The sequence below is a fragment of the Lentzea terrae genome (assembly GCF_003265345.1).
Taxonomy (GTDB): domain Bacteria; phylum Actinomycetota; class Actinomycetes; order Mycobacteriales; family Pseudonocardiaceae; genus Lentzea; species Lentzea terrae.
Genome location: NZ_QFWW01000026.1, coordinates 55622 through 111269, shown reverse-complemented (window position 1 = coordinate 111269; position 55648 = coordinate 55622). Strand labels below are relative to the sequence as shown.

Below are 55648 nucleotides of genomic sequence, written 5' to 3'. Positions count from 1 at the left end.
AGCAGGAAGGGCAGCCAGAGAGCGCCACCGATCTTTCCGGCCACGTTGCCGGTGAGCGCGTAGATACCGGTTCCGAGGATGTCGCCGACGACGAAGAACAGCAGCAGCTTCGGGCCGATTGCCCGATGTAGCTCTGGTTGCTCCGTTTGTGGAGTCGCTTCAGCCATGCTCTGGGATTGTGCCCGTTTTGCCTGACCACCAGCGGCGACGGACCCCTACCTCACCCATATGGTGTAACCATGAAACGCACGGCAACTCTGCTCGTCGCCGCTCTCGCACTGACCGCCTGCACGTCGTCGCCACCGCAGCCGGAACAGCCGACCCAGTACTCGGACGTGCAGAGCCTCGTGGCCGCGGTGTCCAAGGCGGTCAACGAGAAGAAGACCTACCGCTTCGGCATCGCGCCACCGACGACGACGGGCGGCCTCACGGCCCCGGCGAACGGCGTCGTGCGGCTCGGAGACGTCCCGAGCATCGACGCCACCACCAAGCGTCCGGTGCAGACCGGTGGCAAGGACGAGGAACTGCGGTTCGTCTCGACCACAAAGGACAGCGCGTTCGTGAAGGTGCCGCCGGTGTTCGGCCTGCCGCAGGACAAGCCGTGGGTGCGGCTGGTGCGGACGGACACCGACGACTTCACCAGCACGATGCTGGGCTTTTACGACGTGATCTACCAGCAGGCCGTCTTCACGACGTACCACCTGCCGGTGCTGCGGGCGGGCGGCGAGCTCAAGCTGGCCGCGCAGACCGGCGAGCGCACCCGTTACTCGATCGCGGTCGACTACAAGAAGGCCTACGACGCGCTCACCGACGAGAAACTGCGCAACGAGATCAAGCTCGCCCTCGACCAGGGCGTCACGAGCTCGGCGGGCGAGATCGAGATCGACGGCAGGGGCCTGCCGCTGGGCATCAAGTTCTCCACCCAGTTCCAGAACACGCTGATCGTCGACGAGGCTCGCTTCACCGACTGGGGCACCGACGTGCCGATCGCCGAGCCGGCCGCGAACGAGATCAGCCCGCGGAACTGACCCGGTAGCGCCAGATCGCGGGCAACAACACCACCATCACCACGGTCGCGACGATCACCAGCACACCACCGGCGGTCACCGCCGCCGCAGTGCCGAACGCCGCACCGCCCGTGCCGTGCAAGAGGTCCGCGATGCGGGGCCCACCCGCCACGACGACGATGAAGACGCCCTGCATCCGCCCGCGCATCTCGTCCGTCGCGGCGGACTGCAGAATCGCGCCCCGGAACGCCATGGACACCATGTCCGCGGCTCCAGCGAGCGCCAGGAAGGCCGCAGCGACCCACAACGACCCGGCCAGCCCGAAGCCCATGATCGCGAGCCCCCAACCCACCACAGCCAACGCGACCGCAACCCCGTGCCGCTGCACGTTCGAGATCCACCCGGACGTGAGCCCGCACAGCACCGCGCCGACCGGAATCGCCGCGAACAGCACGCCCAGCGCGAAGCCACCACCGGCCGGATCGCCGAACGTGTGCTGGGCCATCTCCGGGAACAGCGCCCGCGGCATGCCGAACACCATCGCGATGATGTCCAGCAACATGCTGGCCAGCAGCACCTTCTGTGCCCACAGGTAGACGAACCCGTCGAGCACGTCCCGCAGCCCCGCGCGCCGCACCACCCCGTCCAGCGGCGGCATCGAAGGCAGCATCCACACCGCGTAGACCGTGACGACGAGCGCGATCGCGTCCACCAGGTACAGCGTCGGCAACCCTACGACCGGCATCAACGCACCGGCGAGCAACGGCCCGAGCACCGCACCGAACTGCATGACCGTCGACCCGAGGGCCCCGGCAGACGGCAACAACTCGGCGGGCACCAGCCGCGCGATCGAGGCCTGCCTGGCCGGCGCGTTGGCCGCGAAGAACACCTGCTGCAACCCGAGCAGCGCGATGACCAGCCACACCGAGCCGACGTTCAGCGCCGCCTGCACCCACAGCAGCACCGACGACACGGCGATGCCGATGTTCGTGACGAGCAGCAGCTTGCGCCGGTCGACCGTGTCCGCGATCGCACCGCCCCACAGCCCGAACACGAGCAACGGCACCAACGCGACACCAGCGGCGATGCCGACCCACGCGGACGACCCGGTGAGGTCGTAGACCTGCTTGGGCACGGCAACGGCGGTGAGCTGGGAGCCCACCGCCGTGACGATCGTGGACAGCCACAACCGGCGATAAGCGACGATCTTCAACGGTCGAGTGTCGATCACGAACGTCGAGCGCGCGCTTCTCCCCACAGTGGCCACATGGTTAGCCTATGGCAACTAACAAGTGCTTTACGTGAACGTGTCGTCAACACCACTTCAGAGACGCACGGGGTAGACCGGTTCCGGCACCTTCGGACTGATCCGGCCCTCGACGAAGATCCCGTGCCAGATCATGAAGCACAGCACGGACCACAACTGCCGGCTGCGGTCGAACTGCTCCGACCTGTGCTCCTCCAGCAACGCCAGCACCGCGTTCTTGTCGAGCAGGTGCCCCGTCTGCGAGTCGGCGATGATCCCGCGCGTCCAGTCGTACATCTCGGCCCGCAACCAGTGCCGGATCGGCACCGGGAACCCGAGCTTGGGCCTGTTGAGCACGTGCGGCGGGATGATCTTCGCCAACGCCTTCCGCAACGCGTACTTGGTCGTCCCCTCGGTCAGCTTCTGGTCCAGCGGCACCTCGGCCGCGACCTTGAACACCTCGGGATCCAGGAACGGCACCCGCAACTCGATCGAGTTGGCCATGGTCACCTTGTCGGCCTTGACCAGGATGTCCCCGCGCAGCCACGTGAACAGGTCGATGTGCTGCATGCGCGCCACCGGGTCCCAGCCCTCGGACTCGCGGTACCAGGGCGCCGTCACGTCCTGGAACCCAATGCCCTCCACATACCCCGGGAACACCGCCCGCACCTGCGCATCACTGAAGTTGCGCGCGTTCCCGTAGTACCGCTCTTCCAGCTTGAGGGATCCGCGCCGCAGCAAGTCCTTGCCGCGCACGCCTTCCGGAATCGTCTTGGACACCGCGCCCATCAACTTCCGGACGCCACCGGGCACCTTCTCGAACGGCGACAACGAAAGCGGCTCGTGGTAGATCACGTACCCGCCGAACAGCTCGTCCGCACCCTCACCGGACAAGACCGCTTTCACATACTTCCGCGCCTCCCGCGCGATGAACCACAACGGCACCAACGCCGGGTCGGCCACCGGATCATCCAGGTACCAGATGATCAGCGGCAGCTCCTCCATCATCTCGTCCGGCGACACCGTCCTGACCACATGCCGCACCCCGATCGCCGCCGCCGTCTCCGCGGCAACGTCCACCTCGGAGTACCCCTCGCGATCAAACCCGCTGGTGAACGCGATCAAGTTCGGGTTGTGCAACTTGGCCAACGTAGCCGTGGCCGTCGAGTCGATCCCACCCGACAAGAACGCCCCGACCGTCACGTCAGGGTCCGAGATCATGTGCTTGGCCACCGAGTCCCGCATGACCTCGGCAATCCGCTCGTGCAACGCCTCAGCCTCGTGCGCCCCGTTCACCGGCTTGGGCGCGAACACCGGCTTGAAGTACCGGTTGAACAGCACCTGCCCACCGGGCGAGACCTTGAACGACGTCCCGGACTCCACCCTCCGGATCGCCTTGTGCAGCGACTCCGGCTCCGGCACGTACTGCAACACCAAGTAATGCTGCAGCGCCGTCTGATCCAGCTCCTGGCTGATCCCCAGCACCCCGGTCAGCTGCAGCAACGACTTCTTCTCCGACGAGAACGCCACCCCACCAGGCCCAGCGGCCCAGAACAACGGCTTGATCCCGAACGGATCCCGCGCTCCGAACACGACCCGCTCCTGCGAGTCCCAGATCATGAACGCGAACATCCCCCGGAGCCGCTTGACCCAGTCCGCACCGAGGTAGTGGTACCCGGCGACGACCGACTCGCCATCGCCCTGCGTCTTGAACTGCGCCCCGAACTCCCGAGCCAGCTCAGCCCGCAGCTCCAGGTAGTTGTAGATCTCGCCGTTGTAGTTCAACGTGTACCGGGTCGGGTTCTCCGGCGGCCCCCACACCAACGGCTGGTGGGAGTGATCCAGGTCGATGAACCCCAACCGGTTGAACCCGTAAACCACCTCAGCGTCGGCCCAGGTGTCCTGCTCATCGGGCCCACGATGCCTCTGACACCTCAACGCCGCAGCCACAGCGCCGCGCGCGGAGGCCGCAGCGGCCTCGGTGGAACAGATGAGTCCGAGCACTCCGCACACGTGAAATCGCACCTCGTAGCTAGCCGTACCTGAAATCCCAGTATGCCCGCACCAAAATCGGGCACTTCCCCAGCCTGAGGACGCGCAGCCACCCAGCAAGGTTCCGCACGCCACGCTGAAGGCGGAGATCAGCCCCGATGCCGAAGGCGAGGCGACCCGATGGCGCAGCCGAGGCGTTTGAACGCTTGAAACGCGGTGCGGGCGGGTCCCCGTCACGAGTCGTGCCTGATCGTTTGCCGCGCCACCTACGCAACAGGCAGCCGCCGTAAGCAACAGGCGTGCCATCAACCCGCGTGCAGCGCTGGCCCCCCGATCAGATTGGCGGGGGGTTTGGGGGCGGCGCCTCCCAAGGGGAAGCACGCACGGTGAACGGGAGCGCGCAACATGGGGGACGACCTACGCAACCGACGCGCACCCCCCAGAACAGCAAAAGGGGCGCCTCCCGCCCACAGGAAGCGCCCCATCCGCAAAAGTCTCAAGGACTACGGAGCAACCCGCTCCAAAGCCCACCCATCCCGCCCCAACCGGAACCGCAACCGATCATGCATCCGATCCCGACGCCCCTGCCAGAACTCAACCTCTTCAGGCCGAACCCGCCACCCACCCCAATGCGGCGGCACAGGAATCTTCTCGGTGTCCGCAAACTGCCGCTCGATCTTGTGCAGCGCAGAATCCAATGTGGATCGCCCAGTGACCACCCGAGACTGGGGCGAAGCCCAGGCCCCGATCTGCGACCCACGAGGCCGCGAGTTCCAGTACTCGGCAGTCTCCACAGGCCCGACCTTCTCCACGGTCCCGCGCACATGCACCTGACGCTGCATCGCGAACCAGGGGAAGGTGGCCGAGGCATACCGAGTGGCCATCAAATCGTGAGACTTGTTCGAGGTGTAGTTGGTGTAGAAGACCACCCCACGAGCGTCAAGCCCCTTCAACAGCACGGTCCGCGACGAAGGACGCCCCTTCGTGTCGGTCGTCGCGAGCACCATCGCGTTGGGCTCGGGCAGCCCGGCTCGGGTGGCCTCGTCCAACCACACCTGGAGCTGTTCGTGCCAGGTGGCGGCAAGCTCCGACTCGCTCAGCGAGCCCTGCTCGTATGACACGCGCATCGCCGGTAGCGCGATGTTCGTGGTCTCCGTCATCGGCGAACCTCCAAGCAGCGGCAGAACTCGTGGTCCCTGGACCCGCGACCATACGCACGGCGAACGAATGGCGAAACCGCCTGCGCGGTGATGACCACCACCTGAACGGTGACTGTCCGTACAAAGAACAGTTCTGGATCGAGTCCGTGATCGAGTCAGATGGCGTCGAGCACACGTGTGACCGTGACCACGTCATCACCCAAAGCGGTAGCAAGACTTCCGCCCGCTGCCAACGGAACGACGTTCCACCACGCGCCGCCGTCGGACGGTCGCGAAACCGCGTCCAGCATCAGCGACGTGCCCACGACCCGCTTGCCCGCGAGACCGGCCGACGACGAATCGAGCGGCGAGCCGACGATGAGCTGCTGGTGCAACAACGGCTTCCCGCAACGGGTTGCGCGCACCGACGTGGACAGCGTGCCGGCCGTTTCACCCGCCCGGCCGAGCACCAGAACCTCACGCAATGACAACTCTGCGTGACTGTCCAATTCGGCCTCCACCACTGCGGTGTGGCGAGCACGAGCAGTCACCACGGTCGGCTCCGGCAAGTACCGAACAGCGCCCTCCACGGCGAACCGCACGACTGAAGAAGACGGCAGACCGGTCGGGCCGGGCAGCATCAGCGTCGCCGCCACTCCGCGTAGATCAAGTGAGGCTCCAGGGCCGACTTCGACGCTGAGCTCGAGCGCGTCTCCACCGAGCGGGGACGTCACCGAGCTCACCAGGTGGACCAGAGCCACCGGTCCGACCCGACGCGCAGGCACCAAGGTCAAAGGCGACTGCGACCGCAGGACTCGCACGACGCTGTTGCCGTGCGAGTCCAGCCCCACCACCAACCGTGCGGACGCCTTCACAGCTGCGCCAGCACCCACTTGGCGACCTCGGGCGCCTCAGGCGTCTCGACCAACGACTGCGCGATCACGGGCAACGAACCGCGCATCCGGTGCGCGTCGGAGATCATCACGTCCATGTCGGCGCCGACGAACGGTGCCAGGTCGATCTTGTTGATCACCAGCAGGTCCGCGGTCGTGACGCCGGGGCCGCCCTTGCGGGGCACCTTGTCGCCGCCGGCCACGTCCACGACGAAGATCTGCTTGTCGACGAGACCGCGCGAGAAGACCGCGGTCAGGTTGTCGCCGCCGCTCTCGATGATCACCAGGTCCAGCGAGGAGAACTTGTGTTCCAGGCGCTCGACGGCGTCCAGGTTCGCGGTGATGTCGTCCCGGATCGCGGTGTGCGGGCAGCAACCCGTCTGCACGGCCTCGATGCGCGCCGGGTCCAGCACGCCGGCTCGCCGCAGGAAGTCCGCGTCCTCGGTCGTGTAGATGTCGTTCGTGACGACCGCCAACGACAGCTGCGACCCCAGAGCGCGGCACAACGCGGCCGTCAGGGCGGTCTTGCCGCTGCCGACCGGGCCGCCGATGCCGATGCGCGGCGCCACCCCGTGGTGGTGGTCGTGCGGGTCGGGCCCGTGGTTAGCTCCCAAAGAGACGCACCCCTTCACGTCGAACATGTGCCTCGGCCAGGAGATCCAAGGCAGGTGAACCGAGCGCGGGCAGTTCCTTGCACGCCCGCGCGGCGACGTCTTCCACCGGAAGCGCCGCCACGATCGCATTGACCCCGAACGGGTCGAGTCCCAGCAGCCTCACCGCCGCCGACGCAGGTCCGCTCACGGCAAGATAAGCGCAGGTCAGAGCAGCCTCATACGGCTCGTCGACCAGCACCCCGATCACCAACGGCTGGTGCGGAGACGGCGGCAACGACGAAAGCCGCGCGGAAGGCCAGGCCCGCCGAGCCGCACGCAACATGCCACGCCCCTGCGCCCGCGACGCCTCGCGCTGGGCAGGCGACGGCGTGCGCGCATCCAACTCCGCATCAAGCAGCTCGAGATCCTCACCCCGAGCCGCCGCAGCCGCGAACCCGGCCGCCAGCAACCCGGCGGTGAGCAAACGGCCGTGCAGGAACGACTCCAGCGACGGCTCGTCGACGACCAGCCCGCGCGCGGCGGCCTCCTCGAGACCACCGGAGTGCACGTGTCCGCCACCCGGAAAGCGGGAGTCGGCGAGGATCAGCGCGGTCAGCATCAGAACAGGAAATATCGTTGAGCCATCGGCAACTCCGCCACCGGCGAGGGCTCCACCAACGCGCCGTCGACGTGCACGGCGAAGCTGTCCGGATCCACCCGCACGTCCGGCATCGCGTCGTTCAGCACCATGTCGGTCTTGGTGACCGAGCGCGTGGACGAAACCGGGACCACCCGCCGCGCGTACCGGTCCGCGATCCCGGCCTCGATGGCCTCCGGTGCAACGAAGAACACCGAGGAAGCCGCACCGGCCGTGGCACCGAACATCGGCCGCGCCCACACCGGCTGCGGCGTCGGGATCGAAGCGTTGGCGTCACCCATCTGACCCCACGCGATGAACCCGCCCTTCAGCACGACGGAAGGCCGCACACCGAAGAACTTGGGCTCCCACAACACCAGATCGGCGAGCTTGCCGACCTCCACCGAGCCGACCTCGCCGGCGATCCCGTGCGCGACAGCAGGGTTGATCGTGTACTTCGCGACGTACCGCTGAGCCCGCAGGTTCGCGTCCAGCGACCGGCGCGACTGCATCACGTGCGCGGTCTGCCACGTCCGGATGATCACCTCACCGACCCGGCCCATCGCCTGCGAGTCGGACGAGATCATCGAGATCGCGCCCAGGTCGTGCAGCAGGTCTTCGGCCGCGATCGTGGTCGGCCGGATCCGCGACTCCGCGAACGCCAGGTCCTCCGGCACCGACGGGTTGAGGTGGTGGCAGACCATCAGCATGTCGAGGTGTTCTTCGAGCGTGTTGACGGTGTGCGGGCGCGTCGGGTTCGTCGACGACGGCAGCACGTTCGGCAGCGAGACGACCCGGATGATGTCCGGCGCGTGCCCGCCACCGGCACCCTCGGAGTGGTAGGCGTTGATCGAGCGACCCGCGATGGCGTCCACAGTGGACTCCAGGAACCCGGCCTCGTTCAACGTGTCGGTGTGGATCGCCACCTGCACACCGGACTCGTCCGCGATGCGCAGACAGGCGTCGATCGCGGCCGGCGTCGTGCCCCAGTCCTCGTGCAGCTTGAACCCGCCCGCGCCGCCGACGAGCTGCTCGCGCAGGCCCTCTTCGGAGACCGTGTTCCCCTTGCCCAGCAACAGCACGTTGATCGGCATGTGGTCCATCGACGTCAGCATCCGGTCGAGGTACCAGGCGCCGGGGGTGACGGTCGTGGCCTTCGTGCCCTCCGCCGGACCGGTGCCGCCGCCGATCAACGTCGTCAGCCCGGACGCCAGCGCCTCGTCGACGATCTGCGGGCAGATGAAGTGCACGTGGCAGTCGATGCCGCCCGCGGTCAGGATCTTCCCGTTGCCGGACAGGATCTCCGTGGACGGGCCGATCACCAGCGAGGGGTGGACACCGTCCATCGTGTCCGGGTTGCCGGCCTTGCCGATCGCGACGATCCGGCCGTCGCGGACGCCGACGTCGGCCTTCACCACGCCCCAGTGGTCGAGGATCACCGCACCCGTGATGACCAGGTCCGGCGCACCCTCGGCACGGGTCGCGACGCCCTGTCCCATCGACTCGCGGATCACCTTGCCGCCGCCGAAGATCACCTCGTCGCCGGAGCCGGCGCCGCGCGAACGGTCCTCGGTGACCTCGATGAAGAGGTCGGTGTCGGCGAGCCGGATGCGGTCGCCCACGGTCGGCCCGAGCAGTTCGGCATAGCGCTCGCGGTCGATCATCGCTGCAACCCCCGGACAATCCTCAAGCCTGCCAACGGAACCAGCGTGACCTCGCGCTCGACGCCCGGCTCGAACCGGACCGCCGTGCCCGCGGGGATGTCCAGCCGGTAGCCGAACGCGGCCTCCCGGTCGAACTCCAGCCCCGTGTTCACCGAGGCGAAGTGGAAGTGCGACCCGACCTGAACCGGCCGGTCGGCGACGTTGACGACCACCATGGTCACGCGCGGCCGGCCGGGGTTCAGCTCGACCGGTTCGGCGCCGACGACGACCTCACCGGGCGCCGGGCCGGCGGACGGCGCGATCGGGTGGTGGACGGTGACGAGCTTCGTGCCGTCCGGGAACGTCGCCTCGACCTGCACCGAGTCGATCATCTCCGGCACGCCGCGCATGACCTGCTCCGGCGCGAGCACCGTGCGGCCGCTCTCCATCAGGTCGCTGACCGTGCGGCCGTCCCGCGCGCCTTCCAGCACGTGGTCGGTGATCAACGCGACGGCCTCCGGGTAGTTCAGGAGGACCCCGCGTTCCAACCGGCGGCGGGCCACGTCGGCGGCGACGTGCACGAGGAGCTTGTCGCGTTCATGCGGCGTCAGATGCACCCGTTCGTTCTAACACGTGAAAGCGCGATATCGCGGAGTGGAAACACGGCCGAAACACGGTCGCGTGTCCATCGACCGGTTGACAGCCGGGGTCAGCGGTGCGGTCGTCCCGCGCGAGCAGGGCAAAACCGCAGGATTTACCCCATGAACGCGATTCGAGTGAGGGGCCTCACCAAGGCCTACAAGGGCCACCAGGCGGTGGCAGGGGTGGACCTCGACGTCGCCCGCGGCGAGGTGTTCGCCGTGCTCGGCCCGAACGGGGCCGGCAAGACCACGAGCGTCGAGATCCTGGAGGGACACCGCGACCGCGACGGCGGCGAGGTCAGCGTGCTCGGCGTCGACCCGGCCGAGGCCGGGCGGGAATGGCGGTCGAGGCTCGGCATCGTGCTGCAGAGCGCGACGGACGCCGCGACGCTCACCGTTCGCGAGGCGGTGCAGCACTACGCCAGGTACTACGCCGACCCGCGCGACCCGGAGGAGATCATCGATCTCGTCGGGCTCACCGAGAAGGCCAAGGCGCGCGCCGGCACGTTGTCGGGCGGCCAGCGGCGCCGGCTGGACGTGGCGCTCGGCATCATCGGACGCCCGGAACTGGTGTTCCTCGACGAGCCGACCACGGGCTTCGACCCGGAGGCGCGCCGCCAGTTCTGGGGTCTGATCAAGCTGCTAGCGGCCGAAGGCACCACGATCCTGCTGACCACGCACTACTTGGACGAGGCCGAAGCGCTCGCCGACCGCGTGGCCGTGCTCGCCGGCGGCCGGATCGTCGCCGAGGGCACGCCGCGGACGCTGGGCGGCCGCGCGCACGCCGACGCCACCGTGCGCTGGCTGTCCGACCGCGGCTACACCGAGATCAGGACTTCCGAGCCCACCAAGGCGATCGCCGAACTGTCCCGCAACGGCGAGCTGGCCGAGCTCACCGTCACCCGCCCGTCGCTGGAAGACGTCTACCTGGAGCTGATCAAATGACCACCGCGGTTGCTCTCCCCGGAACGCTGTCGCTCGGTCTCGCGAGGGGTGCGATCGAGCTGCGGGAGTTCTTCCGGCAGAAGGAAAACCTCATCTTCACGGTGTCGCTGCCCGCGATCCTGATGCTGCTGCTGGGCACCGTGTACGTGACCGAACCGGCGCACGGCCAGATGTTCGCGGCCAGCATGATCGGCGCCGGCATCATCTCGACGTCGTTCGTGGGCCTGGGCATGAGCGTCGTGGCCGACCGCGAGGACGGCACGCTGAAGCGCCTGCGCGGCACGCCGATGCCGTTCACGTCCTACTTCCTCGGCAAGATCATCCTGGTCTTCGTGTCGAGCCTGTTCGAGGCCGTGCTGCTGCTGGTCGTCGCGATGCTGCGGTTCGACGTGCAGCTGCCCTCGACCGCCGAGAAGTGGTTCACGTTCGGCTGGGTGTTCGTGCTCGGCGTGATCTCCTGCTCGCTGCTCGGTGTCGCGCTGAGCTCGATCGCGAAGTCGACCCGCAACGCGGCGGGCGTGCTGAACCTGCCGTACATCGTGCTGCAGTTCCTCAGCGGCGTGTTCCTCATGCAGTCGGCGCTGCCGGAGTCGCTGCGCGTGACAGGTTCGATCTTCCCGCTGAAGTGGGTGTGTCAGGGTTTCCGCTCGGTGTTCGCACTGAACGACGGCTACGCGGTCATGGAGGCGGCGGGATCATGGGAGCTCGGCAGGATCGCGCTGGTGCTCGGAGCGTGGACGATCGCGGGCCTGGTGCTCGTGAACAGGACCTTCAAGTGGAGCAACACCGCCAGCTGATCACCTGGTACGTGCTCTTCGCGCTGACCCAGATCACCACCCTGGTGATCGTCATGCTGGACCGCAACCCCCTCGCCGACCGGCTGTCGGCGGCGGGGTTGCTCGTCCTGAACGCCCTGTGGTTCGTGGGATACGGCAAGAAGCTGGTCAAACGCGGGAACGACGACTGGCGCGGTTTCGTCTACGCGGCCGGTTCGCTGGCCACCTGGGCACCGGCGGTCTGGTTCAGCGGCAACGCCACGTTCGCGTTGTTCGGCCTGGTGCCGCAGATCTACATGGTGCTGCCGGTGACGTGGGCGTTCGTCCCGATGGCGATCTTCGTCTTCACCCCGCAGTTCCTGACCTGGCTGGCGGGCAACGAATCCGCTCTGCCCTGGGCGGCCGCGCTGTTGATCATCGGCTTCTCCCAGGCGTTCGGGTGGGCGGTGCACCGGATCGCGCAGCAGAACCAGCAGCGCGGGGAGCTGCTGCAACGCATCGAAGCGCTGACGCTCGAGGCCGAGCGGGCCCGGTGGTCGGCGGAGATCCACGACACGCTGGCGCAGGGCTTCACGTCGATCATCACCCTGCTGCAGGGCGCGCAGCCGAACGTCGAACTCGCCTTGCAGACCGCGCGGGAAAACCTGCGCGAGGCACGTGCGCTGGTCGCCTCCAACGCACCGTCGCCTTTGGACGGTTCGTCGTTGGAGGACGCGTTGCGGAGATTGGTTTCTTCGCCGTCTTTGCCGTCCTCGTTCCGCGTGATCGGCGATGCGGTCGCGTTGCCGACCTCGGTGGAGGTGGTGCTGCTGCGGACCGTGCAGGAGGCGCTGAACAACGTGGCGCGGCACTCCGGGGCGTCACGGGTCGACGTGGTGATGCGGTTCGACGCCGACGGGGTGTCGTTGGAGGTGCGGGACGACGGCCGCGGGTTCGGCGATGCTTTGGAAGGTTTCGGCCTGCGGGGCATGCGTGCCCGGCTGGAACAGGTGGGTGGGACGCTCTCGTTGTCGAGCGATGAGGGGGCGTCGGTGCTGGTGGAGGTACCGCTGTGATCAGGATTCTGCTGGTGGACGACCACCCGGTGGTGCGTCAGGGCCTGCGCGGGATGCTCGTGGCCGACGATCTTCTCGTCGTCGGTGACGCGGGTTCCGGCCAGGAGGCGATCGCTCAAGCTGCCGCGTTGCAGCCGGACGTCGTGCTGATGGACTTGCGGATGCCCGAGATGGACGGGGTCGCGGCGACCGCGAAGATCGTCGGAACCGGACCGCGGGTGCTCGTCTTGACGACGTACGAGACCGATTCGGACATTCTTCGCGCGGTCGAGGCCGGGGCGTCCGGATATCTGCTGAAGGACTCGACGACCGAGGACCTGATCGCGGCGATCCGAGCGGCGGCTCGCGGCGAGACCGTGCTGGCGCCGTCGATGGTGGCGAAGGTCGTCGGGCAGGTGCGGACGCCGCCGCTGTCCGCGCGCGAGGCCGAGGTGTTGAAGCTGGTCGCGAAGGGCATGTCGAACGTCGAGATCGGACGGACGCTGTTCATCTCGGAGGCGACCGTGAAGACTCATCTGCTGAGGGTGTTCAACAAACTCGGCGTGTCGGACCGCACCGCCGCGGTCACGACGGCGCTGGATCGAGGCATGCTGCAGTGACCCACGACACCCGGCTGACACCTTCCGGCTACCCGCCTGCAACACTGTGAATCCCGGCAACGGCGCCGGTCAGGTCCATCTGCACAGTCCATCGCCCCGGAGGCGTGACCACATGACCCAGACCGCCGATCCGACCTCGTTGGCGCTTCCCGCCGAGCTCAAGCCGTCCGACGGCCGCTTCGGCTGCGGACCGTCCAAGGTGCGTCCCGAGGCCGTCGCGGCCCTCGCGTCCGAGGGTGCGGCGCTGCTCGGCACCTCGCACCGGCAGAAGCCCGTCAAGAACCTCGTCGGCCGGGTCCGCTCCGGACTGCGCGAGCTCTTCCAGCTCCCGGACGGCTACGAGGTCGTGCTGGGCAACGGCGGCACCACGGCGTTCTGGGACGCGGCGTCGTTCGGCCTGGTGCGCGAGACCGCTCAGCACTTCACCAACGGTGAGTTCTCGAGCAAGTTCGCCAAGGTCACGCAGACCGCGCCGTTCCTGAAGGACTCGCTGGTCACCAAGGCCGAGCCGGGCACCGCGCCCGAGCTCTTCTACGCCGAGGGCGCCGACCTGGTCGGCTGGGCGCAGAACGAGACCTCGACCGGTGTGGCGATGCCCGTCACGCGCATCGAGGGTGCCGGCGACGCGCTGATCGCGATCGACGCCACGTCCGGTGCGGGTGGTCTGCCGGTGAAGGCCGAGGACTTCGACGTCTACTACTTCGCGCCGCAGAAGTCGTTCGCGAGCGACGGCGGCCTGTGGCTCGCGCTCATGTCACCCGCGGCCCTCGCCAGGGTCGACGAGCTCAAGGACCGCTGGGTGCCGGAGTTCCTGTCGCTGCCGACCGCGCTCGACAACTCCACCAAGGACCAGACGTACAACACGCCGTCGGTCGCCACGCTGTTCCTGCTGGCGCACCAGATCGACTGGATCAACGGCAACGGCGGCCTGGAGTGGTCCGTCGCGCGCACGAAGGACAGCAGCGACCGGCTGTACTCGTGGGCCGAGAAGACCGCGTACACCACGCCGTACGTCGAGAAGGCCGCCGACCGCTCGCAGGTCGTCGGCACGATCAACTTCAGCGACGACGTGGACGCGGCGGTCGTGGCAAAGGTGTTGCGCGCCAACGGCATCGTCGACGTCGAGCCGTACCGCAAGCTCGGCAAGAACCAGCTGCGGGTCGCGATGTTCCCGGCCATCGAGCCGAACGACATCACGATCCTCACGCAGGCCATCGACTGGGTCGTCGGCCAGCTCTGAGTTCCGCGAAAGGCGGCAACCTGGGGTGCACCGACGAGTTCTCGGTGCACCCCAGGGCTTTTCAGGCGAGTGCTTCGGTGGGCGACTGGCGAGCCGCCCGCACCGCTGGGTAAACGCCGGCGATGGCGCCGATGACAACGGCCGCGCCCACTCCCCCGAGCAGGGCGGGCCACGGCAGCGCCGCCGGCCACTGCTGGCTGATCGAATATCCGGCCGTGACCGCGATTCCGACGATCACGCCGACCAGCCCGCCGAGGCCGGACAGCAACACCGACTCGGTGAGGAACTGCCACCTGATCTGCCGCCGGGTCGCCCCGAGCGCCCGCCGCAGACCGATCTCCCTGCGCCGTTCCAGCACCGAGATCACCATCGTGTTCGCCACGCCGACGCCTCCCACCAACAACGCGACCCCGCCCAATCCCAGGAACAACGCGTTGTAGGAGCTTTTCGCGAGCTGCTGCGCCTCCAGTGCCTCCGACGGCTTGGAGACCTTGACCTCGTTGGACTGCTGCGGGTTCAGCGTCGGACCGAGCAGCTTGCGAACGTTGTCGACCTGGTCCTCGGACGTGCGCACGTAGACGGTGTTGGCGTGACCCTCGAACCCGAAGGCCTCCTTCGCCGCCTCCCAGCCGATCAGCGCGGACCGGTCGATCTCCGGCGACAGCGGCAACGGGCCGAGGATGCCGACCACGGTGAACCACTGCCCGTCGATCCACAGCTGCACACCGGGCTTGTCGACGCCCAGCCGGGACGCCGCGGTGCCCCCGAGCACCACGGACTTCTCGCCGGGCGACAGCCACCGGCCCGCACGCACCTCGGCGTTGAGCACCTTCAGCAGGTCCTGCTCCGCCGCCTGCACCTGCAGCCCGAGCGTGTCACTCGACGGCACCAGGTCGTTCTTGCGAACGTTCGCGGAGATCTTGCCGGTGGCGCTCGCGGCCGACACCGCGCCGATCCGCTTGGCCATCGGCACCGCCGTCTGCGGCAGCTTCGCGTCCTGGCCGAAGAAGTCCTGGCCGGGCGCCGCGGTCAGCAGGTTCGTGCCCAGCTTGGACATCTTCTCCTGCAACGCCGCTGCGCTGGAGGCGGGAATTCCGACGACCGCGACCACCGCGGCGATGCCGATCGCGATGCCCAGCGCGGACAGCACGGCACGGACCGGGCGGGTCCGCATGCCGAAGAAGCCGAGGCGCAGCAGGTCGATCATGACGCCCTCCGAACGAGAGCCCGCATCCAACTGGTCATTTCGGTCCCAGTACGTTGTCTGTCGTGCGAACGGCGTACAAATGCCGGGCCTGTCCGACTCCCGAACAAGCTGCGGTGCTCAGCCGCACCTTCGGGTGTGTGCGACTGGTGTGGAACAAGACGCTGGACGAGCGGACTCGCCGATACCGCAGCGAAAACGCGTCCACCTCGTACCGGGACACGAGTGCCACCCTGACGAGGTGGCGGCGAGGAGAAGAACTCGCGTTTCTTTCGGAGGTGTCCTGCGTACCGTTGCAGCAAACGTTGCGCCACCAGCACACGCCATTCCAGAACTTCTTCTCCGGACGCGCCCGGCATCCGAGGTTCAAATCGCGGACGGGCCGCCAGACCGCGCACTACACGCGATCGGCGTTCCGGATGCGTGACGGATCGCTCACGCTGGCCAAGACCAGTACGCCACTTCGGTTCACGTGGTCCTTCGACGATGTCGACGTTCGCGAACTGGATCCGACCATGGTCATGGTCTCTCGCGAACCTGACGGTCGCTGGTACGCGAGCTTCGCCGTGGACATCGCAGGTAACCGTGCTCTGCCGGCGGCTCACGCGATCGAGGTGGATCTTGGGTTGAAGAACTTCCTGGTGACCAGCGACGGCGTACGCATTGCCAACCCGGGACATCTGGCCCGCAAAGCACGAAACTTGGCCCGGTACCAGCGCCGATTGGCCCGTTGCCAACGTGGCAGCAGCAACCGCCACAGAGCAAAGGCCAAGGTCGCCCGTGCTCATCGCAAGGTGCGCAACGCCCGGCAGGACTTCTTGCACCGCACGAGCACAGCGCTGGTGCGGTCGGCCGATGTTGTTGTGATCGAAGATCTCAACATCGCCGGCATGATCCGCAGGAGAAACCTCGCCCGCGCCATATCCGACGCTGGCTGGGGCGAGTTCCGACGGCAGCTGGAATACAAGTGCGAACGCACCGGCCGCGCGTTGGTCGTGATCGACCGCTGGTTCCCCTCCAGCAAGACCTGCTCGACCTGCGGTCACCTGCTCGCCGAACTGGAGCTCTCTGCCCGGCACTGGACATGTCCGGGCTGCCGCACCCGGCATGACCGGGACCTCAACGCGGCGAAGAACATCCTTGCGGCTGGTCAAGCCGTAGCCCGAGGCGACTCGGGCGATGCCTGCGGAGCTGATGTCAGACGGCAAGGGCTCTCCCTGCCGCAATCGGCCGTGAAACAGGAAGTTCGCACCGTGAGAATCGGTTCGTAGCGAAGTCAAACGATCACCCCGTCGCGCACCTCGACGCGTCGTGGCGCCCACGCCGCGACGTCCCGGTCGTGCGTGATGAGCACGACGGTGGTGCCGTCGGAGTTGAGGCGCCCCAGCAACTCCATCACCCCGGCACCGTTCTGCGTGTCCAGGTTCCCGGTCGGCTCGTCCGCGAGCAGGATCCCCGGCGTGTTCACCACGGCCCGCGCGATCGCGACCCGCTGGCGTTCACCACCGGACAGCTCGTGCGGCTTGTGCAGCGCGCGGTGCAGCAACCCGACTCTGTCCAAAGCGGACATCGCCAGCGCACGTCGCTTCGAACGCGGCACGCCTGCGTAGACAAGTCCGGCGGCCACGTTCTCGATCGCGGACAGCCCTTCGGTGAGGAAGAACTGCTGGAACACGAACCCGATCGTGCGTGCTCGCAGTGCCGACAAAGCGTTGTCGGACAACGACGACACGTCGTTGCCGTCGATCTCGACGCGGCCCGCGGTCGGCTTGTCGAGCGTGCCCATCAGATGCAGCAGCGTCGACTTCCCCGAGCCGGACGGTCCCACGATCGCGAGCATCTCGCCGCCCTCGACGGTCAGGGAGACGTCGCGCAACGCCTGCACACCGCCGGGATACGTGCGGCTCGCGTGGTCGACGGTGATCACTCGGTGGTCACCACCTTCATGCCCTCGCGCAGGCCGTCGCCCTGCACCTCGACCTGGCCCTTGGCGAAGATCCCGACCGTGACCGGGATGGTCTTGCCGTCCTCGGTGACCACGCCGTAGCCGCCCTCGGTCAACGCGAGCAGCGCGCCGATCGGGACCGCGAGCACGTTCTGCTTCTTGGCCACCGTGAAGAGGGCCGTGACGTTGGCGCTCTCCAGGCCTTCCGCGGCCTTGGGGTCGTCGACCGAGATCGTCAGGACGATCTTCGGCTTCTGGCCCTGGTTCGGGTCGCCCGCGGTGCGGGTGATGCCGGTGATAGTGCCGGTGGTGGGCTTGCCGCCGACGATCGACAGCTCGACCTTCTCGCCCTGTTTGGCCAGTCGCTGCTTGGCCGAGTCCAACTCCACCGTCACCGCCCGTTCGGTGCCGGTGACCTTCATCAGGTCGCCGCCGGCGGGCGAGCCGAGCTGGCCGGTCACCGCCGAGACGCGGATCGCGCCCGGCTGCACGACGACGTCACCCTGGCCGAGTTTTCCGTTCTGCTCCAGGCCGTTGGCCTTCTGCCACTTCTTCAGCGCGGAGGCCGTGTACGAGGTGAACTTCTCGTCGGGGGTGCCGAAGTCCTTGAACCCCAAGGCTGCGAGGTTCTCCTCGACCACTTTGACGTCGGGGCCGTTCGACATGCCCGCTTCCAGATCGCGGTAGAGCGGCATCGTGCCGTAGAACAGCGGCACAGGCTTGGCGTCTGCCCAGAACACCGGTTTGCCCTGCTCGATGACGGCGCCCTGGTTCGGCAGGCCGGTGATGGTGCCGCTTTTCCGCGACGCCAGGCCTCGTTCCGCGCCGAAGCCGAGCTGGCCGTTGACCGACTGCTGGTCCGCGAGGTTCGTCTTCTTGACCGACGCGGTCTTGGACGGGTCGTTCTGCAACGGCGCGGCGTTGGCCTGGTTCGACGCGACTCTCGTGAGCACCACGACCGAACCGGTGCCGAGCACCACCGCGGCGACGAGGGCGGCGACGAGGATCTTCCTGCGCTTCATCCGACCGGCCTCGCCGGGAGCATGCCTTCACCGAAGCCGCAGTCCTTCATGTCCTGCTTGATCTTGTCGTCGTCCATGTTCGGCAGCTCGATCGACTCGGTCGTGCCGCCGCCCTCGAACTTCGGGTCTGGCCAGTTGTGACCCTTGTCCCGCATGCACTTCGCCTGCTGGCGGAACTTGTCCTGCTCCTCCGGTGACGGCGGCTTGAACTCGCCGCCGTTGGGCAGGTGCTGCTTGCAGGCCTCGTGGGCGGTCTTCATCTTCTCCTCGTCGACCTGACCGCTGCCGTCGGCGGGCGCGGCCTGGATCACGATGCCGCCGCCGTCCTCGCTCTCCTTCGGGTCCGGCATCTCGATGCCGTTGTCCCGCATGCACTGGGCGAACTTGACCATGTCGCCCTTGTCGTCCTTCTTGGCCCCGTTCGGCTGCTCTTTCGACCCGCAGGCGGTGAGCGCCATGAGCAGGGCCAGCAGCACTGCGATGGTGGATTTCACGACGACAGGTCTACGGAGGACGTCATTCGGAGGCGTTAAGCGAAAGCCTTTATCCGGTGCTTATCCGCCGCTCGCGGAAAATAGGTGTCATGCGCGTGCTGGTGGTCGAGGACGAACAGCTGCTCGCGGACACGATCGCCGAGGGACTGCGCAGGTACTCGATGGCGGTCGACGTCTGCTACGACGGCGAGGCGGCGTTGGAACGCGTCGGGGTGCACGCGTACGACGTCGTGGTGCTGGACCGCGACCTGCCCCTCGTGCACGGTGACGAGGTGTGCAAGGCGGTGCACGCGACCGGTGGCGAGGCACGGGTGCTGATGCTGACGGCGGCGGCCGAGGTGGACGACCGGGTGGCCGGGCTGGGGCTCGGCGCCGACGACTACCTGACCAAGCCGTTCGCGTTCGCCGAGCTGGTGGCGCGCGTGCAGGCGCTGGGCCGCCGCGCTCGTCCGGCCTTGCCGCCGGTGCTCGAACGCGCCGGGGTCACGCTGGACCTGCCGCGGCACCAGGCGATGCGGGACGGCAGGTTCCTGCCGCTCTCCCCCAAGGAGTTCGCCGTGCTGGAAGTGCTGATGCGGGCGGAAGGCAACGTCGTGAGCGCGGAGGAGCTGTTGGAGAAGGCCTGGGACGAGCACGCCGACCCGTTCACCAACGCCGTGCGGGTGGCGGTGATGACGCTGCGCCGCAAGCTGGGTGCGCCGCAGGTCATCGAGACCGTGCCCGGCGCCGGCTACCGGTTCGGCTCGTGAAGCTGCGGACCAGGCTGACGGCCTGGTACGCCGGGGTGTTCCTGATCGCGGGCATCGCGCTGATCGGGCTCAACTACTGGCTGCTGGCGGACTGGGAACCGCTGACCGGCGGGATGGCGGTCTCGCGGGCGATACCGGCAGAGGAGCTCGGCACGTACGCGAACTCCACGGCGGTCGAGGCTGCACGGCTGCCGGGGGACACCATGGTGTTCACCGCCGACCAGGTCAAAGCGGACACGATGAACACGGTCCTCTGGCAGTCGATCATCGCGTTGCTGGTTGCCGCCGTCCTCGCTGTCTGGCTCGGCTGGGTGGTGGCCGGGCGGGTGCTGGCGCCGTTGCACTCGATCACCACGACCGCGAACCGGCTGGAGGCGGAACAGCTGGATCGGCGGATCGAGCTGGAGGGGCCGCCGGACGAGCTGAAGGAGCTCGCGGACACGTTCGACGGGATGCTCGACCGGCTCGCGTCGTCGTTCGACAGCCAGAAGCGGTTCGTCGCGAACGCCTCGCACGAGCTGCGCACGCCACTGGCAGTGCAACGCACGTTGATCGAGGTGGCGCTGGCCGACCCCGGCGCGTCGGACGAGATGCGCCGTCTCGGAGCGCATCTGCTCGACACGAACGAGCGCAGCGAGAAGCTCATCGACGGGTTGTTGTTGCTCGCACGCAGTGACCGCGGTCTGGCCACGCGGGAGCTCGTCTGGCTGGACGAGATCATCGACGACGAGGTCGAGTCGTGCGCGACGCTGGCGGCGTCGAAGGAGGTCACCTTCGACGTGTCGGCACGGCCGTACCTGGTCGAGGGTGATCCGGTGTTGCTCGCGCAGCTCGTCGGCAACCTGCTCCGCAACGCCGTGCTCTACAACAAACCTGGCGGAACCGTGTCGGTCCGCCTTGATCGAGAACTGGTGGTGACGAACACCGGGCCCACCGTGCCGGCGGAGGCCGTGCCGGGGCTCTTCGAACCGTTCCGGCGGCTGCGCGACCGCACCGGGACCGCCGGATCCGGCCTGGGTCTGTCGATCGTGCAGTCCGTCGCGAGGGCCCATCAGGGCTCGGCGAAAGCTCGTCCGAACGGGGGAGGCGGCCTGGTGGTCCAGGTGAATCTTCCGGAAACCGGCGTGCGACAGCCCTCGTGAACTGGCAAGATCACGTTGAGATATCGGCGAGTCTCCCACCCATGGACGGCTCGTTGTCCTAACGTTGTCTGCTGGCGAGGTGCAAATTCAGGGAGGCCACGATGCGAGCGCTGCGAGTCATCGGGCTCGACGAGGACGGCAAGTCCGTCATCCTCGAGGACCCCGAAAACCGCGGCGAGCGCTTCACGCTCCCCGCCGACGAGCGCCTCAGGGCGGCACTGCGCGGTGACCTGGCCCGCCTCGGCCAGATGCAGATCGAGTCCGGCGAGGCCCTCATGCGGCCACGCGAGATCCAGGCCCGGATCCGCGCCGGCGAGTCGATCGAGCAGGTCGCCGCTGCCGCGGGCATGCCGACGCACCGCATCGAGCGCTTCGCCTACCCGGTCCTGCTGGAGCGTTCGCGCACGGCCGACCTGGCCCAGCGCGCGCACCCGGTTCGTGAGGACGGCCCGGACGTGCAGACGCTCGGTGAGGTCGTCGCGCACTCGTTCGGGCTGCGCGGGCACGACCTCTCCGACACCTCGTGGGACGCGTGGCGCGGTGACGACGGTCGCTGGATCGTGCAGCTGTTCTGGAAGACCGGGCGCTCGGAGAACCGCGCGCACTGGCACTTCCACCCCGGTGCGCAGGGCGGCACGGTGACGGCGCTGGACGACGCCGCGGTCGACCTGATGGACCCGAACCCGAACCGGACGTTGCGGACGGTGCGGCCGGTGACCCAGCTGGCGCGGCAGGCACTGGAGGCGACTCCGGTCGTGGCTCCTCCCGTGGCGGAAGAGCCCGCACCGGTGCCGGTACAGGCGCCGGCACCCGCACCCGTGCCTGCTCCGACCCCGGCTCCGGTCGTGGCGGAGAAGCCGCGACAGGTGCAGCAGCCGGTTCAGGAGAAGCAGCCTGAGCCGGAGCCCGCGCCTGTCCCAGCCCAGCAAGACCCCGCTGCTGCTCCTCCGGCCAAGAAGGAAGAGCCTGCTGCGGAGAAGCCGGTGCGCAAGGACCCTCCTCCCAAGCGGGGGAAGAAGAACCACCCCATCGTCCCTTCGTGGGAGGACGTTTTACTGGGCGTGCGGTCGAACCGCTGATTGACGCGCAGTGGGACGCCGTGTCGCGCTGGCTGCCGGAGTGGGTGCACTCCTCGGGCTGGCCTGGTGGGGAGTGTTCGAGCTCATCGCCTCGGGCGCGGTCTGCTCGTTCGAGGACTGGGGCTGCCTCGGCGCCGCCGTGAAGACCATGCCGGTCTTCACGGCGGTTGCCGCTTTTCTGGGGTGGTTCGCGCTGAGGTCGCTGGGTGTGTCGCGGGCGGGCTGGGTGGCCGTGCCCGCGACCCTCATGTCGGTCGTCGCGATGATCTTCTTCGCGCTCGGCCTGCCCTATCTCGCCTTTCTCGTGTTCGCGGCCCTCTACTCGTTGATCGCCGTGCTCACGCGGTGAAGGTGATGTGGAGGGTTCGTGCAGATCGCCCTGCGCGTTCCCGTGATCGGGTAGCTCTTGGCGCATGTTGTTGCGCAGTGTTGTGGGGGCATGCGCTGGCGCCCTGGCCGGTGTCGGCTTCGCGCTGACCGTCGACTGGCACCGGGAGTACTGCTGGCTCGAGGTCGGCGTCACCGGCTGCGGTGACTCGAGCCCCCTGCTCCTCCCGCCGTTCTTCGCGTTCTGGATGCTCGTCGCCGGTCTGCTGATCTACCTGGGGTTCCGGTTGGTGCGGGCGGAACGCGGCTGGCTGGCGACCGGCATCGGCAGCGGGCTGTGGGTCTTGCTCATCATCGGTGTCGTCTGGTTCAAGGCCCTGTTCCTGGACATGTACCAGGAGGACGGGCACCTCTTCGTGTTGCAGGCCGCGGTGGTCGTGTCCTGTGTGGCGTACCTGGCAGCCGCGTTGTTCGTCGGACGGGCACGCACGTGGTGATCCGGACGATCACGGGCGCGTTCGTCGGGGCGATGGGTGGCTACGCGACTTTCCTGGCGGCCTTCCTGCTGGCCTTCAGCTTCTGCGGCTGGGACGAGACGTGCACCGACGACGCCCGCAGGACTGCGGACGTGCTGGGCTACGCGGGGTTCTTCGGTGGCCTGACCGTGACGGCCCTGGTGTACGCCGGACTGCTGAAGCTGCAACGCCAGCCTCGGCCGTGGTCGGTGGTCGTGCCGGGGACGGTGCTGTCGGCCGTCCCGCTGATGATCCCCGACCTCCGTGAGCTGGACGGTGCGATCTTCCTGCCCGGCGCCGCTCTCGCAGTGGCCGGCTTGATCACCGCCTTCGGGCCGTGGCGGGAGATCCTGCACAGGCGGCCGCAATGAGGCGGGTGCTGCTCGGACTGCTGGCGGGCGCGATCGCCGGGATCGGGCTGCGGCTGACCTGGCGCCCGTTCATGCCTGCCAGGTGCGCGTACTCCGAAAACCTGGACTGCACGTTCACCATGATCCCGACGCTGCCGTGGTTCCTGCTCGGCTGGATGGCCGTGGCGGGCGTGGTCCTGCACCGGACGCAGCGGGAGTCGCCCGACGTCCGGGACACGATCAAGATCGGCAGCGCGCTCTGGGCACTGCTGACCGTGCTGGCATGGCTGGCCGAAGTGCTGCCGACGGTCGAGATCGTGCTCCCGGTGGTGGCTTACGCGGTCGCGGGTTCGGTCACCGGGCGAGTCCGCCCTGATGAACGGAGCGAGACGTGACGTACGAGGCGCTACCGGGATGCCGCGGGCCGAAGGGCGATCCGTGCAGCGGCGAGCACGACATCGACATCAGCTTCATGACGCCGCTGCACGCGATCGGCTGGGCGATCGTCGCGTGCCTGCTCGTGTACCTGGTGCTGAAGCTGTGGAAACGGTCGGACGACGCCCTGCCGGTGATCGGGCTCGGCTGCGGGTTCTGGGTGTTGCTGTGGCTCGCGATCGGATGGCTCGGGATGAGCGGTGGCGGTCTCGGGATCGTCCTCGTGCCGATCATGGCCTTCGGGCTGGCCTGGGTGATGGTCGTGGGCCGGTCGGAGGGGGAGAGATGAACCGGGCGTTCGACGTGGTCTCGCGCACCGCGATGGGCGCCGTGGCGGGCGCGATCGCCGGAGCGGGAGTGCAGCTGACCTGGCGGTCGTGGATCATGCCGTCGGAGTGCTTCGAGACGAGCCGTTGGTTGTGCGCCGTCTGGCTGGACGGCGACCTGCTCCTGTACTCGCTCAGCTGGGCGGTCATGGCGGGGATGCTCCTGTCCGGCGTGCTCGGCCTGCTGAAACGCACCCGCGCCTGGGCGGCTTGCTGGCTCGGGGGCGCCGGGTGGCTGGTCCTGTGGGTCGTGACCGGACTGCTCGGCGTGGTCCCCGACGAGGACAGCTTGGCGATCGTGCTGGTCGTGGTGAACGCACTGGCGGGCGCCTTTTCCGTGCCCCGGCCCGCGCTTCCCGACGACGAGTCGCGTAGTACTGCTCATGGCGGAGCCGCACCCGACTCGACATGATCGAGGGCATGAGGGCGGCAACGGCGGCGTTGGTGGGGGCGTTGTGCGGTGCGGGGTGGTTCGGGTCGCTCGAACCATCCATGCAGTTCCTGTGCCGCGACAGCGGGCTGGAGTGCGTGATCGGGCTGTTCCTGCTGGTGATCCCAGCGCTGGTGATCATCTGGGGCGCGGTCGGATGGGGGCTGCTGCGGCTCGCGCGGATCTCCCCCGCCTGGCCGACGGCCCTGGTGGGGACGGCGGGCGCGGTGGTGTTGCTGTTCGTCAGCACGTTCGTGCTCAGGTTCCTGCAGGTGCGGCTGCCGGAGGACGGCGGGGTCTTCGTGGTCGCGTTCGCGGCGGCCGGCGGGTACGCCTTGGCCGCTGCGGTGACCGCTGGTTACCGTGGTCGGCGTGACCGAACAGAGCACAGCGGGCAGGACGGGTAGGACAGGGCGTCGGCTGCTGTTCCGGGTCGTCCTGTCGATGGCCGTCGGGGCAGGACTCGTGCTCGGGTGGACCTGGGCGTACGAGTCGGGCTTTTTGAAGTCGTGGCTCGACAGCACGTCGATGTCGACGTTCCTGCTGCTCGTGCTGGTCGGGCTGCCGCTCGCGCTGGTGTCGTCGCTGGTGCTGGCCGGGCCGATCCTGTGGATCTTCGGGGTGCGGCCGGTGTGGCCGATCATCCTGCTCGGGCCGGTCGTGTTGGGGCTCGGCCTCTACTTCAAGGTGCACGAACCCGTCCTCGGGTGGTTCGCGAACCGGCACCACGCCGAGGCGCTGCTCGCGGCCGTCGCCTACGGGCTGGTGGCGTTGTTCACGTTCAAGAGGTCGTCTTAGGCACCGCGTCCAGCAGGTGCAGGTCCCAGCCCTCGCGTTCGCACCAGTCCTCGGCCTCTTCGCGGGAGACGTACATCGCGTGCCGCGGCCGCGGTCCGGCCAGGTGGTCCCAGCCGTCGGGGGCCAGCACGTAGTTCGCTCCATCGAGTGAGGCGATGAGCCGTCCGTGTGGAAACGCCATCGTCTGCTCGGTTCGCAGAAACCGCGTCATGGTGGTCATCGTGCCCTTGACCTCGACCTAAGTCGAGACAGCAGGCTCCGGTGGGGAGAAAAACCGGATGCTGACTGTCGGTCGTCCTTCGTACTTTGGAGACGACCTGGAGGGGGCTCACCGCGTGAGCGATCAACGTAACTCGACAATCCGGACCTTGCGGAGGTTGTGGCCGTACGTGCGGCCGCACCGCGCACGGATGGCTGTCGTGCTGTCGGCGACCATGCTCGCGATGCTGTGCGGTCTTGGCATCCCGCTGCTCACGCAGCGCATCGTCGACGGTCCGATCCAGAACAAGCAGACCGCGTTGCTGCCGTGGCTGATCGTCGGCGTGCTGGCGCTCGGCATCGGTGAGGCGATGCTCTTCTACATCCGCCGCAAGATAGTCGCTCGTCCGGCGGCCCAGGTCGAGGCGCGCATGCGGTTCGACCTCTACCAGCGGCTGCAGCGACTGCCCGTGGCGTTCCACGACAGGTGGCAGTCCGGTCAGCTGCTCTCGCGCGGCACCAACGACCTCACGACCGTGCGGCGGTTCGTCGCGTTCGGCGCCGTGTTCCTGGTGATCAACAGCTTGATCGTGGTGATCGGGATGGGGATCATCGCGACGCTCTCACCGGTGCTGCTGCTCGTCTCGCTGTGCGGCGCGCTGCCGTTGATCGTGATCTCGTACCTGTTCGAGGCGAAGTTCAAGGTCGTCGCGCGCAAGGCCCAGGACCAGGCGGGCGACCTGACCACGACGGTCGAGGAGTCGGTGCTCGGCATCCGGGTGCTCAAGGCGTTCGGGCGCGGGCCGGAGCTGACCAAGCGGTTCCTGGTGCAGGCGCGGAAGTTGCGGGCGACCGAGCTGAACAAGATCTCGATCCTGGCCGCGCTGTGGTCAGTGCTGATCGTGCTGCCTGAGCTCTCGATCGCGGGCATGCTCGGCGTCGGCGCGATCGGCATCGTCAACGGCACGATGACGGTCGGCACGCTGGTCGCGGCCGTCGCGGTGAGCGCGTACCTGCGGTGGCCGATCGACTCCATCGGCTGGTTGCTGGCGGAGACGAACATGACCGCCGCGGCGCTGGAACGCTACTGGGAGGTCATCGACTCCCCCGTGACGATCACCAGCCCCGTCTCGCCCGCGCCGCTGCCCAAACCGCTGCGCGGGCACGTTCGTTTCGAGGGCGTGCGGTTCGCGTTCGAGGACGGCCGCGAGGTGTTGTCGGGCATCGACCTCGACCTGCGTCCCGGCGAGACCGTGGCGCTGGTCGGCGCGACCGGCTCGGGCAAGACGACACTCACTGCTTTGGTGCCGCGGCTGGCCGACGTGACCGGTGGCCGGATCACGATCGACGGCGTCGACGTGCGGGACCTCTCGCTGGAGGACCTGCGGACGGTGGTCGGCACGGCGTTCGAGGAACCCGTGCTGTTCTCCGCGTCGGTGACGGAGAACGTGGGTCTGGGCGTGCCGGACGTCTCCGAGGCGTCGGTGCGCGAGGCGTTGCGGGTGGCCAAGGCCGAGGAGTTCGTGGACGCGCTGCCGTGGGGTCTCGCGACCCGCATCGGCGAGCAGGGCCTGTCGCTGTCCGGTGGTCAGCGGCAACGCCTGGCGCTGGCCCGCGCGGTCGTCGGCAGGCCGGCGGTGCTGGTGCTGGACGACCCGTTGTCAGCACTGGACGTCCACACCGAGGCCGAGGTGGAAGCCGCGCTGCGCAGGGTGTTGCGCGGCGTGACAGCGCTGGTGGTGGCGCACCGGTCGTCGACCGTGCAGCTCGCCGACCGCGTCGCGATGCTGGCCGACGGCAAGATCACCGCGATCGGCTCGCACCGGAAGTTGTTGGAGATCAACGAGGATTACCGACGTCTGCTGTCCAGTTTGGACGCCGACGAGATCGTCGAAGAGGAGGTGGCGTCGTGAGTGACCAGGTTGTTGTTCAGCAGGAAGAGGAATGGCGCGGCGTCGCCGCCGAGGAGATCGGCGAGATCTCGCACTCGACCGGCCTGCGCCTGCAGGCACGATCGCGCAGGCTGCTGGGTTCGTTGCTGCGTCCGCACCTCGGCCGCGCGTCGCTCGCGGTCGGTGCGGTGGTCGGCGGCAATCTCGCGAACCTCGCGCTGCCGCTGCTGATCGCCGCCGCGATCGACCGCGGCATCCCGGCGGCGATGCGCGGCGACCTGTCGGTGCTGATGTGGTGCGTGGCGGGCTACGCGGCCTGCGCGGGCGTGACGACGTTCCTGCGCTGGGCGTTCCTGCGCGTCTCCGGCCGGGTGGGTCAGGACCTGCTCCTGGACCTGCGCGGCCGGATCTTCCGCCACTCGCAGCGACTGTCCGTCGGCTTCCACGAGTCCTACACGTCCGGCAAGGTCATCTCCCGGCTGACCAGCGACGTCGACGCGTTGCAGGACCTGATCGAAGAGGGCCTGGACAGCCTGTTCAACGCTCTGCTGTCGGTGGCGGGCATCGCGATCATCCTGCTCTGGCTGGACGCACCCCTGGCGTCCGTGGTCGTCGCGGGCTTCGTGCCGCTCTTCTTCATCTGGCGCTGGTTCCGCCGCCGCTCGATGGAGGCGTACCGAGGCACGCGCGGCGCCATCGCCAAGATCATCGTCCAGTTCGTGGAGTCCATGAACGGCATCCGCGCGGTGCAGGCGTTCCGCCGCCAGCCCCGCAACGAGACCATCATGACCGGCTTCAACGGCCAGTTCCGCGACGCGAACGTCGACGCCCTGGGCGTCATGGCCACGTTCGTCGCCACGATCCGCATGATCGGCAACGTGTCCCTGGCGATCGTGCTGGCCTGGGGCGCCTACCGAGTGGCGGGCGGCTCCCTGGAACTGGGCGTGCTGACGGCGTTCACCGTGTACCTGCGGCGCTTCTACGACCCGTTCGACGAGCTGGCGATGTTCGCGAACTCCTACTCCTCGGCCACGGCCGCCCTGGAGAAGATCTCAGGCGTCCTGGAGGAACAGCCGTCAGTCCCAGAGCCGTCGTCTCCGGTGGCTCTGCCGCACGCACGAGGCGCGGTCCGGTTCGCGGGAGTGGAGTTCCAGTACCCCGGCACGTCCCGCCAGGTGCTACCCCGCTTCTCGCTGGACGTGCCGGCGGGCCAAACCGTGGCCCTCGTAGGAGCAACCGGCGCCGGCAAAACCACGCTGGCCAAGCTGGTGTCCCGCTTCTACGACCCGTCCGCCGGCTCAGTGCTGCTCGACGGCGTAGACCTGCGTTCGGTGGCGGACACCGACCTGCGCCGCGCCGTGGTGATGGTGACCCAGGAGAACTTCCTGTTCTCCGGCTCGGTGGCGGACAACATCGCCCTGGGCAAACCGTCGGCCACCCGCTCCGAAATCGAAGCGGCCGCAGCCGAGGTGGGCGCACACGAGTTCATCGCCGCCCTCCCCGACGGCTACGACACGGACGTCCGCAAACGAGGCGGCAGGTTGTCGGCGGGCCAACGCCAGATGGTCGCGTTCGCGCGAGCCTTCCTGGCCGACCCGGCGGTCCTGGTCCTGGACGAGGCAACGTCGTCCCTGGACGTCCCGACCGAACGCGCCGTGCAAGCCGCCCTGGAAACAGTGCTGGCCGACCGAACGGCGTTCATCATCGCCCACCGCCTGTCCACGGTCCTGATCGCAGACCGCGTTCTGGTCCTGGATGGTGGCATTGTGGTGGAAGACGGCTCCCCGGAGGAGCTGATCGGTGAGCGGGGCCGTTTCGCGGCCCTGCACACGGCCTGGCGCGACTCGCTCGCCTAGGCCGGCAGGTCGCGTTCGCGCCAATGGGGATCTGGCGCGAACGCGACCTCACGAACCTCACACCGCACCGAGGGCGGCTGGGCCGACGGCCTGGCCGCCCTTCGCCGCGTCCGCGGTAGAACGGCGAGGGTGACCGGCGCTCGGGGTGGGGAGTGGGGTCGATGGCGAGCTCGTGGCGTACCGGCGAGGCGCGGCCAGCCCGCACGACGAGCCCATGGCGTGCTGGCGAGGCGCGGGCCGTATGCATGGTGTGCCCTGGCGGACCGGCCAGGCGCGGCCAGCCCGCATGACGAGCCATGGTGTGGTCATGGCGTACCAGCGAGGCGCGGCCAGCCCGCGCGGTGAGCCATGGCTACCGGCGAGGCGCGGCCAGCCCGTATGACGAGCCACGGCGCACCGGCAAGGTCGCGAGCCGATCTTGGCGCGGCGACCCGCAATCAGCTCAGACGTTGGCGCGGCGACCAATAGCCAGCTCAGACGTTCGCGCGGTGACCAGTAGCCAGCTCAATTGTTCGCGGTACCCGTTGACGCCTTTCCGGGAGCGAGCCACGAGGATTCCATCTATATCTCGCGAAGCCGAAGGCAAGCGGCGATGGCGAAGCCGAGCCGATGCTCCTATGGCAACGCGGGCCGAAGGCACCTCGTGTGGCGATGCGAAGCGAGCCGGACAGGGCTATCCGAACGCGGACCAGCGGTAATGACCGCAGGACAAACAACCCAACGCAGGCACGCACGCCTGCGATTGGGGCTTGACTTTGGGATCGAGGTGCTACCGTTTCGCGGATCGGACGGCTGCGAAGCATCCGTCCTTTTCCGCCCGACGCAGCGCCTCGAAAGGGCCCCGAAGTCAAGCCCCAATCGCGATCGTCGCGAAGCGGCGATGACGCAACCAAAGCCCGTCCGGCTGCCCACGCGCCCACGCTGGAACGCGACCAAACCGCAGAAGGCGACCAGCTCCGCTGGAACCGGCGCCAGCCACCCCGCGCGGTACCAACCCGAAACCGGCCAACGCAAGCCGTCCCCGCACCGCAACCGGCGCGCACGCCACGCAGGCCCGCACTCCACCAAAGCACCCACGCCGAAACCCAGCCCCCACCAGGCAACCACCCCACCAACTGCCGCCTCCCCACACCCCCAGCCACTCAACGGGCCCCCACCCCACCCGAGTCCGATAGGTTCTCCGCCGAGGCCCAGCAAGACCGAGGAGGGGGCAAGTGGAGTTGCGAGTCCGGGACGGCCGCGCCGTGCTCGCCGGGAACGACGAGTCCGGTGAGCGCGAGGTCGACCCGCACAGCTTGCCCCTCGGCGCCGACCTGGCCGAGGCGCTGCACGAGTGGGCGAAGGTGGCCGACGCGGTCGTGCGCACCGAGACGCCCGCGGACGGCGTGGCCAGTGCGTTGGTCGCCCGCAGAGGCAAGCAGCTCGCCGGCCGGATCGCGGCCGCCATGAACGCCCCGGTGCAGTACACCGACCCGGTCAGCGGGGAGCTGGTCAGCGTCGAAGCACCGAAAGAGCATGACGAAACACCCAAAACACCCAAAACGACCCCCGAACCGGAGCCGCCGGAGCCGACCCCGTGGGGAACCGGACTGACGGTCAGCTTCATCACCGCCTCGATCGTCACGTTCACCGTGGTCTCGCTCTCGCTGGGCCTCGGCGAAACCAGCAGCTGGCTGGCGCTCGTCGCGAACGTGCTGGTGGTCGGCGGCCTGGCCCCGAGCGTGTGGCTGGGACGCAAGGTGCCGGTGTGGCGCTGGGTCGCATACGGCGTGGTCACGGGCGTGCTCGTCGCCTGGCTCGCCCTCATCCTCACCCTGCTCTAAACGCAACTAGAGCAGCGCGTAGAACGCCACCGCCCCCGCGGTGGCCACGTTCAACGAGTCCACCCCGGACGACATGGGAATCCGCACGGCCACGTCGGCGGCGGCAATGGCCTCCTCGGTCAGCCCAGGCCCCTCGGACCCCAGCAGCACCGCCACGCGACGCCCGCGCAAACCCGCATCTGCAAGATGCAGGGCAGAGGCGCGCGGGGTCAGAGCGGCAACTGTGAACCCCTTGTGCCGCAACATGTTCAGCGCCGCAGGCCACTCATCCGTGGTAGCGAACGGCACGCGCAGCACGTGGCCCATCGAGACCCGCACACTGCGTCGATACAGCGGGTCGCTGCAGCCGGGGCCCAGCACGACGCCGTCGACGCCCAGGGCCGCGGCGTTGCGGAAGATCGAGCCCAGGTTCTCGTGGTCGCCCACGCCCTCCAGCACTGCCAGGCGACGGGCGTCCGCCATCAACGACTCGAGCGACACCGCAGGGGCGCGGTCGGCGGCGGCCAGTACACCCCGGTTCAAGTGGAACCCGACGACCGACGCCATAACCTCAGCTGACGTCACGTAAGCGGGAACGTCCAGGTCAGAAAGGTCAAGCGCCTCGATCCGGCGCCGCACCCCGAGCAGCCCGCGCACCGGGTACGGCGAAGCCAGCAGACGTTCCACCACCACTACGCCCTCGGCGATGACGAGACCACGTCCACCCGGCCGGTCTGGCCTGCGGTCGGCCGTCGAGAGGTCACGGAAGTCGTCCAGGCGGGGGTCACCCGGGTCGTTGATCTCGATCACCTTTGCCACGCCGGAAGTTTCGCATCCGGCCCGATGTGGAACAGGCGAGGTAGTCCGGAGGGCGGAACGGCGCACGCCCGACCAGCGGATGATCGCTGGTTGTTACCTCCACGTGACAGAGAGCACCGATTTGGGCGATGTAAAGGAGGTTTCCGCTGTGTCACGTTTGGCGTTCCGCCTGGCCCGCGCCCACCGGCGCCGAGCGAAGGGGTAGCGGCATGGGAAGCGAAGTGTCCAGCCGCACGTTCACCAGAGATGATCGCCAGCGCTATCGCGAGAAGATGCAGCGAAGTCTCGACGCACTGGCCACGATGCTGGCCGAAGACACGTTTTCCTTTCCCCGTCGGCAGATGGGGCTCGAGATCGAGCTGAACCTCGTCGACGACGCGATGCGGCCGGCGATGGCGAACTCGGAGGTGCTCGAGAAGATCGACGATCCCTCCTACACGCTCGAGCTGGGACAGCAGAACCTGGAGATCAACGTCCCGCCGCGCGAGCTCGCCGGGGGTGAGATGCTTGGCCTGGAAGAGGAACTGCGCTGCTCGCTCGACAGCGCGGACTCGAAGGCCCACGACGTCGGCGCCAACCTCGCCATGATCGGTGTGCTGCCCACGTTGCGGGAGCGGCACTTCGACCGGAAGTGGCTCTCCGAGAGCCCGCGGTACGCGCTCCTCAACGACACCATCTTCGCGGCCCGCGGCGAGGAAATGGTGCTGCACATGGAAGGTCCGGCGATGCCGGGCAAGACGCCGGAGAAGCTCCTCACCTACGCGGATTCGATTCTCCCCGAGGCCGCCTGCACTTCGGTGCAGCTGCACCTGCAGGTCGAGCCGACGTACTTCGCCGCGCACTGGAACGCCGCCCAGTGCCTGGCCGGCGTGCAGGTCGCGATCGCCGCGAACTCGGCTTTCCTGCTGGGCAAAGCGCTCTGGCACGAGACCCGCATCCCGCTGTTCGAGCAGGCCACCGACACCCGTCCGGACGAGCTGAAGAACCAGGGCGTCCGTCCGCGCGTGTGGTTCGGTGAACGGTGGATCACGTCGATCTTCGACCTGTTCGAGGAGAACGTGCGCTACTTCCCCAGTCTGCTGCCGGAAACCGACGACGAGGACCCGATCGAGACCCTCGAAGCCGGTGGCGCGCCTCGTCTTTCCGAGCTGCGCCTGCACAACGGCACGATCTGGCGGTGGAACCGCCCGGTTTACGACGTCGTCGACGGTGTGCCGCACCTGCGCGTGGAGAACCGCGTGCTGCCCGCGGGACCCACGGTGCTCGACACGATGGCCAACGCCGCCTTCTTCTACGGCACCCAGCGCGCCCTCACCGGCCAGGAACGTCCACTGTGGACGCAGATGTCGTTCCAGGCGGCCGAGGAGAACCTCTACACCGGCGCCAGGCACGGCATGAACGCCCAGCTGTACTGGCCGGGCATCGGCTGGATCCCGCCGGACGAGCTGGTGCTGCGCCGCCTGCTGCCGATGGCGCACGAGGGCCTGCGCGACTGCGGTGTCTCCGACGAGGCCCGCGAGCGCTACCTCGGCGTGATCGAGCAGCGCTGCCTCGCCCGGCGCACCGGGTCGTCGTGGCAGAGGGAAACCGTTGCGCTGCTTGAGGAACGCGGCATGTCGCGAGACGCCGCCCTCTCCGGCATGCTCAAGCGGTACATGGAGCTGATGCACGCGGGCGAACCGGTGCACACCTGGCACGTCGGGTGAGCCGGCGGATCAACCAGCGAGCTCGGCCAGGAACTCCTGCCAGATCACCCTGGGAAGGTCGGCGTCATTAGCGCCGGCCTTCTCCAGGTACACCGAGACGGCGAGCTGCGGCGTGTAACCCACCATCCACGGCGAAACGCCGGACACGCACGCGACGCCGTTGCAGACGGGCTTCTCCTTCAACGCGGCGGTGATCCGGTCCGCGACGTGCGGGCCCACAACGGGCCTCGCAGCGTCGGCCGCCCGGTACCGCGACGAACCGTCCGCGGCCGTGACCCACGTGATGAGATGCGGCTTGCGCTCCACACCTCCCCCGGCAACGGTGGCGTAAGCCGCGGTCACGTCGAGCGGCGTCACCGGAGCCTTCCCCCTGTCCTGCACCAGAGCGAGCGGCTCGAACAGTCCGGGAGCCGGCTCCTTCGACACCCCACCCGCCAGGTCGTGGTTCCAGCTGAAGCCGGGAAAGTACACCCGCACACCGCCCGAGACGGGATCGATCGCCGTGACTGCCGCGTCGACCTTGTCGTCCTGCCGGTCGTCCGGATTCATCGGGTCGTACGCCCTCTTCGGTGCGACCAGCCGGCCGAGGACCGCGGCCGCTACCGACTGAGCCCGCGCGTCGATCGTCGTGCGAACCACCCCACCGGTGGCCACCAGTGAGTCCAACGGCAGCGACGCCGCTGCCAGGTCCTCGAGCACGCGCTTCACGACCAGGCCGCGAGGCCGTCCGTCAGTGGTGCTCCACAGCCTGGAGCCGTCGGCGTACTGCAGCACGACTTCCTTCGGCACCACGGGTTGCGGAGGCGGCGGCCCAGGCCGTTGCCACACCACGTATCCAATGACTCCCGCAACGAGCACCAGCGCACCCAGCACCGGCAGCGAACGTCTCACCACCGCTTCATCTTCTCCTCAAGCGCGGTCCACAGGTCCTTCGGCAGCGCGGCACCCACGACGGCCCTGCCCTCCCGGTCGACCGCCGGCGTGCTCGCCTGGTCGCTGCCGACGAACGCCGCCACCGAGATCTGCGGGTTGTAGGCGACCATCCAGGCGTGCGAGACCTGCTCCTGCCCGTCCGGCCGCCACTCGCCGTGCCGGCACGTGCTGCTCGACGACCACGAGCGGTCGCCGCACACGGGGTCGTTCTCCAGCGCAGCCGTGATCTGGTTCGCGATGTCCTTGCTGCGCAACGGATCCACGTCGAACGCGGGCTTGGCCGCGCGGATCGCCCGGTACAGCGTCTCGCCGTTGACGTTGGTGATGTGCGTGACGAAGTGCGCGTCGTGGCGCGTGCCTTCCGCGGCGAACGTCGCGTAGCTCGCGGCCAGGTCGAGCGGCCGCATCCTGGCCTCGCTCCCGCCCACCGCCACTCCCGCCTCACCGACCAGGAGCACGGCCTTCTTGCCGTCGATGTCCACCGCCTCCGGCACTCCGGCCTGGCGCGCAGCAGTGATGACCGGCTTGATCCCGACGTCCTTCACCAGGTCCGACATCACGGCGTTGTCCGACTTCAACAAGGCCTCGCGCACGTCGAGCGTCTTGCCCGCCTGCAGCACCGCGACGACGTTGAACGGGAAGAACGCCGGTCCCGGCTCCTTCAACACGCCACCTGCGTAGTCCACGGCCGGGTCGTCACCCGGCGCGTAAGCCCTGATGGAGCCGTTGTTCGGATCAACAGCGGTGAGCGAGTACCGCAACGACGCCGGTTGCCCGGCCGCCACGGCCCGGATCGCCTCCGCCGCAGCGGACTGCACCTTCGGGTCGATCGTCGTGACGACAATGGCGCCACCGCTCTCGCGGAGCTGGTCCAGCGTCATCCTCGCCTTCGCGAAGAGCTCTGCCGCCACCTGCCTGACCAGCGGTGTCTCCGGTTGGCCCACGCGCCAGAGCTGCGTGCCGTCGGTGTACTGCAGCACGACGTCCCCAGACGGCGGCACTGCGGCCTTGGTGTCGGGCCGTTGCAACACCACCACCGCGATGACGGCGGCCACCAGAACCAGCGCGCCCAGAACGGGCAGCAAACGCTTCATCGATCCCCCAGAGTGAAACCCCTGAGCACTGAATGTAGCGGCGCCGTCTAGACGTGTTCAGCGAACTTCTGCCAGATGGTCTGGGACAGGCCGTCGTCCTCCACCGGTTGCGACGCCTTCACGTCGTCGACCAGAACGGTGATCGCCATGCGGCCGGTGTATCGCCTTGCTCTGCGCGCGGTCGGGGTGGAAAGCGGACGAGGCGTTCTCGGTCGCCTGGTACAGCACCTTGCCGTCCTCGCCGGACACCCTGGTGACGAAGTGCGTCTTGTGCCGCACCCCACCCGCCGCGAACGTCGCATACACCGTCGTCAGGTCGAGCGGACGCATCACGGCCTGGTCCCCGCCCAGCGCGACTGCCGGGACCGGGAGGCCACCGCCCTCACCCACGAGCAGCTTCTTCGGCTTGTCGTCGATCACGACCAGGTCCGGCACCCCCGCCTGATCCGTCCGCGTACTGCAGCGCGAAGTCCTACAGCGCAGGGCGTGCCGGAGGCGCTGCCGACGGCCGTTGCCACACCACCACCGCGACAACGGCACCGACAAGCGCGAGCGCACCCAGAACGGGCAGCAGACGTTTCACAGAACTCCCCCAGAGCACCAAGCTGGGGGTCAATCTAGCGGCGGCGGCCCGACTTCAGGGGCGCGACGTCCGCACCGTCGTGGGAAGTTCGGCACTCGTCCGGCGTCACGGCCTCGACCGCCAGCGTCAGCTCGCCCTTCACGCCCGTGTAGATCGACTCACCGCGCGAGGCCAGCGACGCGTGCACGCGGTTCGAGTCGGTGAAGTCGCGCTCGTCCTTCACGCGCTTCTTCCCGGTCTCCTCCGGCCGCGTGGCACTGCGGAGGTTGACCTCCAGCCACGCCGCCACCTCGGCCGGCGAGGTCAGCACCTCTTCCGGCGTGCGCTCGAGCCGGACCTGGCGAGGGGAAGCGTGGTCGAGCGATGTGTGCTCCACATAGGCGTGCCAGTGGGTGTTGCGCATCGACCAGGTCTGTTCGACCGGCCAGTCCTCCTCGGTGGTCATGCCCCATATCTTCCACCCTTGACACGAGGAAACGTGAGGAGGTCGCGCACGTTGATCTCGTGATCCACCCGCACGGCCGATGCGAGCCGCCGATCGTGCGTGACCAGCAGCAACGTTCCTCCGTACGTCTCCAGGGCTTGTTCCAGCTGTTCGATAGCCGGCAAATCCAAATGGTTCGTCGGTTCGTCCAGCACCAAACAAGTCGTGCCGCGCGCTTGCAGCAAGGCCAACCCCGCGCGCGTCCGTTCACCCGGTGAGAGCTCCCGCGCCGGCCGCAGCACGCTGTCCGCGCCGAGCCGGAACTTCGCGAGCAACGTGCGCACCTCGACGTCCGGCAGCCCGGTCGCGTCGGCCACGATCCGCAACGCCGGCAGGTCGCTGGCGAACTCGGCCCGCAGCTGGTCGACCTCACCGACCACCACGCCAGGCCCGATCGAGCGATCGCCCTCGACGAGCGGGATGCGGCCGAGCAGCGCACCTAGCAACGTCGACTTGCCCGAGCCGTTGGGCCCGGTGATCCGCCACCGCTCGCCCGCGCCGATCGTGAGGTCGATCGGCCCGAGCGTCACGTCGCCGCGGCTGACCACGGCCTGCCGCAACGTGAACGCGACCGAACTGCCCCGCCCGGCCGACGGCAGCGTCAGCCGCAACTGCCACGCCTCGCGCGGTTCCTCGACCTCCTCCAGCCGCGCCAGCTGACGGTCCACAACGGACGCTTTGGCCATCAGGTTCTCCGCGCCCTGCTTGCGGCCGGCCCGGACGTTCTTGTCCGGCTCGTCGTTACGCGCCTTGGCACTGCCGGCCCGTCGCACACCCTGCCGCGACCACTCCTTGACCTGCCGGCTGCGCTGCACCAACGCGTCGCGCTTGCCCGCGTACGTCTCGTACTCCTCCTGCGCGCGGCGTTCCGCGTTCGCCTTCTCCTCCACGTACGCGTCCCAGCCGCCGCCGAACACGGTGAGCCGGTGCGAGAACTCGTCGAGCTCGGCGATCGCGGTGGTGGTGCGCGCCAGGAACTCCCGGTCGTGGCTCACCAGCACGATCGCGCCCGGATACCCCAGGACGTGGTTCTCCAGGAGGTCGAGCCCGGTGGCGTCGAGATCGTTCGTCGGCTCGTCGAGCAGCAGCACGTCCGCACGGGTCAGCAGCACCGCAGCGAGCCTGAGCCGCGCCTGCTGCCCGCCGGACAGCTCGTCGGACGCCCGCCCGTCGAGCAGATCGGCTTGCAGGCCAAGGCGTTCGCACACCGCGTCCGCGCGTTCGCCGAAGTCGCCGGCACCGATGGCGGTCCAGTGGTCGAGCGCGTCCGGGTAGTCCTCGCCGCCGCCCTCGCCGAGCGCTTCGGCGGCTCGTTGCAACCAGTCCTCGGCCGCGGCGACGCCGGTGCGGCGCGCGAGGTGCTCGCGCAGCGACTCTCCAGTCACGTGGAGGGTCTCCTGCGTCAGGTGCGCGACGGTCCCGGTGCTCGAGACAGCGCCGGTTTCCGGCTGCAGCTCACCGGAGAGCAACCGGAGCAACGTGGACTTGCCGACGCCGTTGGGGGCGATCAGGCCGACGCGGTCACCAGGCGAAACATCGAGATCAACCTCCGAGATCACGGTCCTCGGACCGAACGACAGCGAAATGTTCCTGGCTGTCAGCACGGACACGCTTCGACGGTACGTGCCGCGGCAACTGGTTTACTCGACCTTGTTGCTAGTAAGTTGCAAGTACCAAGAGTTTGCAAATGGGGAGACGTCATGGCCCAGTACGTGCTGCCGGATCTCGACTACGACTACGGCGACCTCGAGCCGGCGATCATCGGCGAGATCAACGAGCTGCATCACGGCAAGCACCACGCGGCATACGTGAAGGGCGCGAACGACACGCTCGAGCAGATCGAGGAAGCCCGCGAGCGTGCGAACTTCGGGGGCATCGTCGGCCTGGAGACGACGCTGGCGTTCCACCTGGCCGGTCACGCGCTGCACCAGGTGTGGTGGAAGAACCTCAGCCCGAACGGCGGCGACAAACCGGTCGGCGAGCTCGCGGCGGCCATCGACGAGCACTTCGGTTCGTTCGACAAGTTCCGCGGTCAGCTCAACGCCGCCGCGTCGTCCATCCAGGGCTCCGGCTGGGGCATCCTCGCGTGGGAGCCGATCGGCCAGAAGCTGGTCACGTTGCAGCTCAAGGATCACCACTCGAACCTGTCGATCGCGACCACGCCGCTGCTCGCGTTCGACATCTGGGAGCACGCGTACTACCTGCAGTACCGCAACCTGAAGGCCGATTACATCTCGGCGCTGTGGAACGTCGTCAACTGGGAGGACGTCGCCGCGCGCTTCGAGGCGGCCAGGGCCGGCCAGAACGGTCTGCAGCTCTGACTTCGGCGGTGGGTGCTCCGACAAAGCTGCCCGCCCGCTGAACACGACGAGGCCCCCGCTCTGCCCAGAGCGGGGGCCTCGTCCGTTCCCGAACTGACTGCCGCTCCCACCACGAAGCGACGAGACTTAGGTTAGCCTAACTTCGCTTCCTTGGGAAGCCCTCCTGATCAAACCCCTCGCGACCAGCTCGACCACCGTGGCGACCGCGGCCACCTCCACCGCGAGCAAAGCGAGCAGGACCACGAGTTGTAGTGCGCCGGCCTCCCAAACGGGAGCCCCTCCGAGGAGCATTCCGACAAAAGCACCCGGAAGAGTGACAAGGCCGACCGTCCTGGTCTGGTCGAGGGGCGGCAGCAACGCCTCGGCGGCCGGCTTCCGGACGAGGAACCGCGCCGCCTGCGAGTCCAGGAAGCCGAGCGCCAACGCGGCCTCGTACTCGCCGTGGCGTTCCCGGAGCGTGTCGAGTGCCCTCCTGACCGACAGGGTGGTCGCGGTCATCGCGCCGCCGATCAGGATGCCGCCGACCGGGATCAGCGCAATGCCCTCGACCGGGAGCAGGCCGGTGCCGATCAGCAGGCCGAGCGCGGGCACGGACCCGATCAGGATGGCCGCTGCGACCCAGACGCCATGCCGGCCCGTTTCGGTGCGCCGCGCCGACGTCGCCGTGGCCACGATCGCCATCAGCGCGAGGAAGGCTCCGGTGAGGCCCAGGTGCCGCAGCACGAACGTGATCACGGCGCTGACCGCGGCGAGTTGCACGACGGCTCGCGCTGCCGCCTTGAGGAACGGCTTCGGGGTGGTGAGGCCCGTGGCCCAGGCGATCGCTCCTGCGGCGACTGTGAAGAGGACGCAGACGATCAGCAACCGGACCCAGTCGGTGACGGCGATCATGCGCGACTAGGCGTCGTCGAGGCCCTGCTGCGCGGTACGTGACCCTCGCCTCGCGGCCCGGCGTTGCCAGTAGAACACTCCGTAGCCGATGATCCCGAGCAGACCGCCGGACAAGGTCGTCCAGAGCAGCGTGCTGTTCGAGCGGTCGACGACGAGCACCACGAAAAAACCGAGGAACCACAGCGCGGTTCCACCCAGTACGACGGGCACGGGGTCGGCCAGCCGATGCGGCAGCGGCGGCGGGTGTGGGGCGGAGTCGCGTTCGGACACATCGTTAGGAGACCAGATGCTGGACGGGTTCTTCAAGATTTCGGAGCGCGGGTCGACCGTGGCGCGCGAATTGCGCGGCGGCGTCGTGACCTTCTTCACGATGGCCTACATCGTGGTGCTGAACCCGCTGATCATCGGCAGCTTCGCGCCGACGGGGCCGGGCGCGCACCCGGACGTGCTGGGCAACATCCTCCCGGTCGGCCAGGTCGCCGCGGTCACCGCGCTGGTGGCCGGCGTCATGACCATCCTCTTCGGACTGATCGCGAACTACCCGTTCGCGCTCGCGACCGGTCTCGGCATCAACTCGTTCGTGGCGGTCAGCGTGGCCGCGAAAGTCAGCTGGCCAGAGGCGATGGGGCTCGTCCTCGTCAACGGCCTGGTCGTGCTGCTCCTGGTCGTCACGGGTGTGCGGACCGCCGTCTTCAACGCCGTGCCGAACGAGCTGAAAGCCGCGATCGCGGTCGGCATCGGTCTGTTCATCACGTTCATCGGCCTGGTCGACGCCGGGTTCGTGCGCCGGTTGCCGGACGCCGCCAACACCACGGTGCCGGTCGGGCTCGGCATCAACGGGTCGATCGCCAGCTGGCCGACGCTCGTGTTCGTGGTCGGGCTCGTGGTCACCGGCGTGCTGTTCGCGCGCAGGGTCAAGGGCGCCATCCTGATCGGCATCGTGGCCACGGCGATCTTCGCGATCGTGCTGGAGGCGATCGTCAAGGCCGGTCCGTCGGCGGGCACCAACGCCAGGGGCTGGAACCTCGGCTACCCCGCCCTGCCGGACAAGGTGTTCGACGTGCCGGACCTGTCGCTGCTGGGCGACGTGTCGTTCGGCGCGTGGACCAGGCTCCCCGCGCTCGCGGCCGCGTTGATCGTCTTCACGCTCGTGCTCACCGACTTCTTCGACACCGTCGGCACGATGACCGGTCTCGGCAAGGAAGGGGACCTGATCGACGAGGACGGCCAGCTGCCGAACGTCAGCAAGGCGCTCTTCGTGGACGGCCTCGGCGCCGTGGCCGGCGGTGCCGCGTCCAGCTCGTCGAACACCGTCTACATCGAATCCGCGTCCGGCATCGCCGAAGGCGCCCGCACGGGCCTCGCGAACGTCGTGACCGGCGTGCTCTTCCTGCTGGCGATGTTCTTCACGCCGCTCTACCAGGTCATCCCGATCGAGGCCGCCGCTCCCGCGCTGGTGATCGTCGGCGCACTGATGATGATGCAGATCCGCGAGATCGACTTCAGCGACTTCACCGTGGCGCTCCCGGCGTTCCTCACCATCGTCGTCATGCCGTTCACCTACTCGATCGCGAACGGCATCGGCGCGGGCTTCGTGAGCTACGTGCTGCTCAGGGCTCTCACCGGCCGAGCGCGCGGCGTCCACCCGTTGATGTGGGTCGTGGCCGCGGCTTTCGTCGTCTACTTCGCACTGGGACCGATCCAGAGCCTGCTGAACTGATCTTTCGGCAGGAAACTATTTCGTGAGGTATGCTAACTACGTGGCGACCGAACAGCACGGACTGGCGAGCAAGCTCAGGCTTGCCGTGGTCCGCCTCAACCGTCGCCTGCGGGCGCAGCGCACCAACTCGTCGGTGTCGCTGACGCAGGTCTCCGCTCTCTCCACTCTCCACAAGTGCGGACCGCTCACGCCAGGCGAACTGGCGGCCAAGGAAGGCGTGCAGCCGCCGTCGATGACGCGCGTGATCGCAGCCCTGGAGGAGTTCGGCTTCGCGACGCGCAGCCCGCACCCCACCGACGGCCGTCAAGCCATCGTCGAGCTGACCGGCGAAGGCTTGTCGTACCTGGAAGACGAGATCACCGCGCGCGAGGCGTGGCTGGACAAGCGGCTGGCAGAGCTGGACCCGGACGAACGGGCGTTGCTCTCCCAGGCCGCCGAGATCATCGACAGGATGGCGGGGCAGTAACGACGTGGCGGGTTACGCGGGTGGTGGAACGGACAGTTCGCCACCTCGCCCTACCCGCATGTTCGGATCGTTAGGCATATACAACTACCGCCTCTACGCCTCCGGCCAGATCATCTCGCTGGTCGGCGTCTGGATGCAGCGCGTGGCCCAGGACTGGCTGGTCCTGGAACTGACCAACTCCCCCGTCGCGCTCGGCATCGCCGCCTCCCTGCAGTTCTTGCCCGTGCTGCTGTTCTCCATGTGGGGCGGCGTGCTCGCCGACCGCATGGACAAGCGCAAGTTGTTGCTGTGGCTGGAATCCGCACTGGGCATCTGCGCTCTGGTGCTGGGCCTGCTGGACGTCACCGGCGTCGTGGAGCTCTGGCACGTCTTCGTGCTCTGCTTCCTGCTCGGCTGCTTCTCGGCCGTGGAAACGCCCGTACGCCAATCCTTCGTCGTGGAAATGGTCGGCCGCGAGTCGCTGACCAACGCCGTCGCCATCAACTCGATGATGTTCAACCTGGCCCGCATCGTCGGCCCGGCCATCGCGGGCGTGACCATCGTGGCCATCGGCACGGGCTGGGTCTTCCTGGCCAACGCCATCAGCTTCGTGGGCGTGGTTCTTGGCATTTGGCTGATGCGCACTTCCCAGTTGTTGCGCTCGGACCCGGTGCCGCGCGAAAAGGGCCAGCTGCTCTCCGGCCTGCGCTACGTCCGCGGCCGCCCCGACCTGCTGACCGTGATGCTGCTCGTCTTCTTCATCGCCACGTTCGGCATGAACTTCTACATGACGCTGGCGATCATGGCTCGCAACGTGTTCGGCGGCGATGCCGATGCCTACGGCCTGCTCTCCACTCTGATCGCAGTAGGCACCTTCGCGGGCGCGACGTGGGCGGCTCGCCGGAAGACGCCGCGGATGAGCGTGTTCATCGGGGCCGGTGTCGTGTTCGGACTGCTGGAGATCGTGTCCGGGCTGATGCCGACGATGCTGCTGACCGGCCTGATGATGATCCCGGTGGGCGTCGCGATGATGACCTTCAACACCACGGCCAACGCGACCATCCAGCTTGCGGTCGAGCCGGAGATGCGCGGCCGGGTCATGGGGGTCTACATGCTCGTCTTCTTGGGCGGCAACCCGGTGGGCGGGCCGTTGATGGGCTGGCTCGGGGAGATCAACGGGCGTGCGCCGATCATCGTCGGCGGCGTCGTGTCGGTGCTGGTGACGGTGACCGCGTGGATCATCCTGGTGCGGCGCGGCGACATCGGAAAGCCGCGCCTGCGCAGACGAACAGCGGAACCGGTCAGCCCAGCAGAGTTGCAGCCGTCGGATCGGTGATCAGGGCGGCGAACGTGTGCCGGTCCTCCCACCGCTCAGTCACCCAAGCCAACGCCCGAGCCAGCCCCTCTGGAGTGTCCGCGGCATGCGGCACCCCATCAGCCATCCACCACTCAACCCGCTGCCCATCAACCACCAGCGAGTCGTGCACCACGACCACCCCATCAGGCAGCGCGACCTCGAGCAGCTCACAAGCCATCCGAACCGCCCCGAGGTCCCGCCAGGACACAACCTCACCAACATGGTCAGGCGACCCGTCGAACTCCTCAGAAGCCAGCGCCAGATCCAACAGGTCGGCCAGCTCCTCAGACCCATCAGCCAGCAACACCCGAGCAGCAGGCACCACCCCGAGCAGCCACGGATGGTCGAGCACCACAACGGAGTCCGCAGCCACTACCTCACCGGAGAGCACGCGAACCCGGTCGGGCGGCGCAAAATCCCCTTCCGGCAAGGCCGCGTAAGCCCGCAACACCACCGCGTCGGCGATGGCCCGGTCAGCATCCCCCAGCCGCTCCAACACGAACTCGGCATCGTCGTCGTCCCAGATCTCCAACCGGGACCGAACGCCGGCCGCACGCAGAACGTGTTCAGGCAGCTCGAGATCGGGCACCGCGTCGAAGAGCCCGTCCAGCAGCGCGGCATCAGGAAGCCGGTACTCGCGCGGCGCCTTGCCGGCCAGCGAGGCGTGCCGCGCGATCCACCAGCCCGTGTAGCCGTCGGGCTCGGTGACCGCGCGCCAGGTGACCGGATCCGAAGCCAGCAACCGCAGCGCCGCGGGCCAGTCGGCGACCAGGTCCAGGTCGCGAACAGCCACCACGCGGCGAGGCTCGTCCGGCATGGACGACCACCACGTGGACTCGTCCGGCAGGTCGTGGTCCGGCCCCGACGGCTCGTCGTCGATCACTACGGAGAACGTGTCGACCACGCCCACCGCGACCAGTGCGGCACGCGGGTACGTATCGGCGATCTCCTTGGACAGCACCGGAAACGCGTCAGCCTCGACGACACCGACAAGAGCAGAGTCGGGCAGCAGCAGCTCGTCGGCACGATGCCACTCGCCGGACGCGTCGGGCAGCGCCAGCGCACCCAGCCAGGGCTCCTCGCCGGCGCGCAGAGCAGCTCGGTCCACCAGGCGCAGCACGGTCTCGATCAGCTCGTCCGGGTCGAGCCCGGCCTCGGCGTCGTCCAGCGACCGCGCCACGTTCTCGCGCAGCGACGGGTCTGCCAGCAGTTCGGAAGCGCCCGCCTCGACGGCGCCGAGACGGACCAGCAAGGGATGCACGGCGTCCGGGTGCACGACGCGCAGGCCGGGCAACGGTTCGTCGGCGATCAGAACAGTGCGCGGGCCGGTGACCGTGCGGCCGTCGGCCAGCGGCACGGGCAGCGACTGCAGCGCCTCGCGGACGTCCGGGTCGACCTCGGCCAGCGGCTCGAAGGCCGCGTAGACGTCGCGCCACCAGCCGGGGTCGCCGTCGACACCGGCCAGCGCGGCGACCACCTCGGCGGTCGAGACGCGCGGGACTTCCAGCGCTGCCAACGCCTTCGCGTGCACCGGCGCGGACAGCTCGGCGTCCAGCAGACCGGGCAGTGCGTCCTCGACGAGCTCGACGAGTTCCTCAGAGCCGACGTCAAGGACGCGTGCGCGAGCAGGAGCGATCCACTCACCGGACGCGAGCGGCAGCCAGGAAGCGGCGCGCAACGAGCGCAGCACCGCCGTGCGCAGCCGATCGTCCACTTCGGACAGCGGGAAGCCCGGCAACGGCACCAGCGCGGTGCGTTCGACGGCCGGCACCCGCGCCACCAGAGACGGGTACAGAGCAGCGGCGGCGTCCAGCACCGACCACGCCGCCGGACCCGGCAGCACCCGGCGACGCGACGGTTCGACCGGCAGGGTCGCGATCAACCGAGCGGGCAACGACAGGCGTTCGTCGGTCGGCGTCGGCGCGTGCAGCACGTCCTCGCCCAGCGCGGAGTCGAGCGGGTACGCCCACGTGACCGTCCACTCCGGACGGTGCTCGACGCCCTGGACGAGGTCGCCGGGCAGTTCACCGGTGGCCTGCTCGAGCAGCCAGCGGGTCGAGCCGATGGTGACCACGCCGTCGGCGGTGACGAAGCGTTCCCAGGACTGGGAGCCGAGCTCGATGCGCCGCAACCCGGGCAGCGCCATGAGCAGGTCGGGGACCTCGGCGGCCAGGTCGTCGAGCGACAGGTCGACCTTGAGCGGCAGCCGGACCTCGGTCGTGAAGCCTTCGGGAACCTCTTCCGCGCACGGCCAGACCAGACGCAGCACCGGCACGTCGCCGCCGCGCTCGGAGGCCAGCTCCGGCACCTCGGCACGTGTCCGAGAGGCGGAGAACTCCACGCCGCCCGACACCGAAACGACCCGCGGCGCGTCGGTCACGGCCAGCACGGCCGCGAACCCGACACCGAACTGCCCGACGCCGGACTCCTTGGCCGAGGCACGCAGCGAAGCCAGCGCGGCGACACCGGCAGCGGTCAGCGGAGCACCGGTGTTGGCGGCACGCAGCTCGCCATCGACCAGAGTGATCCTCAACACACCCGGCGTAGAACCGGCCGCGTCGGCCGCGTTCTGAGCGAGCTCGACGAGCAGGCGGTCCCGGTAGCCACCGAGCCGGAGGTCTTCCTCGGCGTTCGCGTCTTCGCGGAAGCGGGTGGGCGAACCACGCCATGCGGCGAGGACCGAGGTGCGCAGGGCCTCGGTCCCGAACGGGTCGGTCACTCGGAAACGTCCAGAACTTCCAGCTGCGCGTCGTCGTAGACCAGGTCGGCGACCGGCACGAGCGAGCCCATCTCCACCTCGACCTGGGAGTGCGCGCCGCAGCCGTACTCGACGTGCACGACGTGGCCGTCGGCGGGAGCGATCTCGTTCGCGCAGATGCCGAACGCGGCACCGAACGCACCGGCGATGCGGGTGTAGAAGCCGCACGTGCCGCAGTGCGCGGGGGCGCTGCGGGCCATGTCGGAGCGCGGGCCGAAGTCGGAGGACACCCAGCGGTCGGCGGCGTCCAGGCGGCCCTCGCGGGACAGCACGCGCTGACGGCCGAGGCCGATCTCCAGCGCGACCTCCTCGATCGCCGGGTCGTCGGACTGCACGTACGCCTCGACCAGGCGCGGGTCGTTCTCGCGGGGCGGCAGCAGGTCGCCGACGCCCAGGTCGCCGGCACGGACCCGCTGGCTCCACGGCACCCACTCGGGCGCGACCAGCGCGTCCTGGCCGGGCAGCAGCACGACCTCGCTGACCGACACCGGCGTGCCCTCGCCCGCGTAGGCGACGGTCACGGCCCAGTTCCAGCCGCGGTAGCCGGCGTGCTCGGCCTCGAACAGGTGCGTGACGGAGTACTCGTCCTCGCCGAGCACCCCCACGTGAGCGCCGACGCGTTCCAACCCGGCTTCGTCCTGCGCGGCTTCGCGGGCGAGGTCAACGGCGTCGGCGAGCAGTTGCGTGGCGTTCACGTGGTGAATTGTGCCGCAGGTCTTCGCCGGGACGAAAACTCGTGCCACCCTCCGTGGGGTGCGCTCACCCGTCTGGCTGGTCCTCGCGGTGGCTCTGGCCGCCTGCTCGACACAGCAAGAAGCAAAACCGCAGGTAGAAGTCCTGCAAAAGATCCCGCACGACACGTCGGCGTTCACCCAGGGGTTGGAACTGGTAGACGGCGTCCTCTACGAGGGCACGGGTCTGGAGGGCCAGTCGACGATGCGCGCGCTCGACCCGTCGAGCGGCAACGTGCAGAAGAAGGTCGACCTGCCGCCGGACTTCTTCGGCGAGGGCATCACGGTCGTCGGCGACACCATCTGGCAGATCACGTGGCGCAACGGCGTGGCCATCGAACGCGACCGCAAGACGCTGAACGAGGTCCGCCGGGTGAGCTACGACGGCGAGGGCTGGGGCATCTGCGACGACGGCCAGCGCCTGATCATGAGCGACGGCAGCGCGAAGTTGGCGTTCCGCGACCCGAAGTCGTTCAAGGAGACCGGCAGCGTGCAGGTCACCCGCGACGGCAAGCCGCTCACCCAGCTCAACGAACTGGAGTGCGTCGCCGGCAAGGTCTGGGCGAACGTCTGGAAGTCGGACGAGATCGTCCGCATCGACCCCGCCAACGGTCAGGTCATGAACACCTACGACCTGTCGTCGCTCAAGCCCTCCGGCAACGTGGACGTGCTGAACGGCATCGCGCACGTCCCCGGAACCAACGAGTTCATGGTCACAGGCAAGAACTGGCCGACCATCTTCCGAGTGCGCTTCAACTGAATGGGGCAGGATTGACGGTGTGACGGGCGACCGCGGGTGGAGTGACCAGCCGACTCCGAAGCGCTACCCGTGGCAGGACGACGAGTACCAGCCGCGGCCGCGCCGCGAGACCACGTCCGAGCACGGTTTCCAGCCTCCGCCGAAGCGCCCCCAGCAGACCCGGCCGCTGCCGAATCAAGATCAGCAGACGACCCCGACGCCGAAACCGCCCAAGAAGCTCACCGTCACGCGCGTCGCCTGGTTCCGCAGCAAGCAGATCTCGCAGCAAGCCGTTGCGATGTTCCGGCGCGCGGCCCACGCCGACGGCGCCAAGAAGTCCGGCATGTCTTCGGTCACCTACGCGGTGATGATGAACTACGCCGCCGATGCCGCGATGGCCGTCGCGCTGGCGAACACGCTGTTCTTCAGTGCCGCGACCGCGGAGTCCAAGTCCAAGGTCGCGCTCTACCTGCTGATCACGGTCGCGCCGTTCGCGTTGATCGCGCCGGTGATCGGGCCGTTGCTGGACAAGATCCAACGCGGCCGGCGGCTCGCCCTGGCCGCCTCGTGCGTGCTGCGGATCGTGCTGTCGATCGTGATGGCGCTGAACTTCGACAACTGGCTGCTGTACCCGGCCGCGCTGGGCAGCATGGTGCTGAGCAAGTCGTTCACCGTGCTCAAGTCCGCGATCACGCCACGGGTGCTGCCGCCGGAGATCACGCTCTCCAAGACCAACGCGCGCATGACCGTCTTCGGGCTCGCGGCAGGTGCGGTGTTCGGTGCGTTCGCGGCAGGCTTCGCGAAGCTCTTCGGCTCGCCGGGCGCGTTGTGGTTCACCGCCGCCCTGTGCCTGGTGAACGCGATCTTCTGCATGCGCATCCCGGCGTGGGTCGAGGTGACCGAGGGCGAGGTTCCCGCGACGCTCACGCCCAGGCCCGCCAAGCAACGCATTTCCCGGCACATCGTGGTGGCGTTGTGGGGCACCGGTTCCATCCGCATGCTGACCGGGTTCCTGACCCTGTTCGCCGCCTTCGTCGTACGCGCGCAGACCGAGGGCGACGCGTTCGAACAACTGTTGCTGCTCGGCGTGATCGCGGGCGCCGCCGGTGCGGGCAGCTTCCTCGGCAACGCGATCGGTGCGCGCCTGCACTTCGGCAAGCCCGACGAGGTGATCCTCGCCTGCGTCGGCACCGCGCTCGCCGCGACGATCGTGGCCGCCGCGCTGCCCGGTCTGGTCACCGCGGCGATCGTCGGCCTGCTGGGCGCCACGGCGTCGTCGCTGGCCAAGATCAGCCTGGACGCGGTGATCCAGGACGACCTGCCGGAGGAGTCGCGCGCGTCGGCGTTCGGCCGCTCCGAGACGATCCTGCAGCTCGCGTGGGTCTTCGGCGGCGCACTGGGTGTGCTGCTGCCGCCCACGTTCTGGGTCGGCTTCCTGGTGCTGGCCGGGTTGCTGGCGCTCGGCCTCACCCAGACCTGGCTGTACCGCAACGGCACGTCGTTGCACAGGCTCGTCCGCAGGCACGTTCCAGCCACCCCGTAGGCTGCCTGACGTGCGTCGACTTGCTTCTGTACTGGCCGCCAGCGTCCTCGTGCTGACCGGCTGCGCGCTGCCGCAGCACGATCCCGAGGTCACGTTCTACGCGAACGGCAAGACCATCCGCCTCGAGCCGACGATCTACTGCGACGTCACCGGCGACAAGTGCGCCGAGAAGAACGCCCCCGGCACGTTGAAGGTGCCGGCGGGCAAGGTCGTGCAGATCTCGGTGGACGGCCAGCTCGCGGACGGCCTCTGGGAGGTCGTGTGCGTGTACGAGAACGCCGCCCGCGTGCAGGAGGGCTGCTCCTCGCCGTTGCTCGGCAAGGGCGAGAACTTCTCCTACACCCTCGCCGTGCCGAACCAGAACGACCAGCTGCTGCGCATCGAGGTGCACGAGGCGGCCGGCGCGGTGCTGGAGACCGGTCAGCCGCTGATGCGCGGGTCCTGGGTCGTCGACGTCGTTCACTAACGCTTGCCGAACGCCTCCCACCACTCGCTGGGGACGATCCGCAAAGCGCTGTCCATCAAGGCCTTGCCGGTGTCGGTGACCACCGACGCCTGCATGGTGTGGATGAACCGGTCCATCTTCGTGACGCCGGCGGCCTGGTACTCCCGCGCCTGCAGCAGGAGTTCCAGCTTGTCGGCGTCACGGGAGCAGCGCGCTTCCGGCGTGTGATCGATGTCCTTGGCCGACTCGTGCTCGGCGACCAACGCCTCGATGTGCGCGGCCAGCGGCGCGGGCAGGTGCTGAACCTGGTCCCTCGCGACCTCTTCCGGCGACATCTTGACGTCGAGGTAGAGCTTGCCGACGTACGGGATGTCGCCGATCCGCGCTTCCGGCACGTCGTGGAACAAGCCGAGGGTCGCCGCCCGGTCCGGGTCCGCACCCTCCTGGACGGCGATCGCGTACGCCAAAACGCCCACCCGGAACGAATGGGCGGCCACCGACTCGGGGTGCTGCACCCCGGCGAAGAGCCACCCCGCCCTGGGCAGGCGTTTGAGCTGGCCGACTTCGTACAGGAACTCGACGATCCGGTCCGCATCAGACATGCGGACGATCTTTTTACGGATCGAGGTCCCGCGCCACCGCCCGGACGACCTCGGCGATGAGCTTCATGTTCTTCTTGTCCGACGGGTAGCGGCCCCGGCGCAGGTCGGGCTGCACCTTGTTCTCGAGAAGCTTGATCATGTCCTCGATCAGGCCGTGCAGTTCCTCCGCGGGACGGCGGCGCGCCTCGGCGACGGACGGCTGCGGGTCGATCAGGCGCACGGACAGCGCCTGCGGGCCGCGGCGGCCTTCCGCCATGCCGAACTCGATGCGCTGGCCGGCCTTCAAACCGGTGACACCCGGAGGCAACGCCGCTTTGCGGACGTAGACGTCCTCGCCACCGTCCTGCGTGACGAATCCGAAGCCCTTCTCCGTGTCGTACCACTTGACCTTGCCGGTCGGCACCGCGCTCACCATTCCCTTGCATCTGCACAACGAACGCGCCCAGGGCGTACCCAGGACGCGTCTCACCAGACTAGCCAGAAGACCTTGGGTAAGGCACCTCCGTTAGCGCGACTACCCTGCTCTTATGACCGCTTCGAGGATGTTGCCGCTGGCTGTCGGCCTGTTCGCCGTTGGCGTGCTGGCGATCATCGCGGTCTTCGTGCTCTTCGCCACCGGCCACAGCGACCTGCCGGTGTGGCTGAACGTCGCCGCCACCTACCTGCCGGCCGTCGGGCTGGGGCTCGGGATCATCGCGGTGATCAGGAAAGCACGCCAGAAGAAGTCCTGAGCCACTCCGGGAACTCGCGCAGGTCCTCCAGCACAACCGCGGCGCCGGCTTCGGCCAGCTCAGCACGGCTGCACGGCCCGGTCACCACACCGACGCCCAACGCTCCGGCGGCCTCGGCCCCGCGCATGTCGCCGACGTGGTCACCGACGTAGATCGCCGCGCCGTGCAGCTTGAGCGACTCGGCCTTGCCCGTCGACCACAGTTCGCCGTAGAGGTGGTCGACGTCCCAGCCCAGGGCGTCGAGGTGCAGCGCGGCGTTCTTGCGGTACTTGCCGGTGACGACCATGGTCTGGCCGCCCAGCTCGCGCACGCAGTCCAACGCCTCGGCCGCGCCCGGCAGCGCGACGGTCGCGGGGATCACGACGTCCGGGTAGAGCCCGCGGAACAGCGTGATCAGGTCCGGGATCTCCTCCTCGGGCACGCCCATGTCGCGGTAGATCATGTCGAGGGGCGGGCCGAGGTTCGCCGCGAAGTGCTCGCCGTCCAGGTCGTGCCCCGTGCGGGCGCCCACCTCGTTGAGCACTGCGGCCATGCCCGGCCTCGGGTCGATGAGGGTCATGTCGAGGTCGAAGCCCACGGTGAACGGCACAAAACCCAACTCTACGGCTGTACAAAACCGGTATCTGTGTAAAGCTGGGAGCGTGAGCGACATCACCGAGCTCTTGTTGGACGCGGCCGCTGACCTGTTGGCCGCACACGGGTTCCACGGCCTGCGCATGATCGAGGTCGCTACCCGCGCGGGCGTGAGCAGGCAGACCGTCTACAACGAGTTCGGCAACAAGGAGGGGCTCGTCCAAGCCGTCGCGGCCCACCGGACCGAGGAGTACCTCTCGGGAATCGTCACGCTGCTGAAGCAGGACCCCGACCCGTGGCAGGCGATGCGGTCGGCGTTCCGCTTCACCTTCGAGCAGACCGAGAAGGACCGGCTGGTCTCCGCCATGCTGACCGGGCAGGACGCCGAGGACCTGTTGCCGTTCCTCACGATTCGCGGCCATCCCGTGCTGTTCCACGCGACCGAGGTGGTCGAGCGGCACCTCACCGAGCACTTCCCCGGCAGGCACGTGCGGCTCACGGCGGAGACGACCGTGCGGCTCGCGCTGAGCCACCTGCTGATGCCGAGCGGCGACCTGGACAGCGCGATCGACGCGGTCGTCACGGTGGCCCGCGCCACGTTGGAGGCCTGAGCCCTTGTTGCCATAATGTGGCAACAAGGGGGTGGCCGGTGGTCGCTGTTTCGGGACGCTTGCGCGCGGGTGCGGCGTTGCTCGGGGCGGCGTTCGTCGCCGCGATCGCGTACGTGGATCCGGGCAACGTGGCCACCAACACCGCGGCGGGTGCTCGCTACGGCTACCTGCTGGTGTGGGTGCTCGTCGTCGCGAACGTGATGGCGGGGCTCGTGCAGTACCTGTCGGCGAAGCTCGGCCTGGTGACCGGGCAGTCGTTGCCGGAGGCGGTGCGGGATCACCTGCCCCGGCCGGTGCGGCTCGCGTACTGGGGTCAGGCGGAGGTCGTCGCGATGGCGACGGATCTGGCCGAGGTGCTCGGCGGGGCGATCGCGCTGGCGTTGTTGTTCGATCTTCCGTTGTTGCTCGGCGGCGTGATCACCGGCGTGGTGTCGACGATTTTGCTGCTGGTGCAGGACAAGCGCGGGCAGAAACCGTTCGAGCGCGTGATCACCACGATGCTGGTCGTCATCGCGGTCGGGTTCATGGCGGGGCTTTTCGTTTCACCGCCATCGGTTTCCGGCGCTGTGTCCGGCTTGGTGCCGCGGTTCGACGGCGCGGACAGCGTGTTGCTCGCGGCCGGCATGCTCGGGGCGACGGTCATGCCGCACGCCGTCTACCTGCACTCGGCGTTGGCGCGGGACCGGCACGGCAGGAACCCGTCGTTGCTCGCTGCCACCAAGGTCGACGTCGTGGTCGCGATGATGCTGGCCGGTGCCGTGAACATGGCGATGCTGCTGCTGGCGGCTTCGGCGTTGCAGGGCCGTCCCGGGGTCGACACGCTCGAAGGAGCGCATGCCGCGGTCGGCGCCACGCTGGGCGGCGGGATCGCGCTGCTGTTCGCTTTGGGTTTGCTGGCTTCGGGTTTCGCGTCCACCGCCGTCGGGTGTTATGCAGGCGCGGTGGTGATGGACGGGCTGCTGCGCGTGCGGATTCCGTTGCCGGCGCGGCGACTGGTGACCCTGGTGCCGGCGCTGGCGATCCTGGCGTTCGGCGTCGACCCGACGTTCGCGTTGGTGCTGTCGCAGGTCGTGCTGTCGTTCGGCATCCCGTTCGCACTGATTCCGCTGGTGTGGCTGACCGCGCGCCGGTCCGTCATGGGGACCTTCGTGAACCGGCGCTCGGTCACCGTTGCCGCGTGCGTTGTGGCGTTCGCGGTGGTCGTGCTGAACGTGGCGTTGATCTACCTGACGACGTCCGCGTAGCTAACGCCCAGCTGCGTCAGGGCTTCTTCCAGCGTGCGCATGACCTCGATCGTGTTCTGCCAGGTGATCAGCGGGCTCTCCACGAGACCGGCGGCGACGCACTCCTCGACCGCGCGGATCTGGTGCGTGTAGCCCCCGTCCTCGATGGTGTGCTCGACGCCGTTGATCATCGCCTTCGTGGCGGCGAACATCGGCTCGGCGATGTCGATCCGGCCCGCCGTGCCGAAGATCTCCGCGGTGCAGCCGATGTTCGAGACGAGCGAGCAGCTCAGCAACGCGTGGACACCGCCGGGATAGCCGAGCAGCAGTCCGGCGTCGGAGTCCACATCGGACGGTGCCTTGCCACCCCATGCCCGAATCTCTGCCGGTACTCCGAGCAGCTGGTGCGCAAGCGCGACCGGGTAGACGCCGAGGTCGAGCAGCGCGCCGCCGCCGGCTTCCTTGGCCCACAGCCGGTGGTCGGGGTCGAACCCGAGCGCGAAACCGAAGGTCGCTCGCACCGAGCGGACCTCGCCGATCTCACCGTTCCTGACGGCTTCGTGCACCTTGCGGATCAACGGGTTGAACCGCGTCCACATGGCCTCCATGAGGAAGAGGTTCTTCTCCTTCGCCTTCGCGACCATCTCCTCGGCCTGCGCGACGGTCAGCGCGAACGCCTTCTCGCACAGCACGTGCTTGCCTGCGTCGAGGGCGGCGAGCGTGACCTCGTGGTGCTGGCCGTGCGGCGTCGCGACGTAGACCACCTCGACCTCGGGATCGGCGAGCAGGTCGCGGTAGTCGCCGTACGCGCGCTCGATGCCGAACCTCTCAGCAAACGCTTGCGCCCTGCTCACGTCACGCGAGGACACGGCGAGAACCGTGACGCCCTCGACCTTCAGCATGTCAGCGGTCACGGTCTGCGCGATACCGCCCGTAGCGATCACACCCCACTTCATGAGGTGAGCTTAGATTGGAGTTATGCGCCTCATCCTGAACGTGATCTGGCTCGTGCTCGCCGGGTTCTGGATGGCCGTCGGCTACGCGGTCGCCGGCCTCATCTGCTACGTCCTGATCATCACGATCCCGTGGGGCATCGCGTCGTTCCGGATCGCGAACTACGCGCTCTGGCCGTTCGGGCGCGAGGTCGTCGACAAGCCGGGCGCGGGCACCGGGTCGTTGCTGGGCAACGTCATCTGGATCGTCGTGGCCGGCGTGTGGCTCGCGATCGGCCACATCATCACCGGTATCGCGCTGTGCGTGACGATCATCGGCATCCCGCTCGGCATCGCCAACTTCAAGCTGGTGAAGGTGTCGCTGGTGCCGCTGGGCAAGGAGATCGTCGAGGTGCCGTGAGGGTCTCCCGCGGCCGTCGGGGGCGGCCGCGGGAGACCTCTCAACGGGCACGTGCGGTCAGGCGTCGTCGCCCAACAGCTCGTGCAGGCACAGGATGTTGCCCTCGGTGTCGGTGAACCAGGCCGCGCGCTCGTTGCCCATCACCGCGATGTGGTTGACGGTCTTGAAGTCCGGCAGGTCGTAGTCCTCGAAGTGCACGCCCTTGCCTTCGAGCTCACTGATCTCGTCCTCGAGGTTCGGCACCTCGAAGCTGAGCACCGTGTGAGCCGTCTGCGCGCCCTTCTCCGCCGGCATCAGGCCCAGCGCGTCGCCCTGGCCGAGCGCGAAGATGCGCGTGCCGTCCGGCGCGGTGGTGATGGGTTTGAGGCCGAGCTTGTCCGCGTAGAAGGTCCCGGCTCGGTCGGGGTCTTCCACGGGCAGCATCGTCGTGGTCCTGGTGGCGGTGAGCATGCGCACCTCCAAGCGAGTGGAATCCCCCGATGCTGCGCGCGTCGCCCGTTATCCGCAAGAGGCCTTTCACCCCTTCGTGACCTGCGGGGACAGTTGATTCGCGGGACGATTTCGCTCCGTGTACACCTCGCGTCTCGCCGTGCTCGCCGTCTTGTTCGGACTGTCCGGTTGCTCGGTGCTCGTGCCGGGCTTCGAGCAGAAGCCCGCGGACACCCCGGCCGCCACGACCACCGAGCAGCCCGTGGAGGAGAAGAAAGCCGACTGGCCCAAGCCGTGCGATCTGTACGACGCGGCCGAGCTCGTCGGGTACGACTTCAAGATCACTGCGGACAACGTCTACACCTGCGACTGGACCGAGGAGCTCGGCCAGGGCAAGACCAACGTCCTCGGGGTCGACGTCTGGCAAGGCCTGCCCCTGGAGAAGGCGGCCGTGCCTGCCGCGGTCAGGACCTCCGACCTCACCATCGGCTCGCACAGCGGCAAGTTGTACGAGCAGGACGACATCCCCGGCGGCTGTCAGCTCTCGCTGGTCGCCGGCGACGGGCACGTGACCGTCCGCGCCCGCA

63 protein-coding genes (2 of these 63 cut by a window edge) are annotated in these 55648 nt (G+C 68.4%); 34 read left to right on the top strand and 29 right to left on the bottom strand.

Going from position 1 to position 55648, the window contains the following annotated elements; all coding sequences use genetic code 11:
- On the bottom strand, positions 1-167 hold the beginning of the coding sequence (locus tag DI276_RS32090; protein ID WP_112270345.1) for an APC family permease. Its footprint begins 1228 nt before the window's first position; the window shows 167 of its 1395 coding nt (coding positions 1-167); its start codon is at positions 165-167; the stop codon falls past the left edge of the window.
- 72 nt (positions 168-239) lie between these two features.
- Between DI276_RS32090 and DI276_RS32085 the strand changes: the two genes are divergently transcribed.
- The gene (locus DI276_RS32085; protein ID WP_112270343.1) at positions 240-1028 is read left to right on the top strand and encodes a hypothetical protein; all 789 of its coding nucleotides are present in this window, start codon (positions 240-242) and stop codon (positions 1026-1028) included.
- On the opposite strand, the gene DI276_RS32080 is transcribed toward DI276_RS32085, so the two are convergent.
- The 8 genes from DI276_RS32080 to DI276_RS32045 all read right to left on the bottom strand — a co-directional run bounded on the left by DI276_RS32080 (position 1012) and on the right by DI276_RS32045 (position 9767).
- Positions 1012-2274: an MFS transporter gene (locus DI276_RS32080; protein ID WP_232837063.1), complete on the bottom strand. Its 1263-nt coding sequence runs from the start codon at positions 2272-2274 to the stop codon at positions 1012-1014. The two genes, DI276_RS32085 and DI276_RS32080, sit on opposite strands and share 17 nt — an antisense overlap.
- Positions 2275-2331: 57 nt before the next feature.
- The gene (asnB, locus tag DI276_RS32075) at positions 2332-4266 is read right to left on the bottom strand and encodes an asparagine synthase (glutamine-hydrolyzing) (protein ID WP_112270342.1); all 1935 of its coding nucleotides are present in this window, start codon (positions 4264-4266) and stop codon (positions 2332-2334) included.
- Between the two features lie 482 nt (positions 4267-4748).
- Positions 4749-5405, bottom strand: a complete 657-nt coding sequence (gene pdxH, locus DI276_RS32070) for a pyridoxamine 5'-phosphate oxidase (RefSeq protein ID WP_112270340.1) — start codon at positions 5403-5405, stop codon at positions 4749-4751.
- Positions 5406-5560: 155 nt separating this feature from the next.
- Positions 5561-6259 carry an urease accessory protein UreD gene (locus DI276_RS32065; protein WP_112270338.1) on the bottom strand — a complete coding sequence of 233 codons (699 nt, stop codon included), beginning with the start codon at positions 6257-6259 and terminating at the stop codon, positions 5561-5563.
- Positions 6256-6891 (bottom strand): urease accessory protein UreG, encoded by a 636-nt coding sequence (gene ureG / locus DI276_RS32060; RefSeq protein WP_332874724.1) that lies wholly within the window; start codon positions 6889-6891, stop codon positions 6256-6258. The genes DI276_RS32065 and ureG overlap by 4 nt, the downstream gene beginning before the upstream one ends.
- Positions 6881-7492 carry an urease accessory protein UreF gene (locus DI276_RS32055; protein ID WP_112271363.1) on the bottom strand — a complete coding sequence of 204 codons (612 nt, stop codon included), beginning with the start codon at positions 7490-7492 and terminating at the stop codon, positions 6881-6883. Before DI276_RS32055 ends, ureG begins: the two co-directional genes overlap by 11 nt.
- Complete coding sequence (locus DI276_RS32050; protein WP_112270334.1) at positions 7489-9171, bottom strand: urease subunit alpha; 1683 nt, start codon at positions 9169-9171, stop codon at positions 7489-7491. The genes DI276_RS32055 and DI276_RS32050 overlap by 4 nt, the downstream gene beginning before the upstream one ends.
- Positions 9168-9767, bottom strand: a complete 600-nt coding sequence (locus tag DI276_RS32045) for an urease subunit gamma (RefSeq protein WP_112270332.1) — start codon at positions 9765-9767, stop codon at positions 9168-9170. Before DI276_RS32045 ends, DI276_RS32050 begins: the two co-directional genes overlap by 4 nt.
- A 144-nt stretch (positions 9768-9911) precedes the next feature.
- On the opposite strand from DI276_RS32045, the gene DI276_RS32040 reads away from it, so the two are divergent.
- The 5 genes from DI276_RS32040 (at position 9912) to serC (ending at position 14406) form a co-directional block, all read left to right on the top strand.
- Positions 9912-10736 carry an ABC transporter ATP-binding protein gene (locus DI276_RS32040; RefSeq protein WP_112270330.1) on the top strand — a complete coding sequence of 275 codons (825 nt, stop codon included), beginning with the start codon at positions 9912-9914 and terminating at the stop codon, positions 10734-10736.
- Positions 10733-11533, top strand: coding sequence for an ABC transporter permease (locus tag DI276_RS32035; RefSeq protein WP_112270328.1), 801 nt, complete (start codon positions 10733-10735; stop codon positions 11531-11533). Before DI276_RS32040 ends, DI276_RS32035 begins: the two co-directional genes overlap by 4 nt.
- On the top strand, positions 11512-12567 hold the full coding sequence (locus DI276_RS32030; protein WP_157985074.1) for a sensor histidine kinase: 1056 nt from the start codon (positions 11512-11514) through the stop codon (positions 12565-12567). The genes DI276_RS32035 and DI276_RS32030 overlap by 22 nt, the downstream gene beginning before the upstream one ends.
- Positions 12564-13166 (top strand): response regulator, encoded by a 603-nt coding sequence (locus DI276_RS32025; RefSeq protein WP_112270324.1) that lies wholly within the window; start codon positions 12564-12566, stop codon positions 13164-13166. Before DI276_RS32030 ends, DI276_RS32025 begins: the two co-directional genes overlap by 4 nt.
- A 112-nt stretch (positions 13167-13278) precedes the next feature.
- Complete coding sequence (gene serC / locus DI276_RS32020; protein ID WP_112270322.1) at positions 13279-14406, top strand: phosphoserine transaminase; 1128 nt, start codon at positions 13279-13281, stop codon at positions 14404-14406.
- A gap of 61 nt (positions 14407-14467) precedes the next feature.
- Here the strand turns inward: serC and DI276_RS32015 are convergent, their stop codons facing one another.
- Positions 14468-15613 carry an ABC transporter permease gene (locus DI276_RS32015; RefSeq protein WP_112270320.1) on the bottom strand — a complete coding sequence of 382 codons (1146 nt, stop codon included), beginning with the start codon at positions 15611-15613 and terminating at the stop codon, positions 14468-14470.
- A gap of 62 nt (positions 15614-15675) precedes the next feature.
- Here DI276_RS32015 and DI276_RS32010 point away from each other — a divergent pair, with 62 nt between their 5' ends.
- Complete coding sequence (locus DI276_RS32010; RefSeq protein WP_112270318.1) at positions 15676-16881, top strand: RNA-guided endonuclease InsQ/TnpB family protein; 1206 nt, start codon at positions 15676-15678, stop codon at positions 16879-16881.
- Between the two features lie 5 nt (positions 16882-16886).
- Here DI276_RS32010 and DI276_RS32005 read toward each other — a convergent pair whose 3' ends face one another.
- The 3 genes from DI276_RS32005 to DI276_RS31995 are packed head-to-tail and all read right to left on the bottom strand — an operon-like array spanning position 16887 to position 19071.
- Positions 16887-17537 carry an ABC transporter ATP-binding protein gene (locus DI276_RS32005; RefSeq protein ID WP_112270316.1) on the bottom strand — a complete coding sequence of 217 codons (651 nt, stop codon included), beginning with the start codon at positions 17535-17537 and terminating at the stop codon, positions 16887-16889.
- Complete coding sequence (locus DI276_RS32000; protein WP_112270314.1) at positions 17534-18577, bottom strand: peptidoglycan-binding domain-containing protein; 1044 nt, start codon at positions 18575-18577, stop codon at positions 17534-17536. The genes DI276_RS32005 and DI276_RS32000 overlap by 4 nt, the downstream gene beginning before the upstream one ends.
- A complete protein-coding gene (locus DI276_RS31995; protein WP_112270312.1) occupies positions 18574-19071 on the bottom strand; it encodes a hypothetical protein in 498 nt (165 codons plus the stop codon). Before DI276_RS31995 ends, DI276_RS32000 begins: the two co-directional genes overlap by 4 nt.
- 89 nt (positions 19072-19160) lie before the next feature.
- Between DI276_RS31995 and DI276_RS31990 the strand changes: the two genes are divergently transcribed.
- The 11 genes from DI276_RS31990 (at position 19161) to DI276_RS31940 (ending at position 25222) form a co-directional block, all read left to right on the top strand.
- Positions 19161-19820: a response regulator transcription factor gene (locus tag DI276_RS31990; RefSeq protein ID WP_112270310.1), complete on the top strand. Its 660-nt coding sequence runs from the start codon at positions 19161-19163 to the stop codon at positions 19818-19820.
- On the top strand, positions 19817-20962 hold the full coding sequence (locus tag DI276_RS31985; protein ID WP_112270308.1) for a sensor histidine kinase: 1146 nt from the start codon (positions 19817-19819) through the stop codon (positions 20960-20962). The genes DI276_RS31990 and DI276_RS31985 overlap by 4 nt, the downstream gene beginning before the upstream one ends.
- Before the next feature lie 101 nt (positions 20963-21063).
- On the top strand, positions 21064-22041 hold the full coding sequence (sepH, locus tag DI276_RS31980) for a septation protein SepH (protein WP_112270306.1): 978 nt from the start codon (positions 21064-21066) through the stop codon (positions 22039-22041).
- Positions 22042-22081: 40 nt separating this feature from the next.
- Positions 22082-22390 (top strand): hypothetical protein, encoded by a 309-nt coding sequence (locus DI276_RS31975; RefSeq protein WP_157985073.1) that lies wholly within the window; start codon positions 22082-22084, stop codon positions 22388-22390.
- Between the two features lie 64 nt (positions 22391-22454).
- The gene (locus tag DI276_RS31970; protein WP_157985072.1) at positions 22455-22865 is read left to right on the top strand and encodes a hypothetical protein; all 411 of its coding nucleotides are present in this window, start codon (positions 22455-22457) and stop codon (positions 22863-22865) included.
- A complete protein-coding gene (locus tag DI276_RS31965) occupies positions 22862-23254 on the top strand; it encodes a hypothetical protein (protein ID WP_157985071.1) in 393 nt (130 codons plus the stop codon). Before DI276_RS31970 ends, DI276_RS31965 begins: the two co-directional genes overlap by 4 nt.
- Positions 23251-23628: a hypothetical protein gene (locus tag DI276_RS31960; RefSeq protein ID WP_157985070.1), complete on the top strand. Its 378-nt coding sequence runs from the start codon at positions 23251-23253 to the stop codon at positions 23626-23628. The genes DI276_RS31965 and DI276_RS31960 overlap by 4 nt, the downstream gene beginning before the upstream one ends.
- The gene (locus DI276_RS31955; protein WP_112270297.1) at positions 23625-23957 is read left to right on the top strand and encodes a hypothetical protein; all 333 of its coding nucleotides are present in this window, start codon (positions 23625-23627) and stop codon (positions 23955-23957) included. The genes DI276_RS31960 and DI276_RS31955 overlap by 4 nt, the downstream gene beginning before the upstream one ends.
- Positions 23954-24406 (top strand): hypothetical protein, encoded by a 453-nt coding sequence (locus tag DI276_RS50325; protein WP_157985069.1) that lies wholly within the window; start codon positions 23954-23956, stop codon positions 24404-24406. Before DI276_RS31955 ends, DI276_RS50325 begins: the two co-directional genes overlap by 4 nt.
- 8 nt (positions 24407-24414) lie before the next feature.
- Positions 24415-24831, top strand: a complete 417-nt coding sequence (locus DI276_RS31945) for a hypothetical protein (protein WP_157985068.1) — start codon at positions 24415-24417, stop codon at positions 24829-24831.
- Positions 24797-25222: a hypothetical protein gene (locus DI276_RS31940; RefSeq protein WP_157985067.1), complete on the top strand. Its 426-nt coding sequence runs from the start codon at positions 24797-24799 to the stop codon at positions 25220-25222. The genes DI276_RS31945 and DI276_RS31940 overlap by 35 nt, the downstream gene beginning before the upstream one ends.
- Here DI276_RS31940 and DI276_RS31935 read toward each other — a convergent pair.
- Entirely contained in the window at positions 25206-25433 is a 228-nt protein-coding gene (locus DI276_RS31935) for a hypothetical protein (protein ID WP_232837062.1), read from the bottom strand. The two genes, DI276_RS31940 and DI276_RS31935, sit on opposite strands and share 17 nt — an antisense overlap.
- A gap of 157 nt (positions 25434-25590) precedes the next feature.
- Here DI276_RS31935 and DI276_RS31930 point away from each other — a divergent pair, with 157 nt between their 5' ends.
- The 3 genes from DI276_RS31930 to DI276_RS31920 all read left to right on the top strand — a co-directional run bounded on the left by DI276_RS31930 (position 25591) and on the right by DI276_RS31920 (position 30991).
- Positions 25591-27333: an ABC transporter ATP-binding protein gene (locus DI276_RS31930; RefSeq protein ID WP_232837061.1), complete on the top strand. Its 1743-nt coding sequence runs from the start codon at positions 25591-25593 to the stop codon at positions 27331-27333.
- Positions 27330-29168 carry an ABC transporter ATP-binding protein gene (locus DI276_RS31925; protein WP_112270289.1) on the top strand — a complete coding sequence of 613 codons (1839 nt, stop codon included), beginning with the start codon at positions 27330-27332 and terminating at the stop codon, positions 29166-29168. Before DI276_RS31930 ends, DI276_RS31925 begins: the two co-directional genes overlap by 4 nt.
- 1214 nt (positions 29169-30382) lie before the next feature.
- Positions 30383-30991 carry a DUF2537 domain-containing protein gene (locus DI276_RS31920; RefSeq protein WP_112270287.1) on the top strand — a complete coding sequence of 203 codons (609 nt, stop codon included), beginning with the start codon at positions 30383-30385 and terminating at the stop codon, positions 30989-30991.
- A 6-nt stretch (positions 30992-30997) separates the two neighbouring features.
- Here the strand turns inward: DI276_RS31920 and DI276_RS31915 are convergent, their stop codons facing one another.
- The gene (locus DI276_RS31915; RefSeq protein ID WP_112270285.1) at positions 30998-31789 is read right to left on the bottom strand and encodes a TrmH family RNA methyltransferase; all 792 of its coding nucleotides are present in this window, start codon (positions 31787-31789) and stop codon (positions 30998-31000) included.
- A 209-nt stretch (positions 31790-31998) separates the two neighbouring features.
- Between DI276_RS31915 and DI276_RS31910 the strand changes: the two genes are divergently transcribed.
- Positions 31999-33495: a glutamate--cysteine ligase gene (locus DI276_RS31910; protein WP_112270277.1), complete on the top strand. Its 1497-nt coding sequence runs from the start codon at positions 31999-32001 to the stop codon at positions 33493-33495.
- Positions 33496-33504: 9 nt separating this feature from the next.
- Here DI276_RS31910 and DI276_RS31905 read toward each other — a convergent pair whose 3' ends face one another.
- The 5 genes from DI276_RS31905 to DI276_RS31885 form a co-directional block, all read right to left on the bottom strand.
- Positions 33505-34386, bottom strand: a complete 882-nt coding sequence (locus DI276_RS31905) for a hypothetical protein (RefSeq protein WP_157985066.1) — start codon at positions 34384-34386, stop codon at positions 33505-33507.
- Positions 34383-35522 (bottom strand): penicillin-binding transpeptidase domain-containing protein, encoded by a 1140-nt coding sequence (locus tag DI276_RS31900; protein WP_112270273.1) that lies wholly within the window; start codon positions 35520-35522, stop codon positions 34383-34385. The genes DI276_RS31905 and DI276_RS31900 overlap by 4 nt, the downstream gene beginning before the upstream one ends.
- 57 nt (positions 35523-35579) lie before the next feature.
- Positions 35580-35957 carry a hypothetical protein gene (locus DI276_RS31895; protein WP_112270271.1) on the bottom strand — a complete coding sequence of 126 codons (378 nt, stop codon included), beginning with the start codon at positions 35955-35957 and terminating at the stop codon, positions 35580-35582.
- A 182-nt stretch (positions 35958-36139) separates the two neighbouring features.
- The gene (locus tag DI276_RS31890; protein ID WP_045312902.1) at positions 36140-36550 is read right to left on the bottom strand and encodes a hypothetical protein; all 411 of its coding nucleotides are present in this window, start codon (positions 36548-36550) and stop codon (positions 36140-36142) included.
- A complete protein-coding gene (locus tag DI276_RS31885) occupies positions 36547-38199 on the bottom strand; it encodes an ABC-F family ATP-binding cassette domain-containing protein (protein WP_112270269.1) in 1653 nt (550 codons plus the stop codon). The genes DI276_RS31890 and DI276_RS31885 overlap by 4 nt, the downstream gene beginning before the upstream one ends.
- A gap of 90 nt (positions 38200-38289) precedes the next feature.
- Between DI276_RS31885 and DI276_RS31880 the strand changes: the two genes are divergently transcribed.
- A complete protein-coding gene (locus tag DI276_RS31880; RefSeq protein ID WP_112270267.1) occupies positions 38290-38910 on the top strand; it encodes a superoxide dismutase in 621 nt (206 codons plus the stop codon).
- Between the two features lie 126 nt (positions 38911-39036).
- Here the strand turns inward: DI276_RS31880 and DI276_RS31875 are convergent, their stop codons facing one another.
- Together DI276_RS31875 and DI276_RS31870 are read right to left on the bottom strand one after the other, a co-directional pair.
- On the bottom strand, positions 39037-39801 hold the full coding sequence (locus tag DI276_RS31875; protein ID WP_112270265.1) for an ABC transporter permease: 765 nt from the start codon (positions 39799-39801) through the stop codon (positions 39037-39039).
- Positions 39802-39807: 6 nt separating this feature from the next.
- Positions 39808-40071 (bottom strand): DUF2530 domain-containing protein, encoded by a 264-nt coding sequence (locus DI276_RS31870; protein WP_198681039.1) that lies wholly within the window; start codon positions 40069-40071, stop codon positions 39808-39810.
- Positions 40072-40087: 16 nt separating this feature from the next.
- On the opposite strand from DI276_RS31870, the gene DI276_RS31865 reads away from it, so the two are divergent.
- The 3 genes from DI276_RS31865 to DI276_RS31855 are packed head-to-tail and all read left to right on the top strand — an operon-like array spanning position 40088 to position 43302.
- On the top strand, positions 40088-41521 hold the full coding sequence (locus DI276_RS31865) for an NCS2 family permease (protein WP_112270263.1): 1434 nt from the start codon (positions 40088-40090) through the stop codon (positions 41519-41521).
- A 40-nt stretch (positions 41522-41561) separates the two neighbouring features.
- The gene (locus DI276_RS31860) at positions 41562-41987 is read left to right on the top strand and encodes a MarR family winged helix-turn-helix transcriptional regulator (protein ID WP_112270261.1); all 426 of its coding nucleotides are present in this window, start codon (positions 41562-41564) and stop codon (positions 41985-41987) included.
- Positions 41988-42045: 58 nt separating this feature from the next.
- Positions 42046-43302, top strand: coding sequence for an MFS transporter (locus DI276_RS31855; protein ID WP_112270259.1), 1257 nt, complete (start codon positions 42046-42048; stop codon positions 43300-43302).
- Here DI276_RS31855 and DI276_RS31850 read toward each other — a convergent pair.
- Positions 43268-46042, bottom strand: coding sequence for a sacsin N-terminal ATP-binding-like domain-containing protein (locus tag DI276_RS31850; RefSeq protein WP_112270249.1), 2775 nt, complete (start codon positions 46040-46042; stop codon positions 43268-43270). The two genes, DI276_RS31855 and DI276_RS31850, sit on opposite strands and share 35 nt — an antisense overlap.
- The gene (locus DI276_RS31845) at positions 46039-46776 is read right to left on the bottom strand and encodes a DUF3027 domain-containing protein (RefSeq protein WP_232837060.1); all 738 of its coding nucleotides are present in this window, start codon (positions 46774-46776) and stop codon (positions 46039-46041) included. The genes DI276_RS31850 and DI276_RS31845 overlap by 4 nt, the downstream gene beginning before the upstream one ends.
- Before the next feature lie 58 nt (positions 46777-46834).
- Here DI276_RS31845 and DI276_RS31840 point away from each other — a divergent pair, with 58 nt between their 5' ends.
- The 3 genes from DI276_RS31840 to DI276_RS31830 are packed head-to-tail and all read left to right on the top strand — an operon-like array spanning position 46835 to position 49560.
- Positions 46835-47572, top strand: a complete 738-nt coding sequence (locus DI276_RS31840) for a glutaminyl-peptide cyclotransferase (protein ID WP_112270246.1) — start codon at positions 46835-46837, stop codon at positions 47570-47572.
- Positions 47573-47591: 19 nt separating this feature from the next.
- Entirely contained in the window at positions 47592-49094 is a 1503-nt protein-coding gene (locus DI276_RS31835) for an MFS transporter (protein WP_232837059.1), read from the top strand.
- A 10-nt stretch (positions 49095-49104) separates the two neighbouring features.
- Positions 49105-49560 (top strand): DUF2771 family protein, encoded by a 456-nt coding sequence (locus tag DI276_RS31830; protein ID WP_157985065.1) that lies wholly within the window; start codon positions 49105-49107, stop codon positions 49558-49560.
- Here DI276_RS31830 and DI276_RS31825 read toward each other — a convergent pair.
- Positions 49557-50141, bottom strand: a complete 585-nt coding sequence (locus DI276_RS31825; protein ID WP_112270240.1) for an HD domain-containing protein — start codon at positions 50139-50141, stop codon at positions 49557-49559. The genes DI276_RS31830 and DI276_RS31825 overlap by 4 nt on opposite strands.
- A gap of 13 nt (positions 50142-50154) precedes the next feature.
- On the bottom strand, positions 50155-50544 hold the full coding sequence (locus DI276_RS31820) for a cold-shock protein (RefSeq protein ID WP_112271356.1): 390 nt from the start codon (positions 50542-50544) through the stop codon (positions 50155-50157).
- A gap of 124 nt (positions 50545-50668) precedes the next feature.
- Between DI276_RS31820 and DI276_RS31815 the strand changes: the two genes are divergently transcribed.
- A complete protein-coding gene (locus tag DI276_RS31815; protein ID WP_112270237.1) occupies positions 50669-50872 on the top strand; it encodes a hypothetical protein in 204 nt (67 codons plus the stop codon).
- On the opposite strand, the gene DI276_RS31810 is transcribed toward DI276_RS31815, so the two are convergent.
- A complete protein-coding gene (locus tag DI276_RS31810; RefSeq protein ID WP_112271354.1) occupies positions 50844-51461 on the bottom strand; it encodes an HAD family hydrolase in 618 nt (205 codons plus the stop codon). The genes DI276_RS31815 and DI276_RS31810 overlap by 29 nt on opposite strands.
- Before the next feature lie 52 nt (positions 51462-51513).
- Here DI276_RS31810 and DI276_RS31805 point away from each other — a divergent pair, with 52 nt between their 5' ends.
- Both DI276_RS31805 and DI276_RS31800 read left to right on the top strand, forming a co-directional pair.
- Positions 51514-52056 carry a TetR/AcrR family transcriptional regulator gene (locus DI276_RS31805; RefSeq protein WP_198681037.1) on the top strand — a complete coding sequence of 181 codons (543 nt, stop codon included), beginning with the start codon at positions 51514-51516 and terminating at the stop codon, positions 52054-52056.
- 38 nt (positions 52057-52094) lie between these two features.
- Positions 52095-53300, top strand: coding sequence for an Nramp family divalent metal transporter (locus tag DI276_RS31800; RefSeq protein WP_112270233.1), 1206 nt, complete (start codon positions 52095-52097; stop codon positions 53298-53300).
- Here the strand turns inward: DI276_RS31800 and DI276_RS31795 are convergent.
- Complete coding sequence (locus DI276_RS31795; protein ID WP_198681036.1) at positions 53279-54235, bottom strand: Gfo/Idh/MocA family protein; 957 nt, start codon at positions 54233-54235, stop codon at positions 53279-53281. The genes DI276_RS31800 and DI276_RS31795 overlap by 22 nt on opposite strands.
- 22 nt (positions 54236-54257) lie before the next feature.
- Here DI276_RS31795 and DI276_RS31790 point away from each other — a divergent pair, with 22 nt between their 5' ends.
- The gene (locus DI276_RS31790) at positions 54258-54632 is read left to right on the top strand and encodes a YccF domain-containing protein (RefSeq protein WP_112270231.1); all 375 of its coding nucleotides are present in this window, start codon (positions 54258-54260) and stop codon (positions 54630-54632) included.
- Positions 54633-54689: 57 nt separating this feature from the next.
- On the opposite strand, the gene DI276_RS31785 is transcribed toward DI276_RS31790, so the two are convergent.
- On the bottom strand, positions 54690-55082 hold the full coding sequence (locus DI276_RS31785) for a VOC family protein (RefSeq protein ID WP_112271350.1): 393 nt from the start codon (positions 55080-55082) through the stop codon (positions 54690-54692).
- A 118-nt stretch (positions 55083-55200) separates the two neighbouring features.
- On the opposite strand from DI276_RS31785, the gene DI276_RS31780 reads away from it, so the two are divergent.
- Positions 55201-55648: the 5' portion of a DUF3558 family protein gene (locus tag DI276_RS31780; protein WP_112270229.1), read on the top strand. Its footprint extends 74 nt past the window's final position; only the first 448 of its 522 coding nucleotides appear in the window; its start codon is at positions 55201-55203; its stop codon lies beyond the right edge, outside the window.

What these genes read in the sequence shown, in the direction of transcription:
- DI276_RS32085 (WP_112270343.1), top strand. Translation starts at nt 240, where the DNA reads ATGAAACGCACGGCAACTCTGCTCGTCGCCGCTCTCGCACTGACCGCC.
- pdxH (WP_112270340.1), bottom strand. Translation starts at nt 5,405, where the DNA reads ATGACGGAGACCACGAACATCGCGCTACCGGCGATGCGCGTGTCATAC.
- DI276_RS32050 (WP_112270334.1), bottom strand. Translation starts at nt 9,171, where the DNA reads ATGATCGACCGCGAGCGCTATGCCGAACTGCTCGGGCCGACCGTGGGC.
- DI276_RS32040 (WP_112270330.1), top strand. Translation starts at nt 9,912, where the DNA reads ATGAACGCGATTCGAGTGAGGGGCCTCACCAAGGCCTACAAGGGCCAC.
- DI276_RS32035 (WP_112270328.1), top strand. Translation starts at nt 10,733, where the DNA reads ATGACCACCGCGGTTGCTCTCCCCGGAACGCTGTCGCTCGGTCTCGCG.
- serC (WP_112270322.1), top strand. Translation starts at nt 13,279, where the DNA reads ATGACCCAGACCGCCGATCCGACCTCGTTGGCGCTTCCCGCCGAGCTC.
- DI276_RS32015 (WP_112270320.1), bottom strand. Translation starts at nt 15,613, where the DNA reads ATGATCGACCTGCTGCGCCTCGGCTTCTTCGGCATGCGGACCCGCCCG.
- DI276_RS32000 (WP_112270314.1), bottom strand. Translation starts at nt 18,577, where the DNA reads ATGAAGCGCAGGAAGATCCTCGTCGCCGCCCTCGTCGCCGCGGTGGTG.
- DI276_RS31990 (WP_112270310.1), top strand. Translation starts at nt 19,161, where the DNA reads ATGCGCGTGCTGGTGGTCGAGGACGAACAGCTGCTCGCGGACACGATC.
- sepH (WP_112270306.1), top strand. Translation starts at nt 21,064, where the DNA reads ATGCGAGCGCTGCGAGTCATCGGGCTCGACGAGGACGGCAAGTCCGTC.
- DI276_RS31970 (WP_157985072.1), top strand. Translation starts at nt 22,455, where the DNA reads ATGTTGTTGCGCAGTGTTGTGGGGGCATGCGCTGGCGCCCTGGCCGGT.
- DI276_RS31960 (WP_157985070.1), top strand. Translation starts at nt 23,251, where the DNA reads ATGAGGCGGGTGCTGCTCGGACTGCTGGCGGGCGCGATCGCCGGGATC.
- DI276_RS50325 (WP_157985069.1), top strand. Translation starts at nt 23,954, where the DNA reads ATGAACCGGGCGTTCGACGTGGTCTCGCGCACCGCGATGGGCGCCGTG.
- DI276_RS31945 (WP_157985068.1), top strand. Translation starts at nt 24,415, where the DNA reads ATGAGGGCGGCAACGGCGGCGTTGGTGGGGGCGTTGTGCGGTGCGGGG.
- DI276_RS31935 (WP_232837062.1), bottom strand. Translation starts at nt 25,433, where the DNA reads ATGACGCGGTTTCTGCGAACCGAGCAGACGATGGCGTTTCCACACGGA.
- DI276_RS31910 (WP_112270277.1), top strand. Translation starts at nt 31,999, where the DNA reads ATGGGAAGCGAAGTGTCCAGCCGCACGTTCACCAGAGATGATCGCCAG.
- DI276_RS31900 (WP_112270273.1), bottom strand. Translation starts at nt 35,522, where the DNA reads ATGAAGCGTTTGCTGCCCGTTCTGGGCGCGCTGGTTCTGGTGGCCGCC.
- DI276_RS31890 (WP_045312902.1), bottom strand. Translation starts at nt 36,550, where the DNA reads ATGACCACCGAGGAGGACTGGCCGGTCGAACAGACCTGGTCGATGCGC.
- DI276_RS31880 (WP_112270267.1), top strand. Translation starts at nt 38,290, where the DNA reads ATGGCCCAGTACGTGCTGCCGGATCTCGACTACGACTACGGCGACCTC.
- DI276_RS31875 (WP_112270265.1), bottom strand. Translation starts at nt 39,801, where the DNA reads ATGATCGCCGTCACCGACTGGGTCCGGTTGCTGATCGTCTGCGTCCTC.
- DI276_RS31865 (WP_112270263.1), top strand. Translation starts at nt 40,088, where the DNA reads ATGCTGGACGGGTTCTTCAAGATTTCGGAGCGCGGGTCGACCGTGGCG.
- DI276_RS31855 (WP_112270259.1), top strand. Translation starts at nt 42,046, where the DNA reads ATGTTCGGATCGTTAGGCATATACAACTACCGCCTCTACGCCTCCGGC.
- DI276_RS31825 (WP_112270240.1), bottom strand. Translation starts at nt 50,141, where the DNA reads ATGTCTGATGCGGACCGGATCGTCGAGTTCCTGTACGAAGTCGGCCAG.
- DI276_RS31815 (WP_112270237.1), top strand. Translation starts at nt 50,669, where the DNA reads ATGACCGCTTCGAGGATGTTGCCGCTGGCTGTCGGCCTGTTCGCCGTT.
- DI276_RS31795 (WP_198681036.1), bottom strand. Translation starts at nt 54,235, where the DNA reads ATGAAGTGGGGTGTGATCGCTACGGGCGGTATCGCGCAGACCGTGACC.
- DI276_RS31790 (WP_112270231.1), top strand. Translation starts at nt 54,258, where the DNA reads ATGCGCCTCATCCTGAACGTGATCTGGCTCGTGCTCGCCGGGTTCTGG.
- DI276_RS31785 (WP_112271350.1), bottom strand. Translation starts at nt 55,082, where the DNA reads ATGCTCACCGCCACCAGGACCACGACGATGCTGCCCGTGGAAGACCCC.